This is a genomic window from Pseudomonas sp. HP_12 (genome assembly GCF_055283955.1).
Window position 1 is genome coordinate 57,348 of sequence record NZ_JBTOQG010000005.1, and the last position, 57,671, is coordinate 115,018.

General features: G+C 61.2%; 46 protein-coding genes and 1 other RNA gene (2 of these 47 cut by a window edge). 19 read left to right on the forward strand and 28 right to left on the reverse strand.

The genetic code is table 11. The features are described from left to right. From smc to ACYASU_RS05655, 5 genes are all read left to right on the forward strand, one after another. Positions 1 to 254 carry the 3' portion of a chromosome segregation protein SMC gene (gene smc / locus ACYASU_RS05635; RefSeq protein WP_463582198.1) on the forward strand. Its footprint begins 3,235 nt before the window's first position, so 254 of the gene's 3,489 nt are visible here — the last part of the coding sequence; its start codon lies beyond the left edge, outside the window; the stop codon is at positions 252 to 254. A 275-nt stretch (positions 255 to 529) separates the two neighbouring features. Then, the gene (gene zipA / locus ACYASU_RS05640; RefSeq protein ID WP_282372154.1) at positions 530 to 1,378 is read left to right on the forward strand and encodes a cell division protein ZipA; all 849 of its coding nucleotides are present in this window, start codon (positions 530 to 532) and stop codon (positions 1,376 to 1,378) included. 74 nt (positions 1,379 to 1,452) lie between these two features. Further along, complete coding sequence (gene ligA, locus ACYASU_RS05645; RefSeq protein ID WP_463582199.1) at positions 1,453 to 3,816, forward strand: NAD-dependent DNA ligase LigA; 2,364 nt, start codon at positions 1,453 to 1,455, stop codon at positions 3,814 to 3,816. A 989-nt stretch (positions 3,817 to 4,805) separates the two neighbouring features. Next, positions 4,806 to 5,972: a zinc-binding metallopeptidase family protein gene (locus ACYASU_RS05650; RefSeq protein ID WP_463582200.1), complete on the forward strand. Its 1,167-nt coding sequence runs from the start codon at positions 4,806 to 4,808 to the stop codon at positions 5,970 to 5,972. 171 nt (positions 5,973 to 6,143) lie between these two features. Beyond that, complete coding sequence (locus ACYASU_RS05655) at positions 6,144 to 7,949, forward strand: putative bifunctional diguanylate cyclase/phosphodiesterase (protein WP_463582201.1); 1,806 nt, start codon at positions 6,144 to 6,146, stop codon at positions 7,947 to 7,949. Positions 7,950 to 7,952: 3 nt separating this feature from the next. On the opposite strand, the gene ACYASU_RS05660 is transcribed toward ACYASU_RS05655, so the two are convergent. After that, complete coding sequence (locus ACYASU_RS05660) at positions 7,953 to 8,447, reverse strand: GNAT family N-acetyltransferase (RefSeq protein ID WP_463582202.1); 495 nt, start codon at positions 8,445 to 8,447, stop codon at positions 7,953 to 7,955. Positions 8,448 to 8,684: 237 nt separating this feature from the next. Here ACYASU_RS05660 and ffs point away from each other — a divergent pair. The 4 genes from ffs (at position 8,685) to ACYASU_RS05680 (ending at position 11,690) form a co-directional block, all read left to right on the forward strand. Beyond that, positions 8,685 to 8,781: signal recognition particle sRNA small type (gene ffs, locus ACYASU_RS05665), an RNA gene on the forward strand. A 318-nt stretch (positions 8,782 to 9,099) separates the two neighbouring features. Further along, positions 9,100 to 10,026, forward strand: a complete 927-nt coding sequence (coaA, locus tag ACYASU_RS05670) for a type I pantothenate kinase (RefSeq protein ID WP_074889248.1) — start codon at positions 9,100 to 9,102, stop codon at positions 10,024 to 10,026. Then, positions 10,026 to 10,394 (forward strand): Rap1a/Tai family immunity protein, encoded by a 369-nt coding sequence (locus tag ACYASU_RS05675; RefSeq protein ID WP_463582203.1) that lies wholly within the window; start codon positions 10,026 to 10,028, stop codon positions 10,392 to 10,394. The genes coaA and ACYASU_RS05675 overlap by 1 nt, the downstream gene beginning before the upstream one ends. A gap of 99 nt (positions 10,395 to 10,493) precedes the next feature. Beyond that, entirely contained in the window at positions 10,494 to 11,690 is a 1,197-nt protein-coding gene (locus ACYASU_RS05680; protein ID WP_463582204.1) for an MFS transporter, read from the forward strand. Between the two features lie 61 nt (positions 11,691 to 11,751). Here the strand turns inward: ACYASU_RS05680 and ACYASU_RS05685 are convergent, their stop codons facing one another. Next, a complete protein-coding gene (locus ACYASU_RS05685) occupies positions 11,752 to 13,458 on the reverse strand; it encodes an acid phosphatase (RefSeq protein WP_463582205.1) in 1,707 nt (568 codons plus the stop codon). 316 nt (positions 13,459 to 13,774) lie between these two features. Continuing rightward, entirely contained in the window at positions 13,775 to 14,551 is a 777-nt protein-coding gene (locus ACYASU_RS05690; protein ID WP_463582206.1) for a substrate-binding periplasmic protein, read from the reverse strand. A 210-nt stretch (positions 14,552 to 14,761) separates the two neighbouring features. Between ACYASU_RS05690 and dnaX the strand changes: the two genes are divergently transcribed. The 4 genes from dnaX to recR all read left to right on the forward strand — a co-directional run bounded on the left by dnaX (position 14,762) and on the right by recR (position 19,226). Then, on the forward strand, positions 14,762 to 16,915 hold the full coding sequence (gene dnaX, locus ACYASU_RS05695; protein WP_463582207.1) for a DNA polymerase III subunit gamma/tau: 2,154 nt from the start codon (positions 14,762 to 14,764) through the stop codon (positions 16,913 to 16,915). A 100-nt stretch (positions 16,916 to 17,015) separates the two neighbouring features. Next, positions 17,016 to 17,342, forward strand: coding sequence for a YbaB/EbfC family nucleoid-associated protein (locus ACYASU_RS05700; RefSeq protein WP_463582208.1), 327 nt, complete (start codon positions 17,016 to 17,018; stop codon positions 17,340 to 17,342). 183 nt (positions 17,343 to 17,525) lie between these two features. Beyond that, positions 17,526 to 18,554: an NADP-dependent oxidoreductase gene (locus tag ACYASU_RS05705; RefSeq protein ID WP_463582209.1), complete on the forward strand. Its 1,029-nt coding sequence runs from the start codon at positions 17,526 to 17,528 to the stop codon at positions 18,552 to 18,554. Positions 18,555 to 18,623: 69 nt separating this feature from the next. Continuing rightward, on the forward strand, positions 18,624 to 19,226 hold the full coding sequence (recR, locus tag ACYASU_RS05710) for a recombination mediator RecR (RefSeq protein ID WP_463582210.1): 603 nt from the start codon (positions 18,624 to 18,626) through the stop codon (positions 19,224 to 19,226). A gap of 239 nt (positions 19,227 to 19,465) precedes the next feature. Here the strand turns inward: recR and ACYASU_RS05715 are convergent, their stop codons facing one another. The 12 genes from ACYASU_RS05715 to ccoN form a co-directional block, all read right to left on the reverse strand. Next, on the reverse strand, positions 19,466 to 20,014 hold the full coding sequence (locus ACYASU_RS05715; protein ID WP_192174208.1) for an adenine phosphoribosyltransferase: 549 nt from the start codon (positions 20,012 to 20,014) through the stop codon (positions 19,466 to 19,468). A gap of 63 nt (positions 20,015 to 20,077) precedes the next feature. Further along, positions 20,078 to 20,812, reverse strand: coding sequence for a fumarate/nitrate reduction transcriptional regulator Fnr (gene fnr / locus ACYASU_RS05720; protein ID WP_192174209.1), 735 nt, complete (start codon positions 20,810 to 20,812; stop codon positions 20,078 to 20,080). Positions 20,813 to 20,945: 133 nt separating this feature from the next. Further along, on the reverse strand, positions 20,946 to 22,328 hold the full coding sequence (gene hemN, locus ACYASU_RS05725; protein WP_463582211.1) for an oxygen-independent coproporphyrinogen III oxidase: 1,383 nt from the start codon (positions 22,326 to 22,328) through the stop codon (positions 20,946 to 20,948). A gap of 89 nt (positions 22,329 to 22,417) precedes the next feature. Continuing rightward, the gene (locus ACYASU_RS05730) at positions 22,418 to 23,176 is read right to left on the reverse strand and encodes a sulfite exporter TauE/SafE family protein (RefSeq protein ID WP_463582212.1); all 759 of its coding nucleotides are present in this window, start codon (positions 23,174 to 23,176) and stop codon (positions 22,418 to 22,420) included. A 297-nt stretch (positions 23,177 to 23,473) separates the two neighbouring features. Beyond that, a complete protein-coding gene (gene ccoS / locus ACYASU_RS05735; RefSeq protein WP_423573873.1) occupies positions 23,474 to 23,689 on the reverse strand; it encodes a cbb3-type cytochrome oxidase assembly protein CcoS in 216 nt (71 codons plus the stop codon). Positions 23,690 to 23,714: 25 nt separating this feature from the next. Then, positions 23,715 to 26,171, reverse strand: coding sequence for a heavy metal translocating P-type ATPase (locus ACYASU_RS05740; RefSeq protein ID WP_463582273.1), 2,457 nt, complete (start codon positions 26,169 to 26,171; stop codon positions 23,715 to 23,717). A 31-nt stretch (positions 26,172 to 26,202) separates the two neighbouring features. Next, positions 26,203 to 26,736, reverse strand: coding sequence for a FixH family protein (locus ACYASU_RS05745; protein ID WP_463582213.1), 534 nt, complete (start codon positions 26,734 to 26,736; stop codon positions 26,203 to 26,205). A 12-nt stretch (positions 26,737 to 26,748) separates the two neighbouring features. Then, positions 26,749 to 28,164, reverse strand: a complete 1,416-nt coding sequence (gene ccoG, locus ACYASU_RS05750; RefSeq protein WP_463582214.1) for a cytochrome c oxidase accessory protein CcoG — start codon at positions 28,162 to 28,164, stop codon at positions 26,749 to 26,751. Between the two features lie 56 nt (positions 28,165 to 28,220). Next, complete coding sequence (gene ccoP, locus ACYASU_RS05755) at positions 28,221 to 29,201, reverse strand: cytochrome-c oxidase, cbb3-type subunit III (protein WP_463582215.1); 981 nt, start codon at positions 29,199 to 29,201, stop codon at positions 28,221 to 28,223. Further along, entirely contained in the window at positions 29,198 to 29,419 is a 222-nt protein-coding gene (locus ACYASU_RS05760) for a cbb3-type cytochrome oxidase subunit 3 (RefSeq protein ID WP_463582274.1), read from the reverse strand. The genes ccoP and ACYASU_RS05760 overlap by 4 nt, the downstream gene beginning before the upstream one ends. A 5-nt stretch (positions 29,420 to 29,424) precedes the next feature. After that, the gene (ccoO, locus tag ACYASU_RS05765) at positions 29,425 to 30,036 is read right to left on the reverse strand and encodes a cytochrome-c oxidase, cbb3-type subunit II (RefSeq protein WP_463582216.1); all 612 of its coding nucleotides are present in this window, start codon (positions 30,034 to 30,036) and stop codon (positions 29,425 to 29,427) included. Continuing rightward, positions 30,036 to 31,478 carry a cytochrome-c oxidase, cbb3-type subunit I gene (gene ccoN / locus ACYASU_RS05770; RefSeq protein WP_282372521.1) on the reverse strand — a complete coding sequence of 481 codons (1,443 nt, stop codon included), beginning with the start codon at positions 31,476 to 31,478 and terminating at the stop codon, positions 30,036 to 30,038. Before ccoN ends, ccoO begins: the two co-directional genes overlap by 1 nt. A gap of 859 nt (positions 31,479 to 32,337) precedes the next feature. Between ccoN and ACYASU_RS05775 the strand changes: the two genes are divergently transcribed. Next, a complete protein-coding gene (locus ACYASU_RS05775) occupies positions 32,338 to 33,027 on the forward strand; it encodes an alpha/beta family hydrolase (protein WP_463582217.1) in 690 nt (229 codons plus the stop codon). Here ACYASU_RS05775 and ACYASU_RS05780 read toward each other — a convergent pair. From ACYASU_RS05780 to ACYASU_RS05790, 3 genes are all read right to left on the reverse strand, one after another. Next, on the reverse strand, positions 33,002 to 33,499 hold the full coding sequence (locus tag ACYASU_RS05780; protein ID WP_463582218.1) for a hypothetical protein: 498 nt from the start codon (positions 33,497 to 33,499) through the stop codon (positions 33,002 to 33,004). The two genes, ACYASU_RS05775 and ACYASU_RS05780, sit on opposite strands and share 26 nt — an antisense overlap. Positions 33,500 to 33,668: 169 nt before the next feature. Further along, positions 33,669 to 35,594: a hypothetical protein gene (locus ACYASU_RS05785; protein ID WP_463582219.1), complete on the reverse strand. Its 1,926-nt coding sequence runs from the start codon at positions 35,592 to 35,594 to the stop codon at positions 33,669 to 33,671. A gap of 49 nt (positions 35,595 to 35,643) precedes the next feature. Continuing rightward, a complete protein-coding gene (locus ACYASU_RS05790; protein ID WP_463582220.1) occupies positions 35,644 to 37,515 on the reverse strand; it encodes a hypothetical protein in 1,872 nt (623 codons plus the stop codon). Between the two features lie 354 nt (positions 37,516 to 37,869). Here ACYASU_RS05790 and ACYASU_RS05795 point away from each other — a divergent pair, with 354 nt between their 5' ends. Continuing rightward, positions 37,870 to 40,182, forward strand: a complete 2,313-nt coding sequence (locus ACYASU_RS05795) for an autotransporter outer membrane beta-barrel domain-containing protein (protein WP_463582221.1) — start codon at positions 37,870 to 37,872, stop codon at positions 40,180 to 40,182. A gap of 76 nt (positions 40,183 to 40,258) precedes the next feature. On the opposite strand, the gene ACYASU_RS05800 is transcribed toward ACYASU_RS05795, so the two are convergent. The 5 genes from ACYASU_RS05800 to acnA form a co-directional block, all read right to left on the reverse strand. Beyond that, the gene (locus tag ACYASU_RS05800; protein WP_282372832.1) at positions 40,259 to 40,924 is read right to left on the reverse strand and encodes a hypothetical protein; all 666 of its coding nucleotides are present in this window, start codon (positions 40,922 to 40,924) and stop codon (positions 40,259 to 40,261) included. Positions 40,925 to 41,345: 421 nt separating this feature from the next. Further along, complete coding sequence (locus ACYASU_RS05805; protein ID WP_463582222.1) at positions 41,346 to 41,999, reverse strand: hypothetical protein; 654 nt, start codon at positions 41,997 to 41,999, stop codon at positions 41,346 to 41,348. A gap of 285 nt (positions 42,000 to 42,284) precedes the next feature. Beyond that, positions 42,285 to 43,850, reverse strand: a complete 1,566-nt coding sequence (locus tag ACYASU_RS05810) for a methyl-accepting chemotaxis protein (protein ID WP_463582223.1) — start codon at positions 43,848 to 43,850, stop codon at positions 42,285 to 42,287. A gap of 101 nt (positions 43,851 to 43,951) precedes the next feature. Continuing rightward, positions 43,952 to 44,743, reverse strand: a complete 792-nt coding sequence (locus tag ACYASU_RS05815; RefSeq protein WP_463582224.1) for a CPBP family intramembrane glutamic endopeptidase — start codon at positions 44,741 to 44,743, stop codon at positions 43,952 to 43,954. Between the two features lie 467 nt (positions 44,744 to 45,210). After that, a complete protein-coding gene (gene acnA, locus ACYASU_RS05820) occupies positions 45,211 to 47,952 on the reverse strand; it encodes an aconitate hydratase AcnA (protein ID WP_463582225.1) in 2,742 nt (913 codons plus the stop codon). 235 nt (positions 47,953 to 48,187) lie between these two features. Between acnA and rlmM the strand changes: the two genes are divergently transcribed. The 3 genes from rlmM to ACYASU_RS05835 all read left to right on the forward strand — a co-directional run bounded on the left by rlmM (position 48,188) and on the right by ACYASU_RS05835 (position 51,412). Beyond that, positions 48,188 to 49,255, forward strand: coding sequence for a 23S rRNA (cytidine(2498)-2'-O)-methyltransferase RlmM (gene rlmM, locus ACYASU_RS05825; RefSeq protein WP_463582226.1), 1,068 nt, complete (start codon positions 48,188 to 48,190; stop codon positions 49,253 to 49,255). Between the two features lie 76 nt (positions 49,256 to 49,331). Next, a complete protein-coding gene (locus tag ACYASU_RS05830; protein WP_463582227.1) occupies positions 49,332 to 50,759 on the forward strand; it encodes an FAD/NAD(P)-binding protein in 1,428 nt (475 codons plus the stop codon). Positions 50,760 to 50,923: 164 nt separating this feature from the next. Next, on the forward strand, positions 50,924 to 51,412 hold the full coding sequence (locus tag ACYASU_RS05835) for a hypothetical protein (protein WP_463582228.1): 489 nt from the start codon (positions 50,924 to 50,926) through the stop codon (positions 51,410 to 51,412). Here ACYASU_RS05835 and soxR read toward each other — a convergent pair. Then, positions 51,403 to 51,864: a redox-sensitive transcriptional activator SoxR gene (gene soxR, locus ACYASU_RS05840; RefSeq protein ID WP_463582229.1), complete on the reverse strand. Its 462-nt coding sequence runs from the start codon at positions 51,862 to 51,864 to the stop codon at positions 51,403 to 51,405. The two genes, ACYASU_RS05835 and soxR, sit on opposite strands and share 10 nt — an antisense overlap. Positions 51,865 to 52,043: 179 nt before the next feature. On the opposite strand from soxR, the gene ACYASU_RS05845 reads away from it, so the two are divergent. After that, positions 52,044 to 52,385, forward strand: coding sequence for an antibiotic biosynthesis monooxygenase (locus ACYASU_RS05845; protein ID WP_463582230.1), 342 nt, complete (start codon positions 52,044 to 52,046; stop codon positions 52,383 to 52,385). Positions 52,386 to 52,416: 31 nt separating this feature from the next. On the opposite strand, the gene ACYASU_RS05850 is transcribed toward ACYASU_RS05845, so the two are convergent. The 4 genes from ACYASU_RS05850 to ACYASU_RS05865 all read right to left on the reverse strand — a co-directional run. Beyond that, entirely contained in the window at positions 52,417 to 53,520 is a 1,104-nt protein-coding gene (locus tag ACYASU_RS05850; protein WP_192174253.1) for a sigma-54 interaction domain-containing protein, read from the reverse strand. Positions 53,521 to 53,667: 147 nt separating this feature from the next. Further along, a complete protein-coding gene (ssuD, locus tag ACYASU_RS05855) occupies positions 53,668 to 54,804 on the reverse strand; it encodes an FMNH2-dependent alkanesulfonate monooxygenase (RefSeq protein WP_192174231.1) in 1,137 nt (378 codons plus the stop codon). A 401-nt stretch (positions 54,805 to 55,205) separates the two neighbouring features. After that, on the reverse strand, positions 55,206 to 56,822 hold the full coding sequence (locus tag ACYASU_RS05860) for an inorganic phosphate transporter (protein WP_346628811.1): 1,617 nt from the start codon (positions 56,820 to 56,822) through the stop codon (positions 55,206 to 55,208). A gap of 130 nt (positions 56,823 to 56,952) precedes the next feature. Further along, positions 56,953 to 57,671 carry the 3' portion of a transporter gene (locus ACYASU_RS05865; RefSeq protein ID WP_463582231.1) on the reverse strand. Its footprint extends 298 nt past the window's final position, so the window shows 719 of its 1,017 coding nt (coding positions 299–1,017); the start codon falls outside the window, past its right edge — the gene reads right to left on this strand; its stop codon occupies positions 56,953 to 56,955.

Below are 57,671 nucleotides of genomic sequence, written 5' to 3' on the forward strand. Positions count from 1 at the left end.
CCATCTTCAAACTCAACCCGGCGCCGTTTTGCATGCTCGACGAAGTCGATGCGCCGCTGGACGACGCCAACGTGGGGCGCTACGCCCGGTTGGTCAAAGAGATGTCCCAGACCGTGCAGTTCATCTACATCACCCACAACAAGATCGCCATGGAAATGGCTGACCAGTTGATGGGCGTCACCATGCACGAACCGGGTTGTTCGAGGCTGGTGGCAGTGGACGTAGAGGAGGCGATGGCGCTGGTGGAGTCATAGCGGTATGCGCAGTTGATCGCGTGGCGATCATGCAGATTTGCAGGGAAAAGTGGCGCACGGACGTCCAGTACAGGAACCACCGCCGCAGCGTGACAGATGCTTGTGACCTGCCAGATGTAACAGACGGTGTAAAGTTGCCTTTGGTCGTGCTAGCTTAATGTCCACTTTTCCATTTCGCGTGGGTAAAAGGCCATTCAGAACATAGAGTTGGCTCCACGTTTTAAAGGGGTTTGACGCCCTTAATTTTCAGAATTTTATTAGAGGCACGGGACTACATGGAAATCGGTCTGCGAGAGTGGCTGATCGTCATCGGCATTATTGTCATTGCCGGTATTCTGTTTGACGGCTGGCGCCGTATGCGCGGCGGCAAGGGCAAATTGAAATTCAGACTGGACCGCAGCTTATCCAACCTGCCGGACGACGACGAACCGACGTCCGCCGAAGTGTTGGGCCCTGCGCGCGTTCTGGACACCCATAAAGAACCGAAACTCGACGAGCACGACCTGCCGACGATGAGTGCAGCGCCCCGCGAGCGCGCCGAACGTGAACCGCGACGCGGCAAGCGCAAGGACGAGCCGCACCAGGGCGACCTGAACCTGAGCGCCGGCCCTGACCTGTTCAGTGCCCGCGACGACGATTTCCCGGACGACAAGCCGAACCAGCGCATCACCGAAGACAAGGACCTGCCGCCGGTTGAAGAAGTGCTGGTGATCAGTGTGATCTCCCGGGACGAAAGCGGCTTCAAAGGTCCGGCGCTGTTGCAGAACATTCTGGAAAGCGGTCTGCGCTTTGGCGAAATGGACATTTTCCACCGTCACGAAAGCATGGCCGGCAACGGCGAAGTACTGTTCTCGATGGCCAATGCGGTCAAGCCGGGCGTGTTCGATCTGGACGATATCGACCACTTCAGCACCCGCGCCGTGAGCTTCTTCCTGGGTCTGCCAGGGCCGCGTCATCCGAAGCAGGCGTTTGATGTGATGGTCGCCGCGGCTCGCAAACTGGCCCATGAACTGAACGGTGAACTGAAAGACGATCAGCGCAGCGTCATGACCGCGCAGACCATCGAGCATTACCGTCAGCGCATCGTCGAGTTCGAACGCCGCGCCCTGACCCAGCGTCGTTGATTGGCGCTCCCACAGATTCAAGCATCACCAAATGAGCAGCTTCGGCTGCTCTTTTGCATTTCGAGAACACACCTATGAAAGCCGCCGAAACCCGCATCCTTGAACTGCGCGCTGAGATAAATGAGCACGATTTTCGTTATCACGTGCTAGACGCACCGTCGATTCCAGATGCTGAATATGATCGCCTAGTACGAGAGCTAATGGAGCTCGAGCAAGAAAATCCGGCTCTAGTGACGCCCGACTCTCCCACGCAGCGGGTGGCAGATTTACCCAATGTCGCTTTTCCAGAGGTGCGTCATGAGATCCCCATGCTCAGTCTCGCCAAAGCTTTCGTAGAGCGCGACATGCTCGAATTCGATCGCCGGGTGAACGAAGGTCTGGACCTGCCAGTGGGCGACCTGTTCGGCGCTGGCACCAAGGTCCAGTACAGCTGCGAACCCAAGCTCGATGGTCTGGCCGTGAGCCTGCTGTACCAGAGTGGCGCGCTGGTTCGTGGCGCGACGCGCGGCGACGGCACCACCGGCGAAGACATTAGCGTCAATGTGCGCACCGTGCGCAGTATCCCGCTGAAGCTGCACGGCACAGGCTGGCCGGACACCCTCGAAGTGCGCGGCGAAGTGTTCATGTCCAAGGCCGGCTTCGAGCGTCTGAACGCCAGCCAGCTTGAAGTGGGCGGCAAGGCTTTCGCCAACCCGCGCAACGCGGCGGCCGGGAGCCTGCGCCAGCTGGATTCGAAAATCACCGCCAACCGCCCGCTGGAATTCTGCTGCTATGGCATCGGCCAGGTGTCCCATGACATCGCCGACACCCACACCGGCAACCTGCAGCAACTGAAAGAGTGGGGCATGCCGATCAGCCGCGAGATGAAAATCGCCCACGGCATCGAAGATTGCCTGAAGTACTACCACGACATCGGCGAGAAACGTCTGTCGTTGCCGTACGAAATCGACGGCGTGGTGTTCAAGGTGAACAGCATTGCCGCCCAGCGCGAGCTGGGGTTCCGCGCCCGCGAACCGCGCTGGGCGATCGCCCACAAATTCCCGGCCATGGAAGAACTTACCGAGCTGCTGGACGTGGAATTCCAGGTCGGCCGCACCGGCGCGGTCACGCCGGTCGCCCGTTTGAAGCCGGTAAAAGTCGCCGGTGTGACCGTCGCCAACGCGACGCTGCACAACATGGACGAAGTGGCGCGTCTGGGCCTGATGATCGGCGACACGGTGATCATCCGCCGCGCGGGCGACGTGATCCCGCAAGTGGTGCAGGTGGTGCAGGAGCGCCGCCCGAAAGACGCGCGTACCGTCGAGATCCCGCAGACTTGCCCAGTGTGCGGCTCCCAGGTCGAGCGCACGCAACTGATCAAGCGCAGCAAGGGCAAGGAAACCACCAGTGAGGGCGCGGTGTATCGCTGCGTCGGCCGTCTGGCCTGTGGCGCGCAGCTCAAGCAGGCGATCATCCATTACGTCTCGCGCCGGGCGATGGACATCGAGGGGCTTGGCGACAAGACCATCGAGCAACTGGTGGACGAGAAGCTCATCGGTTCGCCCGCCGATCTGTACAAGCTGACGTACGAGCAGATTATCGATCTGGAGGGTTTTGCCGAGATCTCCAGCAAGAAGCTGCTCAAAGCCATTGATGACAGCAAGAAGCCGACGCTGGCCCGCTTCATTTACGCGCTGGGCATTCCAGACGTGGGCGAGGAGACGGCCAAGGTATTGGCGCGGTCGTTGGGTTCGCTGGATCGGGTGATTGTGGCGCTGCCGGAGGTGCTGACGTATTTGCCGGACGTAGGGCTGGAAGTTGCCCATGAGATTCACAGTTTCTTCGAGGACGAGCACAACCAGAAGGTGATCGGCGCGTTGCTCGGCGAATGCCAGATGGAGCTGCAGGACACGGGCAATCTGGGCGCGGAGTTCGCGGCGAGCGCGACCCTGGGCGGCATGCTGGACAAGTTGAATATTCCGTCGGTGGGGCCGGGTGCGGCGCAGAAGCTGGCGGACAAGTTCGTCACCCTTGAGGCGGTCGTCAAGGCGGACTGGCTGGATATGCGGCAGACGCTGCCGGAGAAGCAGGCGCAGGCGGTGAGGGCGTTTTTTGATGTCCCGGAGCATGCGCAGCGGGCGTTGGCGCTCGAGCAGCAGCTGAAGGATTTCGGCATGCACTGGCAGAGCGAGAAGAAGGTGGTGGAGGGCTTGCCGCTGGCCGGGCAGACGTGGGTCCTGACCGGTTCGCTGGAGTTGATGAGCCGGGACGTGGCGAAGGAGAAGCTGGAGGGGCTGGGGGCAAAGGTGTCCGGTTCGGTCTCGGCGAAGACCCACACGGTGGTGGCCGGGCCGGGGGCGGGCTCGAAGTTGACCAAGGCCAATGAGCTGGGGCTGAAGGTGCTCGACGAAGAGGCGTTTGTGGGGTTCCTGACGCAACATGGCGTTGAGGTCAGCTAGGTCAAGATCAAGTGCGTCTGCCTGGGGGCAGACTGTTTCGCCTTCGGCGAGTTACTTGATAAAGCCCCAAGTAACCAAGGGCTTGTGCTCCTGGTTGGGCCCTTCCTTCGTCAGGGTTCCTTCACTCCGGTCCCGCTCCGTGGGCCCGCGCCGAACGGGCATCCATGCCCTGACGGCGCTCTCGCCGCATCCATGCGGCTCGGCCCACTGCGCGAGACCTGCGTTCAGCCTGCACCCAAGTCGCGATTGGCGTTGAATGGACATCTTGTGTTTGAAGATCAAAAGCAACGGCAAGAGCAAAAGCAAAAGCAAAAGCAAAAGCTTCCCGGCTGAAGCCGGTCCTACAGTCGGAGGCGATTCCAGAGGGTACGCGATGCTTTTAGTGGGACCGGCTTTAGCCGGGAAGAGGCCAGCTCAGGCGCCAACAATTTTGCTGATCTCACACCCATCCTGTGGGAGCGAGCTTGCTCGCGAATGCTTTATCCAACACGCCAGATATCCGATGGATGTACCGGCCCCTTCGTGAGCAAGCTCACTCCCACAAGTCCTCAGCGTTTGATCTTCCCTCAATCCGCGCTTGATCTGCTTCTGATCTGCTTTTGATCTTCATGCACAAAAATCCCAGACACCGCCAAACGCGACTTGGGTGCAGGCCGAACGCAGACGACGCGGAGTGGGCCGAGCGGCATGGATGCCGCGAGAGCGCCGCTAGGACATGGATGTCCGTTCGGCGCGGGCCCACGGAGCGTCGTCGGAGTGAGGGTATTCCGACGAAGGAGGAACCTAACCAAGAGCAAGCACCCTTGGTTACTTGGGGTGCTTTTCCAAGTAACTCGCCGAAGGCGAAATGCCCGCCGTTAGGCGGGTCCCCGGATCTGGACCTGAGTGAAGTAGTCCCGCCGATAAGCGGGACCCAAGAGTAAGAAAATCCCACGGAACCCCCGTCATCCTTGACGATCTAGTGCTTGCAGCCCCATCAGGATATCGCCATGTTCCAGTTCTTCGAGCAACTCAGCACACGGATCGCGGCGCCATTCGCCGGCGAAAGCAAGCGCAACAGCAAGGTCTGGCAGTGCCATTGCGGGCAGTCGGTGTTTTTCCGCAACAGCCAGTGCCTGGCGTGTTCGGCGGCCCTGGGTTATCTGCCCGAGCAGAGCAAGATCGCCGCGCTGGAACCGGGCCCCGAAGCGCAAACCTGGCGTCTCAGCGACGAGCCCCAGGCCGGGCTCTACCGTCGTTGTGCCAATCTGAACACCGCGGCGGCCTGCAACTGGATATTCCCGGCGCTGAATGCCGGCGACTTCTGCATCGCCTGTAGCCTCAACAAGACCATCCCCGACCTGTCCGCGCCGGAAAACCCCGAGCGCTGGGGCAAGATCGAGACCGCCAAGCGTCGGCTGGTGGCGCAGTTGATCACCCTCGGCCTTCAGGTCATCCCGAAAGGCGTGGATGAAGAGCGCGGGCTGGCCTTCGAATTCCTCGGCGTCGACCTGGAAGGCAACCTGCCAACCACCGGCCACGCCAGTGGCTTGATCACCCTCAACGTCGAAGAAGCGGACGACGCCATTCGTGAGAAGGTTCGCGTTCAGATGCACGAACCCTACCGCACGCTGCTTGGGCACTTCCGTCATGAAGTGGGGCATTACTACTGGGATCGTCTGATCGCCGACACTTACTGGCAGGACGGATTCCGTAACCTGTTCGGCGATGACCGTGCCAGCTACGCCGACGCCCTTGATCATCACTACCAGAACGGCGCGCCGGCCGACTGGCAGCAGAGTTTCGTCAGCGCCTACGCGACCATGCACCCGTGGGAAGACTGGGCCGAAACCTGGGCGCATTACCTGCACATGATGGACGCCGTCGACACCGCACTCAGCCTGGGCATGAGCGCTCGGGACATGGACCTCGACTACCAGCCGTTCCCCCTGGAAACCTTGTACGACCCTCAGCATCCGGGCGGGCCGGCGTTCCTGGCGTTCGTCAATGCGTGGATCGAACTGGCCGGCATGCTCAACGAGTTGTCCCGCGCCATGGGTCAGGCGGATTTCTATCCGTTCGTGTTGCCGCCAGCCGTCATCACCAAGCTGCATTTCATCCATTTGGTCATACAGGGCGCGGGCGGCAAGGCTGATGAGGTCCTGCAAGTGCAGTAACCACTCATGTGAGTGCGTGAAAAAAAGCGATCCGTACGAAGCGGTGAAAGGGATTCACCGCCTGTCCGCGACCTCTGCACACCGCAAAAAGCGGTGCTATTTTCCCTACACATATCGTTTTGATACTACTGGCGAAGCGGTTGGCGAAGCGGTCTAGAAGGGATTTCAGTTATGGCCACCAGTGCTCCACTGCCCAAAAACGAGCGTTCCCGGCTTTCACGCATCACCCACATGGGGCTCATCGATGCGACGGCTGACGATGTGCTCGACCACATCGTCTCGATGGTGACCCATTATTTCCAGGTCCCCATCGCCCTCGTTTCCATCGTCAGTGAGCACCGCCAGTGGTTTCGGGCACGGGCAGGCCTTGAAGAACGCGAGACGTCGCGCGATATCGCTTTCTGTGCCTACACCATCCTCAGCCATGAGGTGTTTCAGGTTCCTGACGCGATGCTTGACGCGCGCTTCAGCGATAACCCGCTAGTGACCGGGGAGCCCCACATCCGCTTTTATGCCGGCGTGCCCTTGGTGACCGCCGATGGTCTTGCCCTCGGCACGCTGTGCATCATTGACAGCACACCCCGGCCGCAACTTGATCCGCGCGACCAGGCCATGCTGGAAATGTACGGCCAGTTGGTGATGAAGCGCCTTAATAACCTGCGCAGTGCCAGCTTCGTCGATCAGCCCACGGGTTTGTTCAATCGCCTGCGTCTTGAGGAGGATCTGGAGGCGTTGCACGATCGCCGCAAATACGCGCTGGTCGCGCTGGACCTGGTCGCACCGGCGTTCCTCGACAGCATCGTCAAGGCGCTGGGCTACAGCTTTGCCCAGGAGCTGGTGCGCTGCATGATCGATAACTGCCGCAGCCAGTTGCCTGCCGACACCGCGCTGTACAAAGTCAGCCCCACGCGCATCGCGCTGATCACCCGTCATGCCCGCCCCGAGCAGGCCGAGAGGGTGTTTCGCCAGTTGCTCGAGCATTTTCGTCAGCCGCTGATCTGCCGCAATATTCCCATTCAGATGGACGTCGGCATCGGTGTGCTGCCATTGGGCCTGGACCGCTGCGATGAGCGCGACTGGATTCGGCTGGTGGTCAGCGCGGCGGACGAAGCCCGGGGCAAATCGACGGGCTGGCGTTGGTACGAGCCTCATCTTGACTTCGCCCAGCAACGAGCCTTTCTACTATTGGCCGCGCTGGCAGAGGCGGTACGCAGCCCGGATCAACTGTCGCTGGTGTATCAGCCGAGGCTGGAAGTGGCGACCGGCCGCATCGTGACCGTCGAAGCGCTGCTGCGTTGGCAACATCCCATGCTGGGCCCGATCAGCCCAATGGAATTCATTCCCCTGGCGGAAAAGACCGCGTTGATTCGCTCCCTCAGCCTGTGGGTGCTAAAAAAGGCCGTTGCTCAAGCGGCGATCTGGCAGGCCCAGGGCTATGCCTTCAAAGTGGCGATGAACGTATCGGCGATCGACCTCGCGAACTCATCGTTCAGCGACGCGCTGTTCGAGCACTTGTCAGTCAGCGGTCTTGACCCGAGCGGCTTCGAGCTTGAATTCACCGAAAGCGCCTTGTGCGACAACCCTGAAGTGACCCGCCTGCAGCTGGAGCGCCTGCGTGGATTGAACATCGACATCGCCATCGATGACTTCGGCACCGGTTACAGCAACTGGACCTACCTGCGGCAACTGCCGGCCACCACGGTCAAGCTCGATAAGTCGCTGGTGGAAAACATCGACAGCAACGACAAGGACCGCGGCCTGGTGGAAGCCATCGTCGACCTGGCAAAGCGCCTTGGTTATCGCGTCGTCGCGGAAGGCGCGGAAACCGAAGGCGTCTACGAAATCCTCTGCGAACTGGGCTGCCACGAAGTGCAAGGCTTCCTTGTCGCGCGGCCCATGACCGGCACCGCCCTCGAACACTGGATGAACGTCGAGCGCCGCCGCAAGGTTCGGCAGCTGCGATCACTGGCCCATTGAGCGTTACAGCGTGAGCAGCATCAACCGCTCAAAGCTGGCGTAAGCCGCATCGCTTTCGGGCAAATCCTGCCAACCCAGCGCCAGGTAAAGCTGGCGCGCCGGGTGATTGCCGGCCTCCACGGCCAGCATAAATTGCTCCGTGTCTGGCCATAACGCTCGCGCCAACCCCGGCAGCGCGCGCAGGCATCGCTTGCCCAGTCCTAACCCCTGAAACCCTTTATCAATCATCAGCGCGTGCAATGTGGTGGTGATGCGCGGGCGGTGACGTGCCCAGTCCGGCAGCAGCGACCTGCGCTTGAGGACGAAAAAGCCCCGGGGGATGTCGTCGATGAGCAGCACGAAGCCTTGCCGGTCGACGACGGGACGTGCAGTAAGCGTGTGCAGACCGCCGTGGATGTCGCCGACGTGACGGATCTGCTCGGGCAGCAGCTCGATCTCCAGCAACTGGCGCTGTTGCGTGGGGGAGAGGGATTCGTATGGGGTGAGCGCGAAGTGCATCGATGATTCCTGTGTCTTGCGCCCCCGGCGTGGCGGGGCAGGGGGCGAGCCACTTGCTGGAGGGAGGTGAAAATGCAGGCGCCATTGTGCCGCATTCAGCCCCTCAGTTGCCTCATCGCTCAGGCGGCGAGGGGCTGATGACGCTCAAAATCTTAATCTGAAACAAGAGGTTGTAACTTCGCGCGAGACCGGTACAATGGCGCGGCTCGCCACTGGCGAGCGTCGTTATGGTGACCCCATCGGTCCCCCCGCAACGATTACCCGTGAACCTGGTCAGAGCCGGAAGGCAGCAGCCATAGCGGGAACATTGTGTGCCGGGGTGTGGCTGGTGGGGTTGCCTCCATAACGAAATCTTGTCGCAATGACGAGTGTGATCATCAGCATCCCTCCTGGCTCGATCCTTTCAACTTTCTCAAACCTGTCACCGTCTTGCTCGCAAAATGCTGCGTGGCTTAACGTTGTCATTTTCTTATCGCGTGCCTGACCTGATATCGCGGTCTACGGTGGAAACCCTGGCTGCAGATCTGGCGCAATGACGTCAAAGCCATAAGCCAATCGCCCCGACAGACCCAAATAAATCTGCCCTCCATTTGGATCAATACGATAGTCTTCGCACCATTGTCGATACGGACACCTGACTGGAACGCGATTGATGGCCCCTGATGACTATCTGGTAATGAGCAGCGCGGAGTGGGCGGGGCTGCGCGCCAGTACGCCATTGACGTTGTCCGAAGAAGACCTCGCCGCATTGCGAGGCGTGAACGAGGACATCTCGCTGGAGGATGTCGCCAACATCTACCTGCCGTTGTCGCGCCTGATCAATCTGCACGTCAGCGCTGCACGCAACCTCGACAGCATCAAGGACACCTTTCTCGGACGCCCTGCCAAACGCCAGACTTATGTGGTGGCGGTGGCCGGCAGCGTCGCGGTCGGCAAGAGCACCTTCGCCCGGGTGCTGCAGGCGCTGATGGCGCGTTGGCCGGATCATCCCCGGGTGGATCTGATCACCACCGATGGCTTTCTGCACCCCAATGCCCGGCTCGTCGCCGACGGCATCATGCACCGCAAGGGTTTTCCGGAAAGCTACGATCGCAAGCGCATGGTCAAGTTTCTCTCGGACCTGAAGGCCGGCACGCCGGAAATCACCGCCCCGGTCTATTCCCACATCAGCTACGACATCGTCCCGGACCAGTTCTTCAAGGTCAGCCAGCCCGACATCCTGATTTTCGAAGGGCTGAACGTGTTGCAGACCGAGGGCAATGACGGGCAGAAGCCGGGCAGCATCGTCTCGGATTTCTTCGATTTCTCGATCTATCTGGACGCCGAAGAAGGCGACATCGAGCGCTGGTACGTTGAGCGCTTTCTGATGCTGCAGCGCACCGCGTTTCGCGCGCGAGGCGCCTACTTCCGCGAACTGGCCGACCTGCCGCCGGAGAAATCCCCGGATGCGGCGCGTAAAATCTGGCACGACATCAACCGGCCCAATCTGCTGGAAAACATTCTGCCGACCCGCGAGCGCGCCAGCCTTGTGGTGCGTAAGGCGTCGGATCATTCGGTGAAGGAATTGTGGCTACGCTGATGGGGAAGTCCATCGCGGCCGCGTCGGCGTTATTCGCGCTGTGCGTCAGCACCGGCGCTCTGGCGGACGGCAACAAGTTGCTGCTTGAATGCCAGGACGGGATCAACAGCATGAGCGGCGCCGTGGCGCAGAACGGCGTGGGTGTCGGCCATTGCGTCGGGGTGCTGCAAGCGACGATGGACACCCTGGACCTGTTCCACGAAGCGGGCGGATTGCCCCGACTGGTGTGCGTGCCCGAAGGCGGTATTCCGATGATTCAGTCGATGCGCATCATTGTGCAGTCCTTGCAGGCGCATCCCGAGAGTCTGCATCTGAATGAGTCCGTGCTGGTTGTCGCGGCGTTGAAAAACGCGTTTCCCTGCCAGTAACCCTCACGTTTTGCGCTAGCCTTTGCTTGATCCAGACGAGATGCTCCGGGTCGACCTGTGCCGCCGCGTCTGCGACGGCCTTCAGCAAGGATGCCGACGATGCGGATCAACGCACTGATTGTGTTACTGCTTACCGGTCTCGTGGCCGCGACATACGGTTTCGGGATCTACCTCTTTGCCCAACTGGTGCCGGACATGCGCGCCAGCCTGGGCTTCGACATCGCTTACGTGGGCACCATCACCGCAGCGGGGCAGGCCGGGTTTCTCGCCAGTGCGTTGCTGGCGGCATGGCTGACGCCTCGTGTTGGCGGCGGTTGGGTGATTTCCGGATCGGGCGCCGTGTGTGCGCTGGCCTTGCTGCTTATGCCCCTGGCACAGAACGTGGTGCTGATCGGTCTGTTGCTGACGATTCTGGCCGGCACGGCGGCGACGGTATTCGTGCCGATGGTCGACGTGATCGCGCGCGCCGTGCCCTACAAATACCGCGGCATGGCCATGGGGCTGGTGTCGAGCGGCACCAGTTACGGCGTGTTCATCAACAGCCTGCTGGTGCCGTTTTATGCGCCCCAGGGCGAGTGGCGCACGGTGTGGTGGATCGTTGGGCTGATCACGGTCGTGCTGGCCGTCGGCGTGTTTCTGGTCTTCAAACGTGCGCTGCTCTTTAGGCGCAACGACGAAAGTGCCAGTGATGGCGCGCCACGTGGAGGCGTTCTGCGTGAGGCGCTGCAGGGCTGGGTGTATGCAGTCTGGTCGATGAATTTTCTGATCGGCTTCTCGACCTTTCCGTTTCAGAACTACCTGTCTTCCTACCTGCGCACGGAGCTCAACTTCGGCGTCGAGTACACCGCGCAGATCTGGGCCAGCATCGGTTTCGTCGGCATGTTCAGCGGCCTGGCGCTCGGCGCGTTGTCGGACCGCATCGGCCTGCGCGCGGCAATGTTGCTGGTGTACGTCTGCGTGGCGACGGCGGCGTTGATTCTGGTCATCGCGCCGACCGGCTACTGGCCGCTCGTGGCGGGCGTCGTGTTCGCCGTGGCCTTCTACCCGATCTTCGGACTGATCCCGGCGTACGTGTCGAAGATGGCGTCCCGTGCGGCGCTGGCCGTGACCATCTTCGGCATCGCCAACATCATGCAAGGCGTCGGCGGCATGCTCGGCAATTACTGCGCCGGGCTATTGGCGAGCGTCAGCGGTTCGTTGGTTGCGGTGTATGGGGTGATTGCGGGGGTCGCGGTGGTGCTGGCGGTGCTTACGGTTTGCTTGCCGAACGAGCCCGGCGGTCGGCAGGCGGCTTGATTACACATAAGATCAGCCCACCTGCCAGCGATGGTTGCGCGCATGGCTACACTGGAACTGGCTACACCGGAAACTGCAGCGCGTTGCTCAGATCACCCATCGGCGTTTGACCCCGTGCCGCCAGGGCGTTGTCGCGCTCGGTCAATCCTTCCAGTTTCTCCAGACCATGCACCCGCGTAATCAGACGCAGGATCGAGGCGGTGTCGTACACCGTGTGGTCGACCGTCCCCTTGCGCGCGAACGGTGAGATGACAATCGCCGGCACCCGCGTGCCCGGGCCCCAGCGGTCGCCCTTCGGTGGCGCGACGTGGTCCCACCAGCCGCCGTTTTCATCGACGGTGATGACGATCACCATGTTTTTCCACTGCGGGCTGTTGCGCAGCACTTTGATGGCGCGATCGATATGTCGATCACCCGCAGCCACGTCGGCGTAACCGGCGTGCATGTTGAGGTTGCCCTGAGGTTTGTAGAAGGTCACCGCGGGCAGCTTGCCGGCCTCGGCGTCGGCGAGGAATTTATTGGTGCTGGATTCATCCCCCAGGCCACCGTCGCGCAAACGCTTGTGGCGCTCGCCCGGGTTTTCCGGCCCTTGCTGCTTGAAGTAGTTGAAGGGCTGGTGGTGGTACTGGAAGTTCGGAATCTTCGGAATGCCGGTCGAATCTTTGTACTCGTCCAGCGTCACCTGCCAGGCGCCGGCGTACCAGGCCCAGTCGACGTTCTTCTTCGACAGCTTGTCGCCGATGTGGTCATGGGTTTGCGGCACCAGCACGTTGGCCAGCCCCGGCTGCGAATAATCCGGTTTCTCCTTGTCCCGCAGCCAGCTCGGCCAGTAGGGCGGGGCCATGGTGTTGACGCCGTAACCGTCCGGCGTCAACGCGCTCGGGCCGAATTGCGGCGGGCCGGTCATGGCGCTGGCGGGTGACTTCTCCAGCGGTTTGAGCCGGTAGTCCAGCGGATCGCTGCTTTCCAGCACGGCAATTTGTGACTTGGCGGGGGAGTTCACCGCGTCCGGGTAGAAGGGCGCCCGGGCCGAGATCAGGTACTGGTGGTTGAGAAACGAACCGCCGAAAGCGCCCTGGAAGAAGTTGTCGCAGAGCACGAACTCTTTGGCGACGTCCCACAGGCGCAGGGAATATTGGGTCTGGGCGTAGTAGCCCATGGTCAGACCGCCGGAATCCGCCCAGGCGACGAAGGCGTCGTTCTTGCCGCCGTTGATCTGCATCTGGTTCTGATAGAACACGTGCCACAGGTCGCGGGTGACGACGCTCAGTGGCAGGTCTTCGCCGCTCGGGCCTTTGAGGGGGAAGGGCGCGTTGGGCAGGTTTTCCTGATACTGCACGCCCGTCGCGTAGGTGACGCCGTCGACGCTTTGCGGGCCGATCTGGCAGACGCCCCCCCAGCACTGGGGCAGGCTGTCGAGGACCTTGCCGTCACGGTCGCGCTGGCGGTATTGCTCGGCTTTCACGGCTGAAAGAGGGTGCTCAACGCCCGGGAAATTGGCGAACAGGTTATTGAAGCTGCGGTTTTCGCCGTAGATCACCACGATGGTTTTGATGTTGTCCTGCAGCGCTTTGTCCAGCGCCGGGCCGGTCAACAGGGTGTCCGTCGCAGGCTTGCCTTCAACGGCTGCTTCGGCCGCGCCCACCACACCGCTGAGCGTCGCGCCGGCGCCCAGTACCGCGACGCCGCCGAGGAAGCGTCGACGGCTGCCATCCACCGGTGTCTGGGGGGCCGAAGCCTGTGCGGGATCTTCCGGTTTCTTGGTCATGGCGGGCGCTCGCAGGTCGAGTTGTTACAACATGTGTCGCCGGAGCCTAGCGAGGGAATATGACGGGATTGCTACAGCGATGGGCGACATCAAATTTGTGGTGTGCCACCTAATGCCTTCCCGGCTAAAGCCGGTCCCACTGAGTGCGCGCGATCTTTTAGTGGGACCGGCTTTAGCCGGGAAGAGGCCAGTGTGTACGCCATCAGTCTTGCGGTGTGACGCGTGAGGCTTTCCCGGCTAAAGCCGGTCCTACGATCGGCGCCAGCCCCACAATCGAAAGTCGCCGCCAGTCCCACAATCGAAAAGCGGCGCAGCCTCAATACGGGTCGTCGGGGTTGCCCGAATGCACCTGATACCGCTCGACAATCCGCTCGATCTCCCCGGACATCTTCATCCTCAGCAGCGTGCGCATGATGCGTTGCGCGGGTACGCTCGGGTCGTTGCGGGCGACGCAACCCACCGGCTGTTCATCGATGATCCACACGGCCCTGAGTTTCTCGTCGGCTTTCTGGTCGCGGTTGTACCAGTCCAGCGACCACTGCGTGTCCACGGCGTATCGGTAGCGATGGGCCGAGAGCTTTTGCAGGACCTGTTCCTGAAGTCTGGCGTCTTCGCGGATCAAATCGCGCGTGGCGAACAGTGGGTCCAGCACCGGGTAGGCATAGCCCAGCACGGTGCCGATGTGATCGCCGAGAATCGCGCTCAACTGAAAGGGTGCGGTGTCGTAGGCACTGCCGACCAGCACGTTGCGCTGGGTCAGCAGTGGCAGGCTCCAGGTGTAGTCGCCCGACATGTCAGGCAACCAGGACTGCGCGGCGTAACAGCGCACATCGACGTCACCGCGCTCGGTCGCCGCCTGCACCCTAAGCCGTGGATACACGCGATATTCAGCAGGCTGGCCGATCTGCCGGGCCAGGCTTTCCATGATGTCGAAAAGATTGCCGGTCTCAGGTCCGTCGGGACCCACTTGCATCAGCGGCATCGACCAACTGTCGGCCACGGCGAAACGCAGGGGCGGGCCTTGCGCCGCAGCAGGTGCGCTCAGTAACTCCACGGCGCCCAAAAGTCCTAAGCCACTCACCCACACTCGCATCCGGATCCCTCGAAGTAACAGTGCGACGCTTCAAGCCTGCTGTGTCTTCGGAATCCAGGTGCGGAACCTTATGGGGGAACCATCTCGCGGAGCCGTCTTGCGGAGCCAGGCCAGCCATAATAAAGCGATAAGCGTCGGACACCAGATGCAATTTTGCCCCTGCTCCGCTAGCATTGGCGGTCTTCCGCAACCCAGTCGCGACGGTTTTCAATGAGTTATCAGGTTCTTGCACGTAAATGGCGTCCGCGCTCGTTCCGCGAAATGGTCGGCCAGACCCATGTGCTCAAGGCCCTGATCAACGCGCTGGACAGCCAGCGTCTGCACCACGCCTATTTATTCACGGGCACAAGGGGGGTCGGCAAGACCACCATTGCGCGGATCATTGCCAAGTGCCTGAACTGTGAAACCGGTATCACTTCAACGCCCTGCGGCGAGTGCTCGGTGTGCCGCGAGATCGATGAAGGCCGCTTTGTCGACCTCATCGAGATCGACGCCGCCAGCCGCACCAAGGTCGAGGACACCCGCGAGCTGCTCGACAACGTGCAATACGCACCCAGTCGCGGCCGCTTCAAGGTCTACCTGATCGACGAAGTGCACATGCTCTCCAGCCACTCGTTCAATGCGTTGCTCAAAACGCTGGAAGAGCCGCCGCCCTACGTCAAGTTCATCCTCGCCACCACCGATCCGCAGAAGCTGCCGGCGACCATTCTGTCGCGCTGCCTGCAGTTCTCCCTGAAAAACATGACGCCCGAGCGTGTGGTCGAGCATTTGACCCACGTCCTTGGCGTGGAAAACGTCCCGTTCGAAGACGACGCGCTCTGGCTGCTGGGTCGCGCCGCCGATGGCTCGATGCGTGACGCCATGAGCCTCACCGATCAGGCGATTGCCTTCGGCGAAGGCAAAGTGCTGGCGGCCGATGTGCGCGCCATGCTCGGTACGCTGGATCACGGCCAGGTGTTCGACGTGCTGGCTGCGTTGATCGAGGGCGATGCCCGCTCGCTGCTGGAAGCCGTGCGCCATCTGGCCGAACAGGGCCCTGACTGGAGCGGCGTGCTCTCGGAAATTCTCAACGTGTTGCACCGTGTCGCCATCGCCCAGGCGCTGCCTGAAGGTGTCGACAACGGCCATGGCGATCGGGATCGCGTACTGGCGCTGGCCCAGTCATTGCCCGCCGAAGACGTGCAGTTCTATTACCAGATGGGCCTGATCGGTCGCCGCGATCTGCCCTTGGCGCCGGACCCCCGAGGCGGCTTCGAGATGGTGCTGCTGCGGATGCTGGCGTTCCGGCCCGCAGACGCCGACAACGCGCCGACGCAGCCGTTAAAGTCAGTGGGGATCAACCCGGCCACGGTTGATTCCCGGACAGCGGTGGCGAGTTCAGTATCCGCAGCACCCAACCCCGTCACCGCTCCGTCGCCAGCGGCTGTTATCGACAAGCCTGCTCCGGTGGCCGTGCCTGACGCTCAACCTGCGAAGCCAAAGGCTGAGGAAGAGATCGACCTGCCCTGGAACGAGCCGAAGGTCGCACCGCCAGCCCCTGCTGCCGAGCCCGAAGCAGAGCCTGAACCAGAGCCGTCCTCGCAGCCCGCTTCCGAATCCGTCGCCGAGATTCCCGAGCCCGTCCTCGACACCGTGGCCGAGCAGCCTGATCTGACGCCAATGCCGGCGCCGGTCCCCGCGAGCCCTGTGCCTGAAGCGCCTGAAGTCGAGTCGTCAGAGCAACGGCAAGCCGCCGCCGACGCCGTGACATTGCAGATGATCGAGCACGTGCCCGACGCGACGCCTTACGTGCCGGCGCCCATGGAGCGCGACGACGAGCCGCCGCCCGATGACGACTACAACGAGCCGGACATCGACATCGACCCGGCGTCGTTCGCTTATCTTGACGACCTGGCCCACGAAGCGGTCGAAGCGGTGGAGAAGGAGCCCGAGCTGTTGCCGGCTTCCAAGCCAGCCACCGGGCTGGCAGCCGACTGGCTTGAGCTGTTCCCGAAACTGCCGATTTCCGGCATGACCGGCAGCATCGCCGCCAACTGCACGCTGATTTCGGTGGAGGGCGACAACTGGCTGCTGCACCTGGACCCGGCCCACAGCGCGCTGTTCAACTCGACGCAGCAGCGCCGTCTGAACGACGCGCTGAACCAATACCATGAACGCACCCTCAACCTGAGTATCGAACTGATCAAGCCTGAGCAGGAGACCCCGGCTCAGGCAGCGGCGCGTCGGCGTGCCGATCGGCAGAAGCAGGCCGAAGCGGCGATTCACGGCGATCCGTTTATCCAGCAGATGATGCAGCAGTTCGGTGCGTCCATTCGCGAGGACACGATTGTGCCGGTGGATGCGCCGGCGCAGGCGCCGGTCTAGATGCTGATTCAGGACCAATGAATTCCGGGGGCGCTAAGCTGATGGGGCGCCCTGATTGTTCAACGACTTTCTATCCAATGACTTCCGAGGAGTAACTCCCATGATGAAAGGTGGCATGGCAGGCCTGATGAAGCAGGCTCAGCAGATGCAGGAAAAAATGGCCAAGATGCAGGAAGAGCTGGCCAACGCTGAAGTGACGGGCCAATCCGGCGCCGGTCTGGTCAGCGTGGTCATGACCGGGCGTCACGACGTCAAGCGCGTCAGCCTGGACGACAGCCTGATGCAGGAAGAGAAGGAAATTCTCGAAGACCTGATCGCTGCAGCCGTCAACGACGCTGTACGCAAGATCGAAGCGGCCAGCCAGGAGAAGACCGCCAACATGACCGCCGGCATGCAGCTGCCCCCCGGCATGAAACTGCCGTTCTGATCGGACGGCCGTTGTGACACCCGAATGCCAGGCCCTCGTGCCTGGCATTTTTGTGTGGGGACGACGTCAGAGCCGCCCCGGATTACGCGCGTCATATGGAGCGCTACATCCGACCGAACCCGTCCGGCTGCCCACGGTCTGCTGTCTATACCCTCGCAACCCTTCATCATGGAGCCCATTCCGATGACGCAAGAATTGATCCTCAACCAGCGTGTGGTCCTGGCATCCCGTCCACAGGGCGCACCGACCCCTGAAAACTTCCGACTCGAGCGCGAGGCGCTGCCTGACCTGCAAGACGGCCAGGTGCAATTGCGCACGCTCTACCTGTCCCTCGATCCCTACATGCGCGGTCGCATGAGCGACGCCCCGTCCTACGCGGCACCGGTGGAAATCGATGCGGTGATGGCAGGCGGCGCGGTCAGCGTGGTCGAGCAGTCGCGCAACCCGAAATTCAAGGAAGGCGATCTGGTGGTGGGTCAGACCGGTTGGCAGACCCATAGCATTTCCGACGGCAGCAACCTGTTGATGGCGCCGAAAGATCTGCCCAGCCCGTCGATGGCGGTGGGCGTGCTCGGCATGCCGGGCATCACCGGTTACATGGGTTTGATGGACATCGGCAAACCGAAAGCAGGCGAGACCTTGGTCGTCGCTGCGGCTTCCGGGGCGGTCGGCTCGGTGGTCGGTCAGGTGGCCAAGCTCAATGGCCTGCGCGTGGTGGGTGTTGCCGGTGGTGAAGACAAATGCCGTTATGTGGTCGACGAGCTGGGCTTCGATGCCTGCATCGATCACCGCAGTGATGATTTCGCCGAGCAGCTGAAAGCAGCCGTCCCGAACGGCATCGACATCTATTTCGAACTGGTCGGCGGCAAGGTGCTTGAAGCGGTCATCCCGCTGCTCAATGAGCGTGCGCGGGTGCCGTTGTGCGGACTGATCGCCCATTACAACGCCCAAAGCCAGCCGGAAGGGCCGAATCAACTGCCACTGTTGATGCGCACGCTGCTGACCAAGCGCGCGAAGATTCAGGGCTTCATCGTCTACGAAGAGTATTACCACCGTCTGGAAGAGTTCATGCAGGCCATGATTCCGCTGGTAAAGGACGGCAAGGTGAAATTCCGCGAAGACGTGGTGGAAGGTCTGGAGCACGCGCCGGACGCGTTCATTGGCCTGCTCGACGGCAAGAACTTCGGCAAGCTGGTGGTCAAGGTCTCGTGACCCTGATTTGACGGTAATCGGAGGCGCGGGTATAAACCGCGTCTCGTGTTTTTGTCGGACGTTTCTCCAATGAGCTTCAGCCCCCTGATTCGCCAGTTGATCGACTCCCTGCGCATTCTGCCTGGCGTCGGTCAGAAAACCGCCCAGCGCATGGCGTTGCAGCTGCTGGAGCGTGATCGCAGCGGTGGCTCGCGTCTGTCCCAGGCATTGAGTCAGGCGATGGAAGGCGTCGGTAACTGCAAACAATGCCGCACCCTCACCGAAGAAGAACTTTGCCCGCAATGCTCGGACGTCCGTCGCGACGACACGCTGCTGTGCGTGGTCGAGGGCCCGATGGATGTGTATGCGGTGGAGCAGACCGGTTACCGCGGGCGCTACTTCGTGCTCAAGGGCCATTTGTCGCCACTGGACGGATTGGGGCCTGAAGCCATTGGCATCCCGCAGCTGGTCGCGCGGATCGAGGAGCAGGGCTCGTTCACCGAAGTCATCCTCGCCACCAACCCGACGGTGGAAGGCGAAGCGACGGCGCACTACATCGCCCAACTGCTGACCAACAAAGGTCTGGTCACCTCGCGCATTGCCCACGGCGTGCCGCTGGGTGGCGAGCTGGAACTGGTCGACGGCGGTACGCTCGCGCACTCGTTCGCAGGGCGCAAGCCGATTCAGTTGTAGGCAAAATCCCGGACTTCAAGACCGTGCTGTCTTGCAGCAAACACCGTACCTGTGGGAGCGAGCTTGCTCGCGAAGGTGGCCTTCCTACCGCTAGATATCCGGCGGCGGTACCGGCCTCTTCGTGAGCAAGGTGGAGCGCCACCCCGGTCACTCCCACAATATCGTGTTCGCTCAGGAGCAGCAGTGTCAGCTGGCCTGACGTCTGGTGCTGTGATCAGACGTCTTCCATTGGTGGCTTCCTACTTATCCGTCAACGCAAACTCGGTCAAACAGAACGTCGGGATTTCCATGTCACGCAGGCGCTTTGAGCCGCCCAGTTCAGGCAGATCGATAATCGCAGCGGCTTCGTGAACCTTCGCGCCCATGCGGCGGATCAGGTTAGCGGCGGCGACCAGCGTGCCGCCGGTGGCGATCAGGTCATCGAACATCACAACCGAATCCCCGTCGCACAAGCTGTCGGCGTGGACTTCCAGCAGCGCTTCGCCGTATTCGGTCTGATAGGCCTCGGCCAACACGTCCGCCGGCAATTTCCCCTGCTTGCGAAACAGCACCAGCGGTTTGTTCAGCTCATACGCAACGATCGAGCCGATGAGAAACCCGCGCGCGTCCATCGCGCCGACGTGGGTGAACTCGGCATCGATGTAACGCTGGATGAAGCTGTCGATGACCAGGCGCAGGGCCTTGGGTGACTGGAACAGCGGGGTGATGTCACGAAAAATCACGCCGGGCTTGGGGAAATCCACCACAGGGCGGATGAGGGATTTGATGCTGAATTCGTCGAAAATCATATGGATCTCGGGCAGGACATGACTCAAAAGACGCCAGTCTAAGCCCGCCCGGACCATGATGCATCAGCTTTCCAGCGATCCCCCGGCCAGCGCGCAGAGCTGAATCGGATCGAGGATGCGGATTTCCTTGCCCTCGGCGGCAATCAACTCGTTCTGCTGAAAGCGGGTGAACACCCGGGACACGGTTTCCACTGCCAGGCCCAGGTAGTTGCCGATCTCGTTGCGCGACATGCTCAGGCGGAACTGGTTGGCGGAGAAGCCCCGGGCGCGGAAGCGGGCGGAGAGGTTGACCAGAAACGTGGCGATGCGCTCGTCGGCGGTTTTCTTCGAGAGCAGCAGCATCATCTGTTGGTCATCGCGAATTTCCCGGCTCATCACGCGCATCAACTGGCGACGCAATTGCGGCAGTTGCACCGACAGTTCGTCCAGCCGTTCGAAGGGGATTTCGCACACCGATGTGGTCTCAAGGGCCTGCGCCGTGACGGGATACGCCTCGGCGTCCATCCCGGACAGCCCGACCAGTTCGCTGGGCAGGTGAAAGCCGGTGAGTTGTTCTTCGCCGCTGTCGCTGAGGCTGAAGGTTTTCAGCGCGCCGGAACGGACGGCGTAGACGGAAGCGAAAGTGTCGCCCTGACGAAACAGAAAATCGCCTTTCTTCAACGGCCGGCCGCGTTTGACGATCTCGTCCAGTGCATCCATGTCTTCCAGGTTCAATGAAAGCGGAAGGCACAACGGGGCCAGGCTGCAGTCCTTGCAATGAGCCTGGGTGGGAGCGCGCAGTTTGACTGGCTCAGACATCGGGTAATTCCTTTTGCAGAAACACACATAAGTCGTAAGGGTAACTCAGCGGTTAACCCTGCGACTACCACGCGCCTCCATGGCCAGAAATGATTCCTCCGCTCCAGGCGGAAAATGCCTGGATCACGCGGGCCTATATCACCCGGGAATAGCGCTGACGGTTTTGCGCGCCCAGATACCCGTCGAACACCATGCAGATCGAGCGCACCAGCAGACGTCCCGCCGGGCTGACGGTGATGCCTTTCGAATCCAGGTGAATCAGCCCATCCGTGGCCATGGTCAGCAACTGCGGCCACTGCTCGCGGAAATATTCCCGAAAGTGGATGGAGAATTCGTCCTCGACGGGGGCGAAATCGAGGCGGCAATGGCAGATCAATTGGCTGATGATGGTGCGCCGTAGCTGATCGTCTTCGTTGCAACGCAGACCGCGCTCGGTCGCCAGTTGGTCGCTGGCCAGCAGGGTCTGGTATTCGGTGAGATCGTTGGTGTTCTGCGCATAAAGCCCACCGATCTGGCTGATGGCCGAGACGCCGAGGCCGATCAGGTCGCAGTGACCGTGGGTGGTGTAGCCCTGAAAATTGCGCTGCAGCGTGCCTTCTTCCTGAGCGATCGCCAGGTCGTCATCGGGCAGGGCGAAGTGGTCCATGCCGATGTAGCGATAGCCGGCGCCGGTCAGTTGCTCGATGGTGCGCTGGAGCATCTCCAGCTTGTGCTCAGGGCTGGGCAACTGCGCCGTGTCGATGCGCCGCTGGGGCATGAATCGCTCGGGCAGGTGGGCGTAGTTGAACACCGAGAGCCGGTCGGGCTGCAGGGCGATGACGTGCTCGACGGTGCGGGCAAAACCCTCCGGGGTTTGCAGCGGCAGGCCGTAAATGAGGTCAATGTTCACCGAGCGGAACTGCAAGGTGCGCGCGGCTTCAACGATGGCGCGGGTTTCTTCCAGGCTTTGCAAACGGTTGATCGCCCGCTGCACCAGCGGATCGAGGTCCTGCACGCCGAGGCTGACACGGTTAAAACCCAGTTCGCGCAACAGGCCCATGGTCGACCAGTCGGCCTCGCGCGGGTCGATCTCGATGCCGTAGTCGCCGGAGTGGTCATCCAGCAGGGTGAAGTGCTGGCGCAGATGGGCCATGAGCTGGCGCAGTTCAACGTGACTGAGAAAGGTCGGCGTGCCACCGCCGAAGTGCAACTGCTCGACCACCTGACGGTCATCGACGTGGGCGGCGATCAGGCTGATCTCGCGTTCGAGGCGCTGCAGATAGGCCTGGGCGCGACCGCGATCCTTGGTAATGACTTTGTTGCAGGCGCAGTAGTAGCAAATGTTGGCGCAGAACGGGATGTGCACGTAAAGCGACAATGGCCGCGACGCCATGCGGCTGTCGCGCAGTGCCTGCAGCAGTTCGAAGGCGCCAACCTGCGAATGAAATTGCACGGCGGTGGGGTAGGACGTGTAACGCGGCCCTGCCAGATCGTAGCGGCGGATGAGTTCAGAATCCCAACGAAGGTCGTCGAGCATGGGGGCGTTCCCGTGAAGGCTGGCGGTGCGGGAAGTGTAAGGCGCGCGCAGATCAAGGCGTTGATCTGGGTCAATGGATGGGGCAGCGATTACTCGTGGGCCATGTCTGCATGGTTCATCTGAGGAGTCATCGTGTGATCCATCCCGTGATTCATTGTGTGAGGCGTGTGGCCCATCAGCCACTGTTGATGCGGGCCGGGGAGTGTCCACAGGCCGAACAGAATCACCAGCATCCCGCCGGCCACGCGCACGCTGCGCCGACGGAGCAGGGCGGTGATGCGCTCGGCGGCCAGCCCCGTGGCGAGCAGCACCGGCCAGGTGCCGACGCCGAACGCGAGCATCAATAATCCGCTGTGCAGCGCATTGCCCTGGCTCGCCGACCACAGCAGCGTGCTGTAAACCAGTCCGCAGGGCAGCCAGCCCCACACCGCGCCAAGCAGTAAAGCCCGAGGCATCGTCGACACCGGCATCAGGCGGCTGGCCAGCGGTTGCAGGTGACGCCAGACCCCGCGGCCCAATCCTTCGATGCGGGTCAGGCCGCTCCACCATCCGGCCAGATACAGGCCCATGGTGATCATCAGCAGCCCGGCGATCACCCGCAACAGCATCGCTCCCGGACTGTTGGCGACCGCCCAACCCAGCATGCCCGTCAGCAATCCGGCGCAGGCGTAGCTGAAAACACGTCCGGCGTTGTAGGCCATCAGCAGGCGCAGGCGTCGGCCGCGTTGCTCCTTGGGGATGGCAAAGGTGAGGGCGCCCATCAGACCGCCACACATGCCCAGGCAATGGCCGCCGCCGAGCAGGCCCAGCACGAGGGCGGAGAAAAGTTGGGGGAGGAGGTCAGGCATGGGCATTATCCGAAAGCGTTCCGATGAATGTTATTACGCCATCGCGACAGATATCCCGCGGTCGATAGTCAGCCATCGTGAGCAAGCTCACTCTCATCAAACATGACAACACCGCAGATCTACCTGCGGACATAAAAATTGTGGGAGCGAGCTTGCTCGCGAAGGGGTCGAGATAGCCGCTGCATCTCTAGCGGCTGGAACGCCGTCTTCGTGAGCAAGCTCACTCCCACAGGGGTTGTGTTTGCTGCGAGACAGCGCGTCGTCTGGACGACGGGAGATCTTCCACAGGGACCGGGTTCACTTGGCCAAATCCTGCTTATCGCCCGATTTCTCCTTTCCCGACATCTCATCCACTCCGGCTTTGTGCCCGGGATCCTGATCGTCGAACAAAATGCTGTGGGCCGGGCCGTCGAGGTCGTCGTACTGACCGCTGTCCACTGCCCAGAAAAAAACGTAAATCGCTACCGCCACAATCAGCAGCGCCACCGGAATCATGATGTAGAGCGCAGGCATCGGGCCTCCGGGTTGGGTCGTGCATTCATGGGGTCACCGTCTGATGGGCAGGTAGGGACTCTGCAGAAAGCCGCTTCGTCCGTGTCAGCCGCAAGGCATTCAACACCACCACCAGCGAACTCACCGACATCCCGGCCGCCGCCCACAACGGCGTGACCCAGCCCAGCGCCGCGAAGGGCAGCACCAGCCCGTTGTACAGCCCGGCCCACGCCAGATTTTCCACAATGATCCGCCGTGTGCGCCGAGCGAGGCCAAAAGCCTCCACCAACACGTGCAGACGGTTCGACAACAACACCGCGTCCGCGCTGGTCTTGGCCAGGTCGGTGGCCGAACCCATGGCGATGCTGATGTCGGCCGCCGCCAGCATCGGCACATCATTAACCCCGTCGCCGATCACCAGAATGGTCCGGCCCTCCGCGCGCAGCCGTTGCAGAATGGCGAGCTTGTCATCCGGCCGCAGGCTGCCTCGGGCGTCATCGATCTGCAACTGAGTCGCGACGCTGGAGACCATGGGCGAGCTGTCGCCGGACAGCAACAAGGTCGTCCAGCCCCGCTGTTTACACGCCGTGACCAGCGCCGCTGCGTCGTCCCGCAGCCGATCATCGAGCACCAGCCAGGCGAGGACCTGCGTGTCGTCCCCCAGCAATAACCACTGACCGGGCTCGTCGGGCATCAATGGCACGGCGACGCCACTCAAGGCGCAGACAAACCCGGGTTGACCGATGCGTAACGGGCGCCCATCAACGACGCCTTCGAGCCCCAGCCCCGGCATGGCGACGCCCCCTTCAGCGGTCTGCGGCGTCTTGCCGAACGCCCGGGCAATCGGGTGTTCAGACCGACTTTCCAGTGCCGCCGCCAGACTCAAGCAGTCGTCACTGCTCAGCGCGCCGAGGCTGCGAATGGCCCTTAACGTCAGGCGTCCTTCGGTCAGCGTACCGGTCTTGTCGAAGATCACCGTGTCGATCCGGTTCAGCCCTTCCAGGACATGGCCGCGGGTGAGCAGCAGCCCGAGTTTATGCAGCGTGCCGGTGGCGGCCGTCAGGGCGGTGGGCGTCGCCAGCGACAAAGCGCACGGGCAGGTGGCGACCAGCATCGCCAGCACAATCCAGAACGCGCGGCTTGCGTCGAGCTGCCACCAGACCACGCCGACACACGCCGCCAGCACCAGCGAAATCAGCAAAAACCACTGCGCTGCGCGGTCCGCCATTTGCGCGAGGGGCGGCTTCTCCGATTGGGCGCGCTCCAGCAATCGGACGACGGCAGAGAGTCGCGTGTCAGCGCCGAGGGCGAGTACTTCCACCGTCAGCACGCTTTCCACATTGGCGGTGCCGGCGGTGACGGCGTCTCCCACCTGACGGGGCTGAGGCAGGTACTCGCCGGTGAGCAGCGATTCGTCGATGCTCGAGCGGCCCGCGATGATTCGGCCGTCCGCCGGCAACAGCGCGCCGGGGTGGACCACCACCTGATCGTGCAAACGCAACTGATGCGTCAAGACGCGCTCGGTCTGGCCGTCCGCGTCCAGTCGCAGGCAGGAAGCCGGCAGCAGATTGACCAGTTGCGCGGTCGCCGCGCTGGTGCGTTCCCGGGCGCGGCGTTCCAGGTAGCGGCCGGTGAGCAGGAACAGCGCGAACATGCCGACCGCGTCGAAATACAATTCGCCCACGCCAGTGACCGCCGTCCAGAGGCCCGCGAGGTACGCCGAGCCAATCGCCAGCGACACCGAAACATCCATGGTCAGATGGCGCGCGCGCAGGTCGCGCAGCGCCCCTTTGAAGAACGGCGCACAGCTGTAAAACACGATGGGCGTCGTCAGAAACATCGCCACCCAGCGCAGGATCGTGTGCATCTCGGGGCTGAGGTCGATGTTGAATTCGGGCCAGGTCGCCATGGTCGCCATCATCGCCTGAAACCACAGCAGCCCGGCGACGCCCACTTGACGCAGGCTGCGGCGGTTTTCCCGGGCCAAGTGCTCGGTCGCCTTGTCGGCCTGATAAGGGTGGCCGGCGTAACCGATGCTGCGCAGCTCGGCCAGCACCTCGCTCAAGGGCAACCCCACGTCATGCCATCGCAGGTGGAGGCGATGGTTGGACAGGTTCAGCCGCGCCTCGACCACGGCGGGCAACGTGCGCAGATGTCGCTCGATCAGCCAGCCGCACGCCGCGCAGGTGATGCCCTCGATCATCAGCGTCGTTTCAGCCACATCGCCGGCGGGGGACTCATGGCGGACAAAGGGCGCCTGCACGTCGGGAAGATCAAGGAGGGCTTGTTCGTCGGCCAGAGGCGTCGGTAATACCTGAGGATTGATCGACGCTTCGCTGCGGTGCAGGTAATAGCTTTCCAGGCCGCCGGCGACGATGGCGTGGGCCACGGCCTGACAACCGGGGCAGCAGAACTCCCGCGCCTCGCCCAGCACCGACGTGATGAAGCGCCCGCCCGGCGGGACCGGCAACGTGCAGTGATAGCAAGACTGCAGGTGTTTGATCTCGGTGGCCGTTATTTGAGTGGCGTTCACATCAATGCCTGCCCGCGCCCTGAATCGGCTCGTCGCCCAGGGTCAGTGGCTGGCCGGGGACGATCCGTTCTTCTTCGAACAGGCGCCAGGTCTGGCCGTTTTCCACCCCCAGCAATTCGACGAAGCGCCGGCCTTCGACCCTGTCGCTCAACTGCCCGACATAACGCCCCGGCTGCGAAGGATTCCGCGCCAGCACAGTTTTGCGGTCCTTGTCCGGCTGGGTCGGGGAGATCAGGTTCAGCACCAGGGTTTCCGGCTGACTGGCGCCGCTCAGTTGCACATCCACTTCGCCGGTCAGCTCATCCAGGCCCACCATGGCTTGCAGATTGAGGGACTGCCCCAGCAATTCGCGATCCAGGGAGCGGTTGATGCCTTTCCCGGCCTCGTAATAATTGTCGGTGACGAGGTTGTCCGGGTGGGTGACGGCGATGGTGACCATGGCCAGGGTCAATGCCACCGAGCAGGTCAGGATGCCGATGATGATCCACGGCCATAAATGCCGGTGCCAAGGTGTTGCTGCGGTGACTGGGGTCATTTCCGACCTCTCTCAGCGAATGGACGGGCCGATGAAACGGCTCTTGGCGTGGACTTCAGTGTCGCTTTGCTCAATGTCCCTGAGAACGAAACTGACCTCGTTGGTGCCCGACGGCAGTTGCTCAGGCGCGACCGACAGCTCCACCGGCAGGCTGACGATCTCGCCCGCCGGCACCTTGATCTCGCGGCGCCCTTGCAGCTTCAGGTCCGGCAGCCCGGTGGCGTCGAGCACGTACGTGTGGTCGATCTGGTCCTTGTTCATGATCTTCAGGCTGTAGACGTTTTCGATCCGTCCCTCGGCGTTTTCCCGGTACAGCATGCGGTCCTTGCTGACGTCGAAACCCACCAGCGAGCGCATGTAAAACGCACTGGTCAGCACGCCGATCATTACCAGCAGCACCAGGCCATAGCCGATCAAACGGGGCCGCAGTGTATGGGTCACTTGCCCGGAAAGGTTGTGCTCGGTGGTGTAGCTGATCAAGCCGCGCGGGTAGTCCATCTTGTCCATGATCGAGTCGCAGGCGTCGATGCACGCCGCGCAGCCGATGCATTCAATCTGCAAGCCATCGCGGATGTCGATGCCGGTGGGGCAGACCTGCACGCACATCGTGCAATCGATGCAGTCGCCCAGGCCTTCAGCCTTGTAGTCCGTTTCCTTCTTGCGCGCGCCCCGTTGCTCGCCACGCCGTGGGTCGTAGGAAACGATGAGGGTGTCCTTGTCGAACATCACGCTCTGGAAACGCGCGTAGGGGCACATATAAATGCACACCTGCTCCCGCAGCCAGCCGGCGTTGGCGTAGGTGGCGAGGGTGAAGAAACCGACCCAGAAATACGCCCAGCCATCGGCCTCGCCGGTGAAGAACGCCTGCAGCAGTTGGCGGATGGGCGAGAAGTAGCCGACGAAGGTCAGGCCGGTGACGAGGCCGATCAGCAGCCAGAGGCTGTGCTTGGCACACTTGCGCGCGAACTTGTTGCCGTTCATGGGCGCCTTGTCGAGTTTGATGCGCTGGTGGCGGTCGCCTTCGGTGACCTTTTCGCACCACATGAACACCCACGTCCACACGCTTTGCGGGCAGGTGTAGCCGCACCAGACCCGCCCGGCGAACACGGTGATGAAGAACAGCCCGAACGCGCTGACGATGAGGATGCCCGACAACAGGATGAAATCCTGCGGCCAGAACGTCGCGCCAAAGATGTAGAACTTGCGCTCCGGCAGGTTCCACCACACCGCCTGATGGGCGCCCCAGTTAAGCCAGACCGTGCCGAAATACAGCAGGAACAGCACAACGCCGCCCCCCATGCGCACATCGCGGAACACCCCGGTGAACGCGCGGGTGTAGATCTTCTCCCGCGAGGCATACAGGTCAACGGTGTCGCCGTCCTTTTCAGTTGGCGGCGTGACGTTGTGCAGCGGAATCTGATTGCTCATGGCAGCGTCCTGCGCCCTTCGGGCCGAATCATCAGGGTGTGCGACGGCGATATCCTTCACTCGGGCTTAGCCGCCGGTTCGTCCCCATGGGACAGGCTATACACGTAAGCCGCCAGCAGGTGCACCCGGTCGTTTCCCTGCAGCAAAGCCTGTGCCGGCATCTGGCCCTGGCGGCCGTACTGGATGGTCTGCTGCAACTGGGCAAAGCTGGCGCCGTAAATGAACGCGCCGGGGTGGGTCAGGTCTGGCGCGCCTAATGCAACAACGCCTTTGCCCTGCGGACCGTGGCAGGCGACGCAGGTGGTGGCGTAGATTTTCTGGCCCGCCGCCGGGTCGGCGTTCGCGTCGGCGGGCAGCGTACGGCCACCCAGTTGCGTCAGCACATAGGCCGACACGTCGCGCACGCCTTGATCGCCGATCACCGCACCCCACGCCGGCATCACGGCGTGACGGCCGTTCATGATGGTGGTTTTGAGGGACTGCGGATCGCCGCCCCAGCGCCAGTCAGCGTCGGTGAGGTTGGGGAAGCCATAGGCGCCTTTGGCGTCGGAGCCGTGGCAAACCGAGCAGTTCGACGCGAACAGCCGACCGCCCATCTTCAGCGCTTGTGGGTCTTTGGCCACTTCCTCGATGGGCATCGCCGCGAATTTTGCGAATATCGGCCCGAAGCGCGCCTCGGATTGCGCCATCTCCTTCTCCCATTCGTGCACGCCGGTCCAGCCGGTTGTGCCGTCGGAAAACGGGATTTTCTTGTCGTTGTCGGCGTAGTCGTAACCCGGCAGCAGCCCCGTCCAGTTGCCCAGCCCAGGGTAGAACGCGAGGTAGCCCAGGGCGAAAATAAGGGTCCCGATGAACAACCAGAACCACCACTTGGGCAGCGGGTTGTCGTACTCCTCGATGCCATCGAACGCATGGCCGACGGTTTCATCGGTGGTGTCGGTGCGCTGGCCCTTGCGCGTGGCGATCAGCAGCCAGCCCATCGCGAAGATCGTGCCCAGCGTCAGCACCGTGACGTAAATGCTCCAGAAGGCGCTCATGGTTTCTGGCTCCTTTCGGGTGTTGACGGGGCGTGGGCTTTGCTCTGGTCTTGCGCTCGTCTCACCTGCGCAATCGCCTCCGGATCATCGGCAAACGGCAGCAACGTCGCATCGTCGAATTCCGCTTTGCGCCGCGGGCTGTACACCCACAGCGCCAGACCAATGAAGGCCACCATCACGACGACGGTGCCCAGGCCTCGTATTGTTCCCATGTCCATGGCGATCACCGTTTGCTCTTGATGAGGGTGCCCAGGCCCTGAAGGTAGGCCACCAGCGCATCCATTTCGGTCTTGCCCTTCACCGCGTCGGCTGCGCCGGCGATGTCGGCATCGGTGTAGGGCACGCCCAGGCTGCGCAGCACTTCCACCTTCTTGCCGGTCAGCGTGCCGTCGATCCTGGTGTCCGCCAGGAAGGGGTAGGCCGGCATGATCGACTCCGGCACCAGGTCCCGCGGATTGTTCAAATGCGCGCGGTGCCAGTCATCCGAGTAACGACCGCCGAGCCGGGCCAGGTCCGGCCCGGTGCGTTTGGAACCCCAGAGAAATGGGTGATCCCAGACGCTTTCACCGGCCACCGAGTAATGCCCGTAGCGTTCTGTTTCGGCGCGGAACGGCCGGATCATCTGCGAATGGCAGCCCACGCAGCCGTTGGCGATGTAGACGTCGCGGCCTTCGAGTTCCAGCGCCGGGCGCGGCTTCATGCCTTCGACGGGCAGGGTGGTGACGTCCTGAAAGAACAGCGGAACGATCTGGGTCAGCCCGCCGACCACCACCGCGATGACCATGAAGATCGACAGCAGGCCGATGTTCTTTTCCAGTGCTTCGTGCTTGATCATCAGTGAGCCCCCACGACGGCAATCTGTGCGGCGGCTTCCGCTTCTTCCGTGTTCGCTGCACGAATGGTGCGGAACACGTTGTAGGCCATGAACAGCATGCCGCTGGCGAAAATCCCTCCGCCCAACGCGCGGACGATGTACCCCGGATGACTGGCCTGCAGGGCTTCGACAAACGAGTAGGTGAGGGTGCCGTCGTCGTTGATGGCGCGCCACATCAGGCCCTGGGTGATGCCGTTGACCCACATCGCGGCGATATAGAGGACGGTGCCGACCGTGGCGAGCCAGAAGTGCGTGTTGATCAGCGCGACGCTGTGCATCTGCGCCCGGCCGTAGAGTTTCGGGATCATGTGGTAGACGGCGCCGATGGAGATCATCGCCACCCAACCCAGCGCGCCGGCGTGAACGTGGCCGATGGTCCAGTCGGTGTAGTGGGAGAGCGAGTTGACGGTCTTGATCGCCATCATTGGCCCCTCGAACGTCGACATCCCGTAGAACGCCAGCGACAGCACGAGGAACCGCAGAATCGGATCGGTGCGCAATTTATGCCACGCGCCCGAGAGGGTCATCATGCCGTTGATCATGCCGCCCCAGCTTGGCACGAGCAGGATGATCGACATCACCATGCCCAGTGATTGCGCCCAGTCGGGCAGGGCGGTGTAGTGCAGATGGTGCGGGCCGGCCCAGATGTACAGGGTGATCAGCGCCCAGAAATGCACGATGGACAGACGATAGGAATAGATCGGGCGTTCGGCCTGTTTCGGCACGAAGTAATACATCATCCCGAGAAAGCCGGTGGTAAGGAAAAAGCCCACGGCGTTGTGCCCGTACCACCACTGGATCATCGCGTCGGTGGCGCCGGCATAGGCCGAGTACGACTTGAACAGGCTCACCGGTAGCGAGATGTGGTTGACGATGTGCAGCATTGCCGTCACCACGATGAACGCGCCGTAGAACCAGTTGGCGACATAAATATGTCGGGTCTTGCGCTTGACGATGGTGCCGAAGAACACCGCGCCGTAGGCGATCCAGACAATCGCCAGCAGGATCGCGATCGGCCATTCGAGCTCGGCGTATTCCTTGGTGGTGGTGTAGCCCATCGGCAGGGTAACGATGGCGCCGATGATGACCGCCTGCCAGCCCCAGAAATGAAAGGCCGCCAGGCCGTCGGAAATCAGTCGCGCCTGACAGGTGCGCTGGACGACGTAATAGGAGGTGCCAAAAAGGGCACAGCCGCCGAACGCGAAAATCACCAAGTTGGTATGAAGGGGGCGCAGTCGACCGAATGTGGTCCACGGCAAGCCGAAATTCAGGTCAGGCCACACGAGCTGGGCGGCGATGAAGACGCCCAGGCCCATGCCGATGATGCCCCAGACCACCGTCATGATGGCGAACTGGCGGACGACTTTGTAGTTATAAGCAGTCGGGCTGGGTGCTGTGCTCATGTCAGGTTCCACGGTGTGTATTTTATTAGTGTGGTCACAGCCGCACCTTCGATCGCGCGTACCCCATCACGCAGTGGCGTGGTTCGGGATCGACGGAAGCGAGGGACGCGGTGCACGCAGAGGCCCGTTTGCCGAAGCGCAATTGGGTTCTAGCTGAGTGGCCTGAGGGAAGGAAGACAGGTCGAGCTGGATCGCGCGCGTGAGTGGGAGGGATTGGATACAACCCTGCGGGTGAAAACAGCGTTGGGGCTGCTTGTCTGCAAGAGGGCTGCGTTGCCGGGCACAATCTTGTTGCTGGGCCTGTGGCTAGCTGTCGCCGGTCCACTGTGCGGACACAGCTTAGACGCGAATGATCGCGGAGGGAAGGCTTTGGAACAGCGCCTGCGACACTTGGCCGCGCTCGACGGAAAGTTGCCGCGTCCTTGGCGGGACGCGGCGATCAACCATTTCCGGAGATAGCTGAAACGCTTCTCTGCCTGCCGTTCCTGTGCATCGAGAGAGCATTTCGACTGCAAAGTTGTATACAAAAAGCCGCTGACATTGGCACTTTTATCTGCCCAAAAAATATTTGGCCCGAGCTGGCAGAAAGGCCGGCGATCGTCACGGGTGATCGTCCGGAGCGGACAAAAAGCATATTCCGTCGATGAAACCGCCCGGTTGTGTGCAGGTTGGGGCGCTCAGGATTCGGTGCTCGTTGCCGAAGTGCCGGGCCAGACTAACGCCCGGGAGCTGAACCCTTGCTGTCGGAGCAGGGCAAACGGCGGACAGGGTCATGGCACGCCGACGTTGCTGCATAATGCCGGCCGTGGTGCTCGCCTCAGTCGGCGGGTGGTCGATGTTTTGGTAAAAAGAGACCTGCATGAGCAAACAACACGCGGCGAAGCGAACGGCCGATCACTGCGCGCAGCTGGCGCAAGAACACGGCTGGATCTGGGATGCGCCGACCGGCCAGGCAGCGGACGCGCCATCGACGCTGATTCTCGCCCACGGCGCGGGCGCCCCGATGGACAGCGACTTTATGAACGACATCGCCATGCGCCTGGCGGCCTTGGGTGTTGGCGTGCTGCGCTTTGAATTCCCCTACATGGCCCAGCGCCGAATCGACGGGCGCAGACGACCGCCCAATCCCCAACCGAGGTTGCTGGAGTGCTGGCATGAGGTGCATGCCGCAGTGCGTGGGGGTGTGAGCGGACGAGTGGCGATCGGCGGCAAATCCATGGGCGGACGCATGGCCAGCGTCATCGCTGACGAAGTCGAAGCCGATGGGTTGTTCTGTCTGGGCTATCCGTTCTACGCGGCGGCAAAACCCGAGAAACCGCGGGTCGCGCACCTGGCGGGACTGCGGACGCCGACGCTGATCGTTCAAGGCGAACGTGATGCGCTGGGTAATCGAGAGGCGGTTGAAGGGTACGAGCTGTCGAAAGCTATCAATGTGCATTGGGTGCCGACGGCCAACCATGACCTCAAACCGTTGAAATCGTCGGGCCTCAGTGTCGAGGCATGCATGCAGGAAATCGCCGGGCTTATGGCGCGCCGGCTGATCGGATAGCGGGATGTTCCTCGGCGTTCAGGTCACAGACCAGGTCGAACAGGCCGTCGGTCACGTGAAAGTCCTTGGTCGGGACCGCAAACTCGAAGTTGCCGTGCAGCTGTCCTGAAGTGGCATCGCAGCCCAACAGCGTCAGGTTGCCTTGCTGCAGATCGCGGGAGTGATAAATCTTCGCCATCCGCGTGGGCGTTAGGTGGTAGATAACGGTGATCTGTTCGTTGCGCAGCAAGTTGTAGCTACCGGGTTGCACTGTCTGGTCGATGAACAGGCCGATCATGGTGCGGTGCCGGCGAACCGTGCCGGTGGCGAGGATCTTCCAGATGCGGCAGGTGAGCGGATCCGACCGACCCGGGCGCAGGCACGCCATGGCGCTCAGGCGGTGGGTGATGAAGGGGTGGCCGTTGACCGTGGCGCTGAACGTGCCGCGCGCCGCCGGTGCCTGCGGGCGTTGAAGAGGAGGTTTTGCGGGCATTTTTATGAGGTTTCCTTGAGTGGATTTTAAGGGCGGGGTGGGCGCTGCACGTGTAAGACGCCGTCGGGTGGCGACGACGTCTTTGAAAGGGGGGCTGCTTAGGTGTCTTAAGCGTGCTGGCGCGCGTGAGTGGCTGATTCGCGAATCAGCGGATTAGCGAATTAGCTAATTAGCGAATAGCAACGCCCAGGCTGGAATTGATGTGGAGCAGTTTGTAGTCCTTGCCGGTGTTGAGGTTCTTCACGTAATACCACTTCGCGCCGAACACGTTCTTGGCGACGGTGGAGGACCAATAGTTGGCGTTGCCCATCGGCCAGCGGTTGCCGTAGGCGTTATAGATCTCGATCAACTCGTGGATGCTCGGGACGCGCGCGCCGATGCGGTTGGCGGCGTTGGAGATCTGGGTGTAGTTGCCGGAGCCCACGCCGTGGCATTCGATGACGCCGGTGACGGTTACGTCGTAACTCTGCTGTTCGCCCGCTGAATCGGTGACCGTGATGGTTGCCACGCCGTTGCCGCGCACCGACGTCCAGCCGGAAGCTGCTACGACGGCCACCTTCGCATCGCTGGTCGAATAGGTATAAGGAGGGCGACCGCCGCTGGCGATGCGATGGACCGTGGTGCCCGTTGGAAAGGTCGGGAGCAACGCAGGGTGGGCGGGTAGCAGGTAAATTTTACCGGCCAGGGTAACCGGTGATGTGTCGAACATCATGCCCTCGCGCACCGACAGCTGAAGCGGCACAGACTCCATGTCGACGCCATTGCGCGTCACGATGTAGGTCAGCGTCGCGGTGCTGCCGATACTCATCTCGATCAGCATTTTGGGCACACCAAAGACCAGTTCGGTCATGCCACCGACGTTCATCATCATGGTTTCAAACGTACGTGCACCAACCCATCGCACTCGCACCAGATCCCGAGGGTCCATCCCGCGATAACTGACACGCACGATCGCTTCCCAGCCGGTAATCAGTGAAGGACGCAGAATGCCGTCCGGGCCGACTGTGTCGACGGTTGGCGCAGGCAGTTCCAGCGCGGCGCTCATGATCTTCAGCGCAAGTTTGGCCGACTCCTGCACGATGCCGCTGCCGCGTGTCACGGTGTACGACACCTCGACGTTTTGCCCGTCATTGACCGTGACTACACTGTTAGGGAACACCAGGGCCAGCACCTGGCCGGCTTCGGCGGCAGAAATGATCTTCTCCTGGCGATCGTTGCCCTTCGGACCGTTCCACTGAGCAACGACTGTTTCGCCCTCGCGCAGATCAGCCGTGGCATCGATCACCAAGGTGGCGCCATTCGCCGCATCGGCGGGGTCCAGAACCTGACCCTTGGCTTCGCGGATCACCGGTGCCGGCAGAGGTCGGCGCATGCCCAGGTCAAGCTGGATCATCACCGGATCAGAGACCATCGACACATTGCCCGCACGGTCGGTCACGGTGTAGGTGACCGGAGAAGTCTGGCAGTCCGACAGTTCCATGAACGGACGCGTGAAGTCCACCATCACCCGGTTCAGGCCCATGTCGTTGGCATCAACGACGGTCATCGGACCTTCCATCGGGCCCCAGTACGTGCGGATTTCGTCCCCTGCGGCCATGCCGCTGTAGCCCGCAATCTTGCCGGGAAGGACGTTGTTGAGGCCTTCCAGTTCGGAGGAGGTGAGGCCGTTCTGGATAACGTCGGGGAAAATGATGGGGCCGAGTTGCGGTGCGCCTGGGGCGGTTCGGTCGATTTGGATTGGGGTTGTGCCGGAGAAATTCTCAAAATCTGTGTTCGGGTTATAAACGCGATATGAAACTTGGTGAGTGCCTTCAGTCAACAGCGCTACTGGCACCTCTACAGTGAGAATATCCCCTGGCTTGTCGGCCCCAACGATAGCTTTCTGGGGCGGAATTTTATTGCCATCGAAGACTAGCTCATATGTATGGCCAGGCACCGCAGCTGCCCAGACTGGAAAGTTGACGTTAAGAGGCGAGTCCAGCCGCTCGATTGGTATCAGACCGTCATCAATAGCCGCAGGTACCTTTGGCAAGTCAAGGGGGATGGGCGCGCGGAGCTCATTAATATTCTGACTATTCATCTTGTATTCCTTCATTTGTGGTAAGAGGGCAAGGCAGCTTGCGCTGCCCTGCGGTGGTTAATAGTTAGTCGAATCGGATGGTGCATGTGGTTTCAATTGCTTCGCGCATATCAATTGGCACGCGCGTTAGTTTAGATGTAACAGCACTTTGATTACTGCCTGGGGCGGGTTCTACTCTCACGTAGGCCTCGCAATACCCAGCGCATACGGTTCTTAGCGTATTAAATGGGACATGAAAACTGTAGCCGTTTACAATGTCGATATCGTCCAGTTCCCTCGTCGCGGTGAAAGTGGCTGCATCAACAGGGTTGTTGCTTTCGTCAAATCCTCGGAAGGTGAAGAAAAGCTTCTGATTCTCCGCGATGTTTGCGTAGGGAGCGACGTGCCCATCTGTTCCGTTTGCCGCAACGGTAAGTGAAATAAGCCCCGCTGCGGTAAGTTTGAACGCAGGACCGTCGATCCCTTCAGCTCCGCCCGGTAGTTCCTCTTTTGAGCGGACTGTGATCAGCTGTGTAGTAGACATTACGGCGTTGGGGTTACCAGAACGAACTACGGCGTATCGAACTGGGATTTCAGCGCCGGTACCCTGCGCCTTCATGATTGAGTTCGCAACAGGGATAATTAAATCTCGTCCTGCTGCGATGTCTTCTTCTTTAATCTGATACCACTGCAATCTTGACTGCTCACCCCAGAATAGATTGATATCGTCATTGATCCGGAACTGTGGATCCCACTTGACAATGGCACGCGCATTGAGCTCGTAGTCATCTTCATCAATGAAGTTATCAGTTTTGTCAGGGTTGTTCAGGCTCGTGCCCTGAACAACCGGGGCGAATGCTGGCTCTGCAATCGGGAGTGTCAGAAATACTTCAGCTTGAGTGCTCAACGATGAACCGGTGAGCTGGTTCTGGCGTACGACCTCGTAACTGATTGAGATATTTCCAAGGGGGGTAAGTGCAATTGTTTCGTAGGGCACACGGACGGATAGGACAATGTCCTCACCCTCACTATCTGGCGGAAGTTGTACCGGCAGCATGGGTTTATCCGCACCCCAAAATAGAGTGATCTGGTCAAAGGCTTGTGCCCCTGGGTAGTGGGGGATATCAATCCTTACGCCAGCTCGAGCTTCAGTGTATTCAATGACATCACCGATAGCTGGATCAAGAAGAGGTGCCGGATAGTTTTCAGGCAGCTGTTCAAGCAACAGCAAGATATCTACAGGGATCGACGGTTTGGAAATGTTTCCCGCCCGATCTACGACGTCGTATTTTACTGCCTGGACGCCAGGGGGAATTGCGCGTAAGAAATCGCCTGAAAAGCTCAGTACCACCTTGTTCAAACCCATATCGTCTTCGTTCACTACTGCGACGGGTCCTTCGATGTCACCCCACGTGCTTCGTATCAGATCGTGCTTGGCCATACCTGTGTAACCGGCCACATGAGCGTCAACTTGGTCGCCAAGTTGGGCCAGTTCTGCTGCAGTCAGTCCATTTTGAACCTCTACCGGGAAGTGGATAGCTGATAATTCCGGCTTGCCTGGCTCAGTTTTATCGATCACTACCGGGAAAGGATCCGATAAATTCTCATATTCTGTTGCGGGGTTAAATACTCGATAGCCCGCTGTGTGCTTCCCCTCACTCAGTAACGTCACAGGGATTTCTAGGGTGAGAGGATTACCCGGGACGTCCGTATCCTGAATGATCTTTTCAGGGCCCGTAAGCACGTCGTCCCATACAAGTCGATATGTAAATCCTGGACGTGCAGCTTCCCAGACTTTTAAGTCTAGCGTCAGATTACTGCCTAGTTCACTTACTGGGATCAGGCCAAAATTGTCTTCATCGTGGAACGCGACCGCGATATCGGGAGCCTCCAATGGAATAGGTGCTCGCTCTTGCCGAGTATTAATGATGATTGGCGATTGGGATGAAGTTTTCATGGGTTTTCCTTTGCTTTCCAGATGTTTAAACAGACTGCGCTGTTTTTATGATTGTTGGACTGGTTAATGACCAGCTCCCTATTTAACTAATAGAGGTTTACGTCATAGGTCAATGCATTTTTTTAGATTTTTTTTAGGGTCTGATTTTGCTGTAAGACTTTTGTGCAGCATCGAAGGCAGAGGTCATGCGGCTGTTCTTTGTCATCGCACAGTGCAGTCGGATTTAGGTATTATTTTGGTGTAGGCCTCTTCCGTCAAAAGTTTGGGAAATTTCCTACTTCAAAAAAACTTGAGCTAGCTCCGTCGAGTGTCAATTGCTTTGCAAAATCCAAACCTCATGTAATGGAGGTAGTAATGCTGTCACTCAAAGATTTCACGCCTGCAACGTTTCAACGGAACGTGTTGGGCTTATCCGTAGGTCTTTTTTCACCTCTTTTGTTCGCTAAATCAGCTATAGACTTTCCTCTCGACCTCTCAACGGATGCAGACGAGGTGTCTATTCGATTGAAAACGGAGCTTGTTGATGGAAAGAAAATCCCGGTGTATGAGGTCGACGGAGTAACACGAACCCTTGATGGAGTCCTCAATGCCGGGAATTTCAGAGTGATAAACGGCGGCGAATTGAACTTGGTAAACGGCGCTTCCATAGACTGGGTTGAGATTCAGAACTCCACATTGAATGTCAATCGCAGCTTCGTACGTGATGGAATAAGCGTTCACTCCGGGGAAGTGTTTATCGAGGATTCGACTGTAAGCAACGTTGATGGCATCGGGGTGCGTCTTTATCTCACGGGAACTGATCTCGTATCCCCATCTGTAGTAACTTTCAAAAACAGTACGGTTACAGGTATAGGTTTCGGAGGAGCGGTGGGCACGACGGGAGAAATACGGCTGGCAAATTCGTCGATAACAGGGACTGGAACACTTAGCGACCAAGACGGTAATGCCGGCCTGAAACTTGCTGGTGGCACTGCGCGAATTACCGAGGGAAGCCATGTTGCAGGAAGCGAATCCGGAATCCGCATCATCAATGGCACTCATGGTCTCAGTGAGCAACTCAACCGGGTGCACATTGACGGTTCCACCGTTTCGGCAGCTGTGGGTTCGGCTATCAAAGTAACGAAGAGCTCCATATTTGAAACAGAGACAACAGTGGGTCAAATTGTGATTACTGATAATTCTGTGCTGCAGGCGGGCAACGGTCGCCTCGTGGACGTGGATCAAGAAAGCACCGCGAACGTCAAAGTGATCAACAGCACCCTCTCCGGTGATTTCGTCGCCGACGACACCAGCACCCTCAATGTGGTGCTGCGCAATCACGGGCAGTTGAACGGGAATATCGTCAATGGCAATTCGGTAACCATCGATTCCAGTGGCCGCTGGCAGCTTGCGGCGGATAACAGCGTTAACTCGCTTGCGATGGATGGCGGCAGCGTTGGCTTCACCGGAGACGGCTTTCATTCGCTTTCCCTGGGCAAGCTGTCCGGCTCCGGGCTTTTCGATATGCGTATCAACCTGGACGACGGCACCGGTGATTTGCTCAGCGTGAATGGGGAAGCCTCGGGCAGGCATCTTCTGCGTATTGAGAACACCGGCACCGAAGCCGTCCCTGCCGAGTTCGACCCGCTGCGCGTCGTTCACACCGAAAGCGGGGATGCCGAGTTCGGGCTCGTGGGCGGTCGGGCGGATCTTGGGGTGTATTCCTACGAGCTTGAGCGACAGGGGACGGACTGGTTCATCGTCGGGTCCGGCAAGGAGATCAGCCCGTCCACGAAAAGTGCGCTGGCGTTGTTCAACACAGCACCGACAGTGTGGAACAGCGAGTTGACGACGTTGCGCAGTCGCATGGGTGAAGTGCGTGGCCAGGAGCAGGGCGGCGGCTGGATGCGGACGTATGGCAGTCGCTTCAATGCGGCGCTGGATTCCGGCGTTGACTACAGCCAGAAGCAGCAGGGGCTGTCTTTCGGTGCGGATGCGCCGGTGCCGGTGGGCAACGGTCAGCTGTTGCTCGGTTTGATGGGGGGTTACAGCAAGTCGGATCTGGACATCGGCCGAGGCACTTCGGGCCAGGTCGACAGCTACTACATGGGCGCGTATGGCACGTGGTTGTCGGAAGGCGGTTATTACCTGGACGGCGTGCTGAAACTCAACCAGTTCCATAACGAGTCGAAGGTGGCGATGAGCGATGGCACCAAGGCCAAGGGCGATTACAGCAGCAAGGCGTTGGGCGGATCGCTGGAAGTCGGTAAGCATATAAAGCTGGCCGATGAGTATTTCGTGGAGCCTTTTGCGCAGGTGTCCAGCGTCTGGATCGATGGCAGCAGTTACACGCTGGACAACGGCATGCAGGCCAGAACCACCCAGACGCAGTCGGTGCTGGGTAAAGTCGGCAGTACCGTGGGACGCAGCTTCGCCCTGAAGGACGGCGGCGTTGTCAAACCGTACGCACGGGTGGCGTGGGCCCACGAGTTCTCCCGCAGTAATGACGTCAGCGTGAACGGTCAGCGTTTCGACAACGATCTGTTTGGCTCCCGGGCGGAACTGGGCGCCGGCGTTTCGGTGTCGCTGTCCGAGCGACTTCAGGTGCACGCTGATTTCGATTACATGAAGGGTGAGCATGTCGAGCAGCCTTGGGGTGCGAACGTGGGCGTGCGTCTGGCGTTCTGACGCGCGCGTCAGCTAGTTGAAACGCGGTTTTGAAGCCCCGGCTGCAGCGATGCAGTCGGGGCTTTTTTACGTGGGCTTAGGGTTTTGGCTGCATCCGGCGCCGTCGCGGTGGACGGCCCGGAGGCGAGCCTTTGCCGCGTCGCTTCCTCAGGCGCGGCAAGTTGACGGTCAGCGTTTCCGAAATGCCGACGAGCTTGGCGCGCCGTACCACTTCATAGCGCACCTCGACGCATCCGCTTTCGTAGTCCGCCAGGGTTTCATTGTTGAGGTACTGAACCAGGCGAGGGCCTTTGCGGCCTTCTACCTTGCCGATGGTGGTGTAGAAGGTGTTGTGGCCCCAGCGCAGCTTCAGGTGATCCCCGAACCACAGCTTCGGTGAGCGCGGGATATTGATGTAGATGCCCACGTGCAGCTGTGCGTCGGTCGGGCCTTCGGGGTCGGCACCGGTGATGAAAGGCGCTTCGAATACCGGCGCCGGAGGCGGGTGCTTCATCTCGTGATGCCAGGGAAATCCCGGGGCATTCTGAAGCTGGCCGGCGTAGACCAACGCCTGTTCAGCCGCACTCTTGCCCGCGGGCGGTATTGCCTGCAGATCTTCGTAGAGCGGGATGGAACTCTTGTCGGGTGATTTGCCTTTCTTCCTGCGGGTAGTTCTCGGGTTAGGCAGTGTTACCTTGTTATCGTTATCGGACTCATTCGGCTGCGAGTGGGGTGGCGGCTGGATATCCGTTTCATCTTCCATTGGAACTCCTTGATCAGATCGCTAGTGCGAGGATTACAGGATTGGGTGTTGGCGCTTGCTTGTAGGATTGCGGCGCTGCACATGCCTATGATCGATTCGAAAAATAGGACTGTCAAACAAGCGAAGTGCATGGGATTGCATGGCTTCTCCGAAAAAAATTCGTGGTTGAATATATTTTTGATATGTGGATCCGGCGCTTTTTACGGCGTTTTTGAGCGATTTAAATAATTATGTATCGCGCGTAGTCTATAAAATTTTGATAGTCCATCAGACGCTTCCTACGGAGATGTAGGTTCTGTGGAATCGAGATGCCAAAAAATAATTTAAATTATTTTTCGCTGGCGATTTTGTTGACAAAACCTCCACGCATTAGCGTGGAGATGGTTACTTTTGGTATTCAGTTGAATAGTGGGAAAGCTGGTTACAATTTAAGTGAAACCAGGGTCGGCAGGCTGGTGATGGATGCATTCCCGGTCCGGTCGGTGACGACGTACTCGATGGACACGGTTTCGGCTGCATGGGTTAGCAGGTCTTCGCGGCTGAAAGTGATTTCGACGGGCCGGAGGGTGAGCTCATCCGTCTCGACCAGATGGGACGGGCCTTCAACGCCGTTGAGTAATGTCTGGATGACATCGCCCGGTTCCATGCCGGCGTAGCCAGGGAGGAGGCCAATGATTTGATCGCCGAAGGTGGCGGTGGGGAAGATGAGGGGAGCAAGGAGGGTTGCGCCGGGTTTGGAGCGGTGAACTTTTAGCGTGATAGAAGGGGACTCTCGGGTTACACCATTGATGTTGTTTGTCGCCTGGAAGCTAAGCGAATAGCTGCGGCTCTCACACAGCTTATTGTGACTTAGCTCAAGTTGTACCATTTCTCCAGGCTGCTGTTCGCCTACGACCATCGGGGCTCCAATCAGATCTCCATCAAGTCGTAGTTGAACAATATAGCCTGGACGCGCTCCATTCCAAATGATGATTTCAACGGGGATGGGTTGAGTTAAATCCCCGGTTTGTAAAAGGCCGTCGATAGGGCTCGCTTTGGTGACCAGTGGGGCGCTGAAAGGAAATTGCTCATTCATAAGTTTCTCCATCAAGCACACCCCTCCACTTCCATCCGCAGAAAGAGTGCGCATTAAATTGATTATCCAGATCAACAAATACTCCACCCGTGGTGGTAACTATTTATCGTCTTTCATCAATCAACTAATAGAGTTCTACAAATCCTGTCAACAGCAAAACCCTTGCTCCAAACCAAAAACTGCTTCCCCAAATGATTTTCAGAAATGTCCTACTTAAAACCCCAACACAAACAAAAAGGCCCCGGCAGACAATCTGCCGGGGCCTTCGCATAACCCACCAATCACTCAGCGGTTAAAGCGTTCCACCAAGGAGTATTGCGTGTGAGCAGTTTGGGTCAGTTCGGCACTGAGCGTGGCAGAGCGACGGGCTTCGTCGGAGGTCTGGTCGGCCAAGTGCGCGATGGTGCTGATATTGCGGCTGACCTCTTCTGCCACCGAGCTTTGCTCTTCGGTGGCGGCGGCGATCTGCGTGGTCATGTCGGTAATGTTGGCCACTGCGTCGCTGATGCCTACCAACGCCCTGTCGGCTTCCATGACCTGTTCGACGCCTTCTTCGGCCTGGCGCCGGCCTGTGTTCATGGTCTGCACCGCGTTGGTAGCCGTCTGTTGCAGCTTGGCGATGAGGGCGTGGATCTGGCCGGTCGACTCGGTGGTGCGTTGCGCCAGTTGACGGACTTCATCGGCGACGACAGCAAAACCGCGACCCATTTCGCCCGCGCGGGCGGCTTCGATGGCGGCGTTGAGGGCCAACAGGTTGGTCTGGTCGGCGATGCCTTTGATGACGTCGACGACGCCACCGATTTCGTCGCTGTCTTTCGCCAGCTGAGTCACGGTCAGGCCGGTTTCGCCCACCGAAGCCGAGAGACGCTGGATGGCTTCGCGGGTGTCGCTGGCGATCTCGCGGCCGCGACGGGTCAGTTCGTTGGCCTGTTGCGTGGCGTCAGCGGTGCGCTGCACGTGATTGGCCACTTCCTGGGTGGTCGCGGCCATCTGGTTGACAGCGGTGGCGACCTGTTCGGTTTCGACGCGCTGACGTTCCAGGCCGGTGGAGCTGGCCTGCGCGAGGGTGTCGGACTGACGGGCCTGGTCGTTGAGGTGTTCGGCGGTGTCCTGCAGGCGGGTGAGGCAGGTCTTGAGACGCGCTTCCTGGCTGAGGATCGACATCTCCAGCCGCGCCTGTGCGCCGCGACTGTCGGTGTACATCTGCGCGATCAACGGGTCGGAGGTGGTTTGCTCGGCCAGGCGCAGCAGACGCTTGAGGCCACGCTGTTGCCAGCTCAACCCCAGCAGCCCCAGCGGCACGGACACTGCGGCGGCGAGCAGGAAGCCCCAATGGGAATTCAGCCACACGCCAATCAAAAAACTCACCTGGCTCACCAGGATGAACGGCAGCCAGTCCTGCAACAGCGGCAGCCACTTATCACGACTTGGCACCGCACTTTTGCCGCTGTTCAAGCGTTGATAGAGCGCTTCGGCCCGACGCACCTGTTCAGCGGTGGGCTTGATGCGCACGGACTCGAAGCCCACAACCTGTTTGTTCTCGAAGACCGGCGTGACGTAAGCGTTGACCCAATAATGATCGCCGTTCTTGCAGCGGTTCTTGACGATCCCCATCCACGGCTGGCCCTGCTTGAGGGTGGCCCACATGTGTTCGAATACCGCCGTCGGCACGTCCGGATGGCGCACGGTGTTGTGCGGCGATTTGATCAATTCATCTTGGGAAAAACCGCTGATTTCAATGAAGGCGTCGTTGCAATAGGTGATGACGCCGCGCGCATCGGTGGTGGAGATCAACCGTTGCTGCGCCGGGAAGGTCCGTTCGCGTTGAGTGATGGGCTGGTTATTTCGCATGAGCTATTCGATCCAGGAAGGCTGTGAAGGGTTATCGGCCCGAAGCGAAAAAAATTAAGCTTTTGTGAACTGCGTCATAAACGGAGTGTCGCCGGGGTCCTTCAGCGATCGAACATCGGATAGGTGAACAGGCTGAAATGCTGCAGGTTCAGGCCAAAGTGGGTGAGCACGGCAGCGGGCAGGCCGCCCAGTCGATAGGCGACGCCATAACCCACACCTGCGATGCCCGCCAGAATCGCCCATTCCCAGCCAGCGCCGATGTGCGCAAGACCGAACAGCAGCGAGGCTGTCCCGATGGCCAGGGCGTCGTGGCAGGGCAAGTGTTGCAGCCATCTTTTCAGGCTGCCTTGCAGGTAACCGCGAAAGAGCAGTTCCTCGGTCAGCGCGACCAACAGCAGGTTGTTCAGCGCCCAGATGCCTGTTTGCTCGGGCCACTTGCGCGACCAGCCGACCAGGCCCAGCAGCAGCGCCGTTGATAAACACGCTGCGGCGGTGACGGGCAAGGCGATGCTGGTGACGCCCAGCCAGCGTCGGGGACTGAACGCGATAAACACCCAGGGGCAGGCGATGGCGATCCAGAAGCCGATGAGGGGCTTGTCGAGATTCAGGTACATCGAATACGGCGCGGCCTCGGGGCTGAGGCGCACGCCGGCAATCGCCCTTGCGCTGAGGAAACCGGGCAGCCAGTGACTGGCCAGCCCTGCTGCGATGGCGATGAACAGGGCGTGACCGAACAGGCGGACGGCGCGGTGCTGGAAATGGCTGACGCAGATGCCGGCCATGATCAGCAGTCCGAACGTGATGACCACGGGAACGCTGAGCTGGCCGTAGAGCAGCGCCAGGCAGTAGCCGAGAGAGAGCAGGAGGAGGGAAGTCCAGCGTTGCACCGACATGAAGTCGTCCTTGAGCGTCGGAATAGGCTGGCGATTTTAACGTTGATTAAACGCGTGTGTATGTCGGATCAACGGGGAGCGGGTCCGATTGTTTCGTGGATGCAGGGCGAAGGTCGTGTAGGGCGTTTCTGATGACGAGGGATTTGGGTTAGACGCTGGCAATTTGCGGTGAGGCAGACGACGCCTTCCCGGCTAAAGCCGGTCCCACTAAAAGCGCGCGGTGTGCCCGTAGGACCGGCTTTAGCCGGGAAGAGGCCGGTTTGAGCACCATTGATATTGCGTTGTGGCATCTGACGCCTTCCCGGCTAAAGCCGGTCCCACTAATTGCACGCGGTGTGCCCGTAGGACCGGCTTCAGCCGGGAAGAGGCCGGTTTGAGCACCATTGATATTGCGTTGTGGCATCTGACGCCTTCCCGGCTAAAGCCAGTCCCACTGACAGCGAGACCGGCTTCAGCCGGGGTGAGGCTCAGGACGCAATCAGCTGCCGCAACACGTAATGCAGAATCCCTCCCGCCTTGAAGTACTCCACTTCATTCAGGGTATCGATCCGGCACAGCACGTTGATGGTTTCCTGCTGCCCGTCCTCCCGGGTGATCTGCACCGCCAGGCTCATGCCCGGTTGCAGGGTGGCGCCGGTGAGCCCGGTGATGTTCAGCACTTCCTTGCCGGTCAGGCCCAGGGTTTTGCGGCTTTCGCCCGCCTTGAACTGCAGCGGCAGGACGCCCATGCCGACCAGGTTGGAACGGTGGATGCGCTCGAAACTCTCGGCGATGACTGCCTTGACGCCCAGCAGATTCGTGCCTTTCGCCGCCCAGTCGCGACTGGAGCCCGTGCCGTATTCCTGACCGGCAATGACCACCAGCGGCGTGCCTTCTTCCTGATAACGCATGGCCGCGTCATAGATCGGCAGCTTCTCGTCGGTGGGCACGTGCAGCGTGTAGCCGCCTTCTTCGCCGCCGAGCATTTCGTTGCGAATGCGGATGTTGGCGAAGGTGCCGCGCATCATCACTTCATGGTTGCCGCGCCGCGAGCCGTAGGAGTTGAAGTCCTTGTATTCCACGCCCTTGCTGCGCAGATAACGCCCGGCCGGGCTGTCGAGTTTGATGTTGCCCGCGGGGGAGATGTGGTCGGTGGTCACCGAGTCGCCCAGCACCGCCAGCACGCGAGCCTGCTGCACGTCGGCGATGACCGGCAGCGGGCCTGCGACGTCCTCGAAAAACGGCGGGTGCTGAATGTAGGTCGAGTCCGGCTGCCAGACGTAGGTCGCCGCTTCGGGCACCTCAATAGCCTGCCACTGCGCGTCACCGGCAAACACCTCGGCGTATTCCTTGTGGAACATGCCGGTGCTGACGTTCATGACCGCGTCAGCGATTTCCTGCTGGGTCGGCCAGATGTCGCGCAGGTACACCGGCTGGCCGTCGCTGCCTTCGCCCAGCGGTTCGCTGCTCAGGTCGGTGCGCACGGTGCCGGCCAAGGCGTAAGCGACCACCAGCGGCGGCGAGGCCAGCCAGTTTGTTTTCACCAGCGGATGCACGCGGCCTTCGAAATTGCGGTTGCCGGAGAGCACCGACGCAACGGTCAGGTCCGACTGCTGAATGGCTTTTTCGATCGGGTCAGGAAGCGGCCCGGAGTTGCCGATGCAGGTGGTGCAGCCGTAACCCACCAGGTCGAAGCCCAACTGATCGAGATACTGGGTGAGACCAGCCGCGTTGTAGTAGTCGGTCACCACCTTCGAGCCGGGCGCCAGCGAGCTCTTCACCCAGGGTTTGCGCGTCAAGCCTTTCTCCACGGCTTTTTTCGCCAGCAGCCCTGCCGCCATCATCACGCTGGGGTTGGAGGTGTTGGTGCAGGACGTGATCGCCGCGATGACCACCGCGCCGTTTTTCAGGCGATAGGTCTGGCCGTTGTATTCATACTCAGCCTCACCCACCTGCGCGGCGTTGCCCACCGCGACACCGCCGCCGCCTTCGCTTTCCAGTCGGCCTTCTTCGTGTTTGCTCGGGCTGACCGCCAGGCCCAGGAAGTCGCTGAAGGCCTTGGACACGTCGGGAAGGGCGACGCGGTCTTGCGGACGTTTTGGCCCCGCAAGGCTGGCCACGACGGAACCCATGTCCAGCTCCAGCGCATCGGTGAACGCCGGTTCCTGACCGGGCAGGCGCCACAGGCCCTGGGCCTTGCAATAGGCCTCAACCAATTGCACCGTTTCGTCCGGACGCCCCGACAGGCGCAGGTAATCCAGCGTGACGTCGTCTACCGGGAAGAACCCACACGTCGCGCCGTATTCCGGGGCCATGTTGGCAATGGTGGCCCGATCCGCCAGCGGCAAGTCTGCGAGGCCATCGCCATAAAATTCGACGAACTTACCGACCACGCCTTTCTTGCGCAGCATTTGCGTCACGGTCAGCACCAGGTCAGTGGCGGTGATGCCTTCGCGCAGTTTGCCGGTGAGCTTGAAGCCGATGACTTCCGGAATCAGCATCGACACCGGTTGGCCGAGCATGGCCGCTTCCGCCTCAATGCCGCCGACGCCCCAGCCGAGTACGCCGAGGCCATTGATCATTGTGGTGTGGGAATCGGTACCGACCAGCGTGTCCGGGAAGGCGTAGGTGCGGCCGTCTTCTTCCTTGGTCCACACGGTGCGGCCAAGGTATTCCAGGTTGACCTGGTGGCAGATCCCGGTGCCCGGCGGCACCACGCTGAAGTTATCGAACGCATTCTGGCCCCAGCGCAGGAACGCATAGCGCTCGCCGTTGCGCTGCATCTCGATGTCGACGTTCTCGCCGAAGGCCTTGTCGTCGCCGAAGCGGTCGACCATGACCGAGTGATCGATGACCAGATCCACCGGCGACAGCGGATTGATGCGCTGAGGATCGCCACCGGCCTTGGCCACGGCGGCGCGCATGGCGGCGAGGTCAACCACGGCCGGCACGCCGGTGAAATCCTGCATCAGCACGCGCGCGGGGCGGTACTGGATTTCGCGATGGGATTTGCGCTCGACCAGCCAGTCGACGAGGGCCTTGAGGTCGTCGCCGGTCACCGTGTGGTTGTCTTCCCAGCGCAGCAGGTTTTCCAGTAGCACCTTGAGCGACATCGGCAGTTTGTCGAGATCGCCCAGTGTGCGCGCGGCATCCGGGAGGCTGAAGTAGTGGTAGGTCTTGTTGCTGACTTCCAGGGTTTTGAGGCTTTTCAGGCTATCGAGGGAGGGCATGACTGACTCCTTGACGGTCCGTGCAGTACGCGCGGACGGGCGATCTACGGTAAGACGGGTCTTGCTTCGGCGCTCTGGGCGGCGCCTTTGAATGATCGTTGAGTAGTACTGGACCCGCCGGCTGAGCCAGTGGTTCCTGATTCGGCTATCATGCGCCGCTTTCGAGTCATTGAGGTTAATCCTCATGTACAGCTTGCGCCGCGACCTGATTCGTGGCGCGCGAGGAGACCGTCCCGTGAACACCCTTTTCATGCATTGCCGCCCCGGCTTCGAAAGCGAGGTCTGCTCGGAACTCAGCGAGCACGCCGCTCGCCTTGAGGTGTCCGGCTACGCCAAGGCCAAGACTGACGCCGCCTGTGCCGAATTCATCTGCACCGAGGCCGACGGCGCGGAACGGCTGATGAACAGCCTGAAGTTCCGCGAGCTGATTTTCCCCCGGCAGTGGGCCCGTGGCGTGTTTGTCCAGCTTCCCGAAACCGACCGCATCAGCGTAATCCTCGAACACATGGCCGGGTTTGCCCCGTGCGGCAGCCTGTGGCTGGAAGTGGTCGACACCAACGACGGCAAGGAGCTCTCGACCTTCTGCCGCAAGTTCGAAGCGCCATTGCGCAAGGCCCTGGAGAAGGCCGGCAAACTGGTCGACAACCCGAGCCTGCCGCGTTTGCTGCTGACGTTCAAAAGCGGGCGCGAAGTGTTCCTCGGGCTGGCCGACGCGGACAACTCGGCGATGTGGCCCATGGGCATTCCGCGCCTGAAATTTCCCCGGGAAGCGCCGAGCCGCTCCACCCTCAAGCTCGAAGAGGCCTGGCACCACTTCATCCCCGGGGATCAGTGGGACGAGCGCCTGTCGGGCGACATGACCGGCGTCGACCTCGGTGCAGCACCCGGTGGCTGGACCTATCAACTGGTGCGGCGCGGCATGCTGGTCACCGCCATCGATAACGGGCCGATGGCCGAAAGCCTCATGGACACCGGACTGGTGCAGCACTTGATGGCAGACGGATTCACCTTCAAGCCGCGTCAGCCGGTGGACTGGATGGTCTGCGACATCGTCGAGAAGCCCGCACGCAACGCCGCGCTGCTGGAAACCTGGCTGGGCGAAGGTCTGTGCCGCGAGGCCGTGGTCAATCTGAAGTTGCCGATGAAACAGCGCTACGCCGAAGTGCGGCGTTTGCTGGAGCGCATCGAAGACGGCTTCAAGGCGCGCGGCGTCAAGGTCTCGATTGGTTGCAAGCAGCTGTACCACGACCGCGAAGAAGTGACCTGCCATCTGCGGCGGCTGGACATGAGACGCAAGGGCTGAAGTCGGCTTGAATCCGCTGCCACGCTGTTCATAATCAGCGGTGCGCGCCCGCGGGGCGAAGATAAGGGGAGACGCAATGAGCGCTGCACACAAGGGACCTGACGCCGACATCCTCATCGTCGGCGGTGGCCTCAGCGGCACGATGCTGGCGGTGCAGCTGCTGCGCCTGCCGGGCCAGCGGCGGATCATGATCGTCGAATCACGCAGCGAGTTGGGCCGGGGCGAGGCCTACAGCGCCACCGAGCTGGGCCACACGCTGAATGGCAACGCCGCGCGCATGAGCGTCGACCCGGACGACGTCGACGATCTGACCCGCTGGCTGACCGACTACATCGCCGCAGGCGGCTGGCCGGAGTCTGATCAGCAGCACGTGCCGGTGGCCGAGCTGTTTCCGCCCCGCGGGATCTTCGGTCTGTACGTTCAGCAGCGCCTGGCCGAGGCGCGGGTGGTCGGCGAGCGTTACGGTTCGACCGTTGAACACGTGCGCGGTGAAGTCACCGACCTGCAGACTCACGCAGCCGGCCTGCGCCTGACCCTCGCGAGCGGCGAGCACTTGACCGGCCGCTTCGGCGTACTGGCGACGGGCATGTTCGCCGCCGCGCGCACGCCCCAGCGCGATTCAAACGCCCTTAATGCCGCCGCTGTTGATCCGTGGGACGTAAGCGCCATGGGCCAGCTCGACCCCCAGGGCCGCGTGCTGATCATCGGCTCGGGCCTGACCATGGTCGACGCCGTGGTGTCCCTGGAGCAAGCCGGTCACCGTGGGCCCATCGACGTGTTTTCACGCCACGGCCTGCTGCCCCATGTGCGCCGTCAGCCGCCAACGTGGCCGGACTTCCTCGCCGCCGACCCGAACATTCGCAGTACCCGGCAACTGGTCAGGGCCTTGCGCGAGCAGTGCGCTCAAGCGGCGGAGCAGGGCATCGACTGGCAGGCGCCGCTCGACACCGTGCGCGTGCATATTCCACGGCTGTGGAGTCAGGCCTCTGACCTGCAGCGCCGCCAATTCGTACGCCATGTCCGTCCGTGGTGGGAAAGCCATCACCACCGCTCGCCGCCGCCCAGCGCGCACTTGCTGGACCGGCTGATCGACGAAGGGCGCCTGCACATCCACGCCGCCTCGTTGCTCAGCGTTGAGGGCGCCGAGGCCGGACAGGTCTCCATCAGCGTTCGCTATCGCGGCCAGGACACGGCCAGCAAAGAGAGCGGCGCAGCGCTGATCAACTCGACTGGCATTCAATACGACTGGCGCCGAGTCGAGCGTGCCCTGCCGCGCAATCTGCTGGCGCGCGGCCTGATTCAGCCGGGGCCGCTGGCGCTGGGCATTGCCGCCGATGCGGGGGGCGCGGTCATGGACGCCGAAGGGCGTGCCTCAACGCGGCTTTATGCCATGGGCCCGCCCTTGCGTGGTCTGTGGTGGGAAAGCACCGCCGTGACCGACGTGGCGTTGCAGGCCAAAGCGCTGGCGGCACGATTGGCGGCGTTGAGCACCGTACCGTCGTGAAGCCGCAGGAAATTGTGTCGACCACGACACACTTTCCGCAACCCCTCCTAAAGCACGCTCCGAACGAGCCGAAAGCCCGTTATCGACCCGGTAAGACCGCCCGCTTTTCATCGAGAGGCGACAGGGACGTCAGCGAGTGCACAGGGCTATGGAGGCCATCGTTCATGTTGAGCTTGAGTTTCAGAAATCCTGCGGAGGCAGCACTGCTGCTGCCGCCCTCCGTCGTGTCAACTGCTACAGCCGCCGACGACGCAAGTCAGACCGCCAGCGCCGCCGAGCAGGTGCGCCAGGGCATCGAAGTGCTGCTCTCGCCGGACGCGCAGAAGGCGGCGAAGAAGGGTGACAAGAACGCCGACATCGACGCCACCCACTTGCCTGACCGGATCAAGGAGCAGCTCAAGCTGATCCGCTCGATTCAGGAGCGCATTGCCAAACGCATGCAGGACATGCAGGCGTTCATGAGCGACCGGTCGCTCTCGCCCCGCGCCCGGGAGGGCAAAATTCGCCAGTTGCAGATGGAAATCATGGCCATGACCAACTCGCTCATTCAGGCCACCAACCAGCTCAATCAAGCGATGCAGCAGATGCATCTGTCACTGGCGGACCAGACGTTGGCCGGCACTCTGGTCAGTCCGCAGAACCTTCAATCCTGATCCAGCAGGCGCGGCCCCGCGCCTTGCTCGCTCAGGCTGTCGCCGAAGTTGCGCAGCGGGCAGGCCTCCATCGACAGGCAGCCGCAGCCGATGCAGCCATTGAGTTGGTCGCGCAGGGCGGTGAGGCGGTTGATGCGTTCATCCAGATCGGTTTTCCAGCGCTCGGATAACCGGGTCCAGTCGTCAAGGCTGGGCGGGCGGTCCTGGGGCAGGGTCTGCAGCGCGGTCTGGATCGTCGCCAGCGGAATGCCCAGGCGCTGGGCGGTTTTGATCAGGGCCACCCGACGCAGCACGTCCCTGGGGTAGCGACGCTGATTGCCGGCGTTGCGCTGGCTGCTGATCAGGCCTTTGGCCTCGTAAAAGCGCAGCGCGGTGATGGCCACGCCGCTGCGGGCGGACAGCTGGCCGACGGTGAGTTCCCGGGCGATGGGCGGGATGTTCTGGGTAAGCATGCAATCTTCCTGTGTGCCGAACGACGCTTGACCTCCAGTTAACTGGAGGTTTTATCCTGCGCAGCATCCCTTGGCCGGACCGCCTTGGCAAGTGGGGCACCGGCGCAAGAAACGTAGGGGGCCATACCGGTTCGCGCAGCATCCTGTTTAGCAACAACCGTCATCTGTGGAGAACGTTCATGACACCAGCAGCCGCCCATCTTCCGTACAGTCAGTTCGTTGAGTTCGCTGTCGACCCGCAGCATCAGGCCGGGCTGGTCGGTGCGCTCAACGAGCGTTTCGAGCAGTTTACGCGCACCTACCCAGGCTTCGTCCGCGCCAGCGTGCAGATCAGCGAAGACCGTCAGCGGGTGCTGAGCCATGTGCAATGGCTGTCGAAGACCGACTGCGAGCGTGCGTTCGAAAACGCCGAGCAGGGCGAAGGGGACATGTGGGAGCTGATTCGGCGCCACCGGGCCACGTCGATGATCTTCAACGCGTACGAAGTGGCGGGGGAAATCGTAGGACCGCGTCAGGGGTGAGCGCAGTCCTACAGGTTGCATCGCTGTGGGATCACACCGACAAATGCAGCATCTGTTCACCCTGGGTCTGCTCACCGGGACGGCGCTTGTTGACGGCCAGTTCGCCGATCTTGATCAGCCGCGCGCGCACGACGTTGCGGCTCAACCCCAGCAATTGCGCGGTGTGCACCTGGTTGTAGTGGCTGAAGCGATAGGCCGCGCGCAACAGGGCGTCTTCGACCTTCTCGTGCAGCGCGCCGGCCTGCTCCTCGAACAGACGCTGGAACGCCCGGGCCAGCAGCGCGTCGGTCGAGTCGTCGACGGCGGGGGCTGAATCTTCCTGGCGTTCAAGGCGCAGGTTCGACAGGCGCAGGTCGCTCGACTGAATCACGCCGTTGCGGCAGATCAGCAGGGTGTGGTGAATGACGTTTTCCAGCTCGCGGATATTCCCCGGCCAGCCGTAGGTGCGCAGCTTGTGCTCGGCATCCGCGCTGATCTGAATCGGTCCGCAACCCAGACGCTGGCTGTAGACGTCGATGAAGTGCCGGCTCAGCGGCATGATGTCGCCCGGCCGTTCGCGCAGCGTGCTCAGCTCCAGATTGACGACGTTCAGGCGGTAGAACAGGTCTTCGCGGAAGTGCCCGGCGTTGATCGCGCGTTCCAGTTGCACGTTGGTCGCGGCCAGCACCCGCACGTTGATCGGCGTGCTTTTGCGCGAACCCAGCCGCACCACTTCGCGCTCCTGCAGGACGCGCAGCAGCTTGACCTGAATCGCCAGGGGCAGATCGCCGATTTCGTCGAGAAACAGCGTGCCGCCGTTGGCCTCTTCAAACCATCCGGCCTTGGCGGTGAGGGCGCCGGTGAACGCGCCTTTTTCCTGGCCGAACAGCTCGGCTTCCACCAGCGATTCTGAAAACGCACCGCAGTTGACGGCCACGAACGGCTGATGACGACGGCTGCTGAGGTTGTGAATGTGGCGCGCCACCAGCTCCTTGCCGGTGCCGGTTTCGCCGATAATCAGCACGCTGGCATCGCTGGGCGCGACTTGTTCAATGTGGGCCAGCAGCGCCTGGGACCTCGGGTCCTCGAACACCTGCGCGGTGGCGCGAATGGAAGTGGCCAGAGCCGGCGAGGGCGGTAGGGTCAATAGCTGCATGGGGATCACTTGTGGTTGGAACGGTAAGCTGGCTGTCATGAAGGACTCCTTGTCGCGATGGCCGTTGTCGCGCTGGCAGATCAACCGCTTCCCACATGCTGCGCGGGCGCGCAGCAGGCGGTTGTTTTCCAGGGGGGGCGGTGAAACTTACTTCTGCGGCGGCAAGTCGTTGGCAATCATCTCGCCGAACGGGCCGGTGAGGTTGGTGATGCCTCGGCCTGCCAGGCTGCGATAGGGCTCCGGCAACAGCGGGAACACCAGCTCGGCGAAGCGATAGGCTTCTTCCAGGTGCGGGTAGCCGGAGAAGATGAAGCTTTCGATGCCCAGGTCCGCGTATTCCTTGATCCGTGCGGCGACTTCCTGGGGATTGCCCACCAGCGCCGTGCCCGCACCGCCCCGTACCAGGCCGACGCCGGCCCACAGGTTCGGGGCGATTTCCAGATTGTCGCGACGACCGTCGTGCAGCGCGGCCATGCGGCGCTGGCCTTCGGAGTCGAACCGCGAGAAGGATTTCTGCGCGGCGGCGATGGTTTCGTCGCTGATGTGCTCGATCAGGGTGTCGGCGGCCTTCCAGGCTTCTTCGCTGGTCTCGCGGACGATCACGTGCAGCCGGATGCCGAACTTGACAGTGCGACCGTTGCGCGCGGCGCGCTCACGCACATCCGCCAGTTTCTCGGCCACGGCGGCAGGGGGCTCGCCCCAGGTGAGATAAACGTCGACCTGCTCAGCGGCCAGTTCATGGGCTGCCTCGGAGGAACCACCAAAATACAGCGGCGGATAGGGCTTCTGGATCGGCGGGTACAGGGCTTTGGCGTTCTGCACTTTCAGGTGCTTGCCTTCGAAGTCCACGGCTTCGCCCTGCAACACACGGCGCCAGATCTTCAGGAATTCGTCGGTGACTTCGTAGCGCTCGCTGTGATCGAGGAAGCTGCCGTCGCCACGGTTTTCATCCGGGTCGCCACCGGTCACGACGTTGATCAGCAGGCGTCCACCGGACAAACGATCCAGCGTCGCGGCCATGCGCGCGGAGACGGTCGGAGAAATGATCCCCGGACGAATCGCTACCAGATAACGCAAACGCTCGGTCAGCGGCACGAGGGCTGATGCGATCACCCAGGAGTCTTCGCAGGAGCGGCCGGTCGGAATCAGTACGCCGTGGTAACCCAGATCATCGGCGGCCTGGGCGACCTGCTTCAGGTAATTGAGCGTGACCGGGCGCGCGCCCTTGGTCGTGCCCAGGTAATGGCCGTCGCCGTGTGTCGGTAGAAACCAGAAAACATCCATGAGAAATCCTTCGAGCGGAATCGGTGGGCTTGTGACAAGTGCACCCGTTATAAAGGCTCCGATTTATTCCGTAAAAGAACTGAATCCCATATTTTTATAACCGTTAGAGATATGTCCGGATTTGTACCTTTTAAAGATGCAGCTGACGGGTAAGATCTTGTGGGAGTGAGCTTGCTCACGAAGGAGTTGGAATAACCGCTGCATTCTCGGCGCCTGAAACGCCGTCTTCGTGAGCAAGCTCACTCCCACAAGTCGTGCATTCCACGCGAATCTGCAGTGGGCCTGTCAAACCCGCCACTACCTGATTTAGGGCGAGTTACAGACCTGCGCCGGGTCAGAACACCGCGCAAAAAAAACAGGCGCCGAAGCGCCTGAAGGAGAGTACGGGAGACGCTTCGACATCAGAAAATCTGGGTGAACAGCCAGTACAGGCTGCCCGACAACAGGATCGCGGCTGGCAGGGTCAGCACCCATGCCATCGCCAGATTGCGCAGGGTGCGCATCTGCAGGCCGGAGCCGTTGGCGACCATACTGCCGGCCACGCCCGAGGACAGAACGTGGGTGGTCGAGACCGGCAATCCGTACATGTCCGCCGCGCCGATGGTCAGCATCGCAACGACTTCAGCCGATGCGCCCTGGGCGTAGGTCAGGTGGGTTTTGCCGATCTTTTCCCCGACCGTGATCACGATGCGTTTCCAGCCCACCATGGTGCCCAGGCCCAGCGCGATGGCTACGGCCACCTTGACCCACAGCGGAATGAAGCGCGTCGCGGTATCAATTTGCTCCTTGAACGTGTCGACCTTGGCCTGGGTGTCGGCGTCGAAGTTACCGACCTTGTTCTTGTCCATCACACGGATGGCTTCCGACGTCAGGTACATATCGTTTCGTACGTTGGCCGTGGCTTCGGCTGGCACCTTGGCCAGTGATCCGTAACTGGCGACCTGATCGCCGATCTTGCCGGCCATCACCGCCAGCGCCGGGATCAAGTCAGGCGTGGCCTGCTTGTCGCGGATGTAAGTCGACAGCGTCTGGCGGGAATCGGCCGGCGCGGGCAGCGGCGCCGCTTTGGTCAGGGCCTGTTGAGTGACCTGGGCGACTGCAGCGAATTGCACCGATTGATCGGCCGGCATGGCGCGGTTCAGCGCGTAAGCCATGGGCAGCGTTCCCACCAGAATCAGCATGATCAGGCCCATGCCTTTCTGGCCGTCGTTCGAGCCGTGGGCAAACGACACCCCGGTGCAGGTCAGGATCAACAGACCACGAATCCAGATCGGCGGCGGCTTGTTTCCTTCCGGCGCTTTGTACAGCGCGCGGTTCTTCACAAACATGCGCAGCGCCATGAGCAACAGCGCGGCGCAGGTGAAGCCCACCAGCGGCGAGAGCAGCAGCGAATAACCGACTTTGGTCGCCTGGGACCAGTCCACGCCGCTGGTGCCGTCGCGGCCATGCATCAACGCGTTGGCAATGCCGACGCCGATGATCGAACCGATCAGCGTGTGGGAAGACGAGGCCGGCAGACCCAGCCACCAAGTGCCGAGGTTCCACAGGATCGCTGCGATGAGCAGGGCGAAGATCATCGCGTAACCCGCCGATGAACCGACCTGCAGGATCAGTTCGACCGGCAGCAGGGCAATGATGCCGAACGCCACCGCGCCGCTGGAAAACAGCACGCCCAGAAAGTTGAAGGTTCCTGACCAGACCACGGCGAAGTTCGGCGGCAGTGAGTGGGTGTAAATGACCGTCGCGACAGCGTTGGCGGTGTCGTGGAAACCGTTGACGAACTCAAAGCCCAGCGCGATAACCAATGCGACGCCAAGCAGAATGAACGGCGTCCAGGTCAGCACGACGGTACCCAGATCGTCCATGTCCTGCTTGAGGCTGTAGCCGGTATAGAACAGGCCCAATGCCAGCACAACGAAGAAAATCACCATCGTCGTCATGCCAGGCTTGCGCCCGAATTGAGCACTCAGTCCGGGTCCCTGTTGCAGAGAGCCTTGAGCCAGTGTGGGGGTCGCCATGGGGCACAATCCTGTTGATGAGGGATAATGACCATGATCATTACAAAATGTGACAGAGATGCGACACGGGTCACGTTTTGCGCGGATTTGCTGGGGTTAGGGACCAATGGACACGCCTTAAACGCTGTCGTTAATAATCCCGGCTCTTGCGAAACGCCCACCTCCCCGCAATAAACGTAAATGTCGCCACCAGCGCAACCAGCACCCAGAACCCATGGGGATCGGACGCCAGTGGTATACCGCCCACGTTCATGCCGAAGAAACCCGCGACGATGTTGATCGGCAGCGCCAGCACGGTGACGACGGTGAGGGTGAACAGCGTGCGGCTGCTCTGTTCGTTGAGGTTGGCGGCGATTTCTTCCTGCAGCAGTTTGATCCGTTCGCCGAGGGCGGTGAGGTCGCTGATCACCAGCGCCGACTCTTCGGTGGATTGCCGCAGCTCCTGTAAATCCTCCTCCAGCAGCCACTGCGGCGGGCGGTGCAGCAGGCGCATCAGCGAGCCGGGTTCCAGGGCCAGCAGCCGTTGCAGGCGCACCAGCACCCGACGCATGGCGCCCAGTTCCGAACGGTTGTTGCTCAGGCGTTGGGACAGAAGCTGGTCTTCGATTTTGTCGACGCTGATGCTGGTCTTGCGCATGAACTGGCTCAGCACGTCGCTCTGGTCGCGCAGCAGGTGGGCGAGCAGTTCCAGCGGGGAGCGGAAGGTTTCGCCCTGTTTCACCGACGAGCGCAGCCGGTCCACTGAGCGCAGCGGCTGATGGCGCGCGGAGATCATCAGGTTGCTGCGCACGCAGACCCACAACGTGGCGATGTCGGTGGAGACGCGGTTGAAGTCGAAGACCACGTCGT

Coding starts and splice junctions, on each gene's coding strand:
- coaA (WP_074889248.1), top strand. CDS start 9,100: ATGGCCCCTGATGACTATCTGGTAATGAGCAGCGCGGAGTGGGCGGGG.
- ACYASU_RS05845 (WP_463582230.1), top strand. CDS start 52,044: ATGACACCAGCAGCCGCCCATCTTCCGTACAGTCAGTTCGTTGAGTTC.
- ACYASU_RS05800 (WP_282372832.1), bottom strand. CDS start 40,924: ATGGAAGATGAAACGGATATCCAGCCGCCACCCCACTCGCAGCCGAAT.
- zipA (WP_282372154.1), top strand. CDS start 530: ATGGAAATCGGTCTGCGAGAGTGGCTGATCGTCATCGGCATTATTGTC.
- ACYASU_RS05815 (WP_463582224.1), bottom strand. CDS start 44,743: ATGTCGGTGCAACGCTGGACTTCCCTCCTCCTGCTCTCTCTCGGCTAC.
- ACYASU_RS05780 (WP_463582218.1), bottom strand. CDS start 33,499: ATGCCCGCAAAACCTCCTCTTCAACGCCCGCAGGCACCGGCGGCGCGC.
- ACYASU_RS05715 (WP_192174208.1), bottom strand. CDS start 20,014: ATGATTTTCGACGAATTCAGCATCAAATCCCTCATCCGCCCTGTGGTG.
- ACYASU_RS05835 (WP_463582228.1), top strand. CDS start 50,924: ATGTTGAGCTTGAGTTTCAGAAATCCTGCGGAGGCAGCACTGCTGCTG.
- dnaX (WP_463582207.1), top strand. CDS start 14,762: ATGAGTTATCAGGTTCTTGCACGTAAATGGCGTCCGCGCTCGTTCCGC.
- ACYASU_RS05690 (WP_463582206.1), bottom strand. CDS start 14,551: ATGCGAGTGTGGGTGAGTGGCTTAGGACTTTTGGGCGCCGTGGAGTTA.
- acnA (WP_463582225.1), bottom strand. CDS start 47,952: ATGCCCTCCCTCGATAGCCTGAAAAGCCTCAAAACCCTGGAAGTCAGC.
- ACYASU_RS05760 (WP_463582274.1), bottom strand. CDS start 29,419: ATGGACATGGGAACAATACGAGGCCTGGGCACCGTCGTCGTGATGGTG.
- ACYASU_RS05730 (WP_463582212.1), bottom strand. CDS start 23,176: ATGCCTGACCTCCTCCCCCAACTTTTCTCCGCCCTCGTGCTGGGCCTG.
- ccoO (WP_463582216.1), bottom strand. CDS start 30,036: ATGATCAAGCACGAAGCACTGGAAAAGAACATCGGCCTGCTGTCGATC.
- recR (WP_463582210.1), top strand. CDS start 18,624: ATGAGCTTCAGCCCCCTGATTCGCCAGTTGATCGACTCCCTGCGCATT.
- ccoP (WP_463582215.1), bottom strand. CDS start 29,201: ATGAGCGCCTTCTGGAGCATTTACGTCACGGTGCTGACGCTGGGCACG.
- ACYASU_RS05810 (WP_463582223.1), bottom strand. CDS start 43,850: ATGCGAAATAACCAGCCCATCACTCAACGCGAACGGACCTTCCCGGCG.
- ccoN (WP_282372521.1), bottom strand. CDS start 31,478: ATGAGCACAGCACCCAGCCCGACTGCTTATAACTACAAAGTCGTCCGC.
- ACYASU_RS05775 (WP_463582217.1), top strand. CDS start 32,338: ATGAGCAAACAACACGCGGCGAAGCGAACGGCCGATCACTGCGCGCAG.
- ACYASU_RS05860 (WP_346628811.1), bottom strand. CDS start 56,822: ATGGCGACCCCCACACTGGCTCAAGGCTCTCTGCAACAGGGACCCGGA.
- ACYASU_RS05785 (WP_463582219.1), bottom strand. CDS start 35,594: ATGAAGGAATACAAGATGAATAGTCAGAATATTAATGAGCTCCGCGCG.
- ACYASU_RS05830 (WP_463582227.1), top strand. CDS start 49,332: ATGAGCGCTGCACACAAGGGACCTGACGCCGACATCCTCATCGTCGGC.
- ACYASU_RS05705 (WP_463582209.1), top strand. CDS start 17,526: ATGACGCAAGAATTGATCCTCAACCAGCGTGTGGTCCTGGCATCCCGT.
- ACYASU_RS05655 (WP_463582201.1), top strand. CDS start 6,144: ATGGCCACCAGTGCTCCACTGCCCAAAAACGAGCGTTCCCGGCTTTCA.
- ACYASU_RS05745 (WP_463582213.1), bottom strand. CDS start 26,736: ATGACCCCAGTCACCGCAGCAACACCTTGGCACCGGCATTTATGGCCG.
- ccoG (WP_463582214.1), bottom strand. CDS start 28,164: ATGAGCAATCAGATTCCGCTGCACAACGTCACGCCGCCAACTGAAAAG.
- ACYASU_RS05850 (WP_192174253.1), bottom strand. CDS start 53,520: ATGCAGCTATTGACCCTACCGCCCTCGCCGGCTCTGGCCACTTCCATT.
- ACYASU_RS05685 (WP_463582205.1), bottom strand. CDS start 13,458: ATGACCAAGAAACCGGAAGATCCCGCACAGGCTTCGGCCCCCCAGACA.
- ccoS (WP_423573873.1), bottom strand. CDS start 23,689: ATGCCTGCGCTCTACATCATGATTCCGGTGGCGCTGCTGATTGTGGCG.
- fnr (WP_192174209.1), bottom strand. CDS start 20,812: ATGTCTGAGCCAGTCAAACTGCGCGCTCCCACCCAGGCTCATTGCAAG.
- soxR (WP_463582229.1), bottom strand. CDS start 51,864: ATGCTTACCCAGAACATCCCGCCCATCGCCCGGGAACTCACCGTCGGC.
- ACYASU_RS05660 (WP_463582202.1), bottom strand. CDS start 8,447: ATGCACTTCGCGCTCACCCCATACGAATCCCTCTCCCCCACGCAACAG.
- ACYASU_RS05675 (WP_463582203.1), top strand. CDS start 10,026: ATGGGGAAGTCCATCGCGGCCGCGTCGGCGTTATTCGCGCTGTGCGTC.
- ACYASU_RS05790 (WP_463582220.1), bottom strand. CDS start 37,515: ATGAAAACTTCATCCCAATCGCCAATCATCATTAATACTCGGCAAGAG.
- ACYASU_RS05795 (WP_463582221.1), top strand. CDS start 37,870: ATGCTGTCACTCAAAGATTTCACGCCTGCAACGTTTCAACGGAACGTG.
- ssuD (WP_192174231.1), bottom strand. CDS start 54,804: ATGGATGTTTTCTGGTTTCTACCGACACACGGCGACGGCCATTACCTG.
- ligA (WP_463582199.1), top strand. CDS start 1,453: ATGAAAGCCGCCGAAACCCGCATCCTTGAACTGCGCGCTGAGATAAAT.
- ACYASU_RS05650 (WP_463582200.1), top strand. CDS start 4,806: ATGTTCCAGTTCTTCGAGCAACTCAGCACACGGATCGCGGCGCCATTC.
- ACYASU_RS05680 (WP_463582204.1), top strand. CDS start 10,494: ATGCGGATCAACGCACTGATTGTGTTACTGCTTACCGGTCTCGTGGCC.
- ACYASU_RS05805 (WP_463582222.1), bottom strand. CDS start 41,999: ATGAATGAGCAATTTCCTTTCAGCGCCCCACTGGTCACCAAAGCGAGC.
- ACYASU_RS05700 (WP_463582208.1), top strand. CDS start 17,016: ATGATGAAAGGTGGCATGGCAGGCCTGATGAAGCAGGCTCAGCAGATG.
- hemN (WP_463582211.1), bottom strand. CDS start 22,328: ATGCTCGACGACCTTCGTTGGGATTCTGAACTCATCCGCCGCTACGAT.